The organism is Saccharopolyspora oryzae, assembly GCF_027853915.1.
Classification (GTDB): Bacteria; Actinomycetota; Actinomycetes; order Mycobacteriales; family Pseudonocardiaceae; genus Saccharopolyspora; species Saccharopolyspora oryzae.
Genome location: NZ_JAQGLA010000024.1, coordinates 1 through 57671 on the forward strand (window position 1 = coordinate 1; position 57671 = coordinate 57671).

A 57671-nucleotide genomic window follows, 5' to 3' on the forward strand; every position below is an offset into this window, starting at 1 on the left:
ACACACAGGTCATGGTCGGGGGCATAAAAGAACACTAACCAAAACAGTCCGCTGTTGAGTTCTCAAAGAACACACCCACACCATCACCCACAACCAATTCCAGGCCGTGAAGCTCCGGGGAGCATTTTCTTTCGCTTTCTTGTGTCGGTAACTCTAGCAGGCTCTGTTTTCGGGGTTTCAGGGGGGGTGCCCCTCGCTGATCTCTCCGAAGACCGAGCCTTGCTTCAGTTATCAACGCGCCTGGTTTCCTATCGGATCCCTGGCGACCGCTTTACGTTACCCGGTTCGCTTCGCGGTGTCAAACCCGCGCGTCCCGGCCGGTGTGCGCTCCGCGGAGGTCGTTTCCGTCCTCCTGGGCGCTCCCGCTGCCGTCCTCGCCGGGCTCTTGCGTCCCGGTCCGTTCGGCTTTCCGTGCGGCGAAGAGAAAGTTACGCACACTCTGCGTCAAAGTCAAATCGCCTGGTCAGCCCCTTGACTTCGCTCGGGCAGCGGATCACCGCTACTTGTGCTTCGGGCGCAGCCAGAGCTTCACGGTGCTCGCCGATCCGGCCGCGTTGATGGCTTCTAGCAGGTCAGACGCACCGACCGGGCGGGTTCGGCCGACCGGGACGAGCTCGTAACCCCAGGTTCCGAACTCGCGGAGCGCCGCCGCTGGGTCATCCCCCAGTTGGCTGATCGCCGCCGGGGTGAAGGAGCACACGATCGATGGGCGATCCCTGCGGAGGAGTCGGACCAGGCCGCCGAGCACCCGGTGCACCCGGGCACCGACGTCGACGTGCACGACCGACAGCTTCAGGTCGCGCAGGGCTGCGTGGCCTTCCAGCTCCCGGTCCAGGCGGATGCCTCGCACGGAGGCTTCCTCGCCGTCTTCCGCCGGCGACACCGACAGGCCGCCGGCCAGCGAAGCTTCGGAGGTCATGTCGCACGGGGCGTCCCAGGCCGCGCCTTCCAGAAGCACCATGCGGTGGCCCCACGCAGCTGGGACGTTGACCTCGACGTTGCGCTTGAGCAGTTCCGCGCTGCGCGGGCACGGTTCCACCGCGACCACTGCCCCGCTGTTCCCGAGGCGGCTGAGCACTCGCACGGTTTGGTAGCCGACGTAGGCACCGATGTCGAGGAAGATTCCGTCCGGCTCCAGCAACGAGTCGATCAGCGCGGAGGCGTCGGTGTCCCAGGTCGGGTGCGAGGACAGCCACGGGAGCATGAAGCTGTCGTCGGCGGGCAAGCGCAGCAGGCCTGCGTCGCAGAGCACTGGTGTTGTCGTGCCATCCCCGCCGCCGACGTTGCGCTCGTGCTCGCGGAGCAAGATGCGTTGGAGGACATCGGTGCGCTGCAGGGCGTTCGCGGCGTCGGTCGATGCGGCGCGCACGGAGGCTTCGACGCCCTGGCCGGAGGACTGGCGCTTCTCCAGCGCGTCCATGCGGTCGAGGATCCGCTCGACCGCGCCGGTCAGGCTGTCCAGGCGTTCGGCGAGGGCGTTCACCCGGGAATCGTCGACCGTGCCGGTTTCGAGCTCGCGCAGCCGGCGGTGCTGCTCGGCCAGGTCTGCGCGGGCTCTGACCACTCCGTCCTCGGTGCCCATGAGCTGCGCGCCGAGCTGGTCCTGGCGCTGGGCGAACTGGGCGAGCTCGGCGCGCATCGCTTCCACGTCGCCGTCGCCATCCGCCTCGTACTGGCGGCGCAGGAGCTCCGATGCGGTCTGCTCGACGCCGTCGACCATCGAGCGCATGACGTCGCGGATGTGCTCGTCGTAGTGGCTCAGCGCCTTGAGCACCGCTTTGCGCAGGGCCGGGGCCATCGAGTTGCGGCTGCCGACGCCCGTGTCGGGGGCGCGGTGCAGCGCGTGGCGGGCCACCAGGAGGGGGCGCAGCGGGTCGTCGAACTGGCCGTGGCTGTCGGTCGACCACTTCGTGCGCCAGTTCCGGTAGGCGTGCTCGACCCGCTCGCGGAGGCGGGCGCCTGCTCGGGCCACGGTGTGCGTGGCCAGCAGGTTCTCCCTCGCCGCGACGCCGAAAGCCGCGGTTGCGTCGGCGTCGTCGGCGGCTTGGCGGAGCAGTTCTGCGGCCGCGTCGATGTCGGGTTCGCCAGCGCCCTGGCAGGGCACGAGGCGAGCCGCTTCTGCTCCGAAGATCTCGGCGACCGCGCCGTGGTCCCCGGCGATCACCGGGATGCCGTGCGCGGCGACTTCGAGGAGCCTCAGCACGTGGTCGTCGGTTGCTCCGGCGCGGTGCAACGACGCGAAGCAGTCCGAGGCGGACAGCAGGGCTCGGAGGTCGAACTCCTCCTCGACGAGCTGGATGCGCGGGTCGGCCGCGGTGGCCAGGCGCAGGCGTTCGGCCGCTTCGGGGAACCTGTCCGCGCCGACCACGCCGATCAGCAGGCGCACGTCGTCTCGTTCCGGGAACGCGGCGAGGAATGCGCTGACCACGCCCAGTGCGTTGTCCGCGCGCTCGGCGGCGTGGTCCGCGCAGGAGGCGACGACGAACTCGTCGGACAGCTCGAACCGGGCGCGCATGCCCTTGCGGGTCGGCAGGTCGACGAGGTCGCGTTCGGGTGCGGGCAGCGTGACCACCCGGGTCTTCGCACCGCTGCGACGGGCCGCGGTCCGGCTGTTCTCGGAGAGCACCCAGGTCTCCGCGACGTCGTCGGAGCCGGCCGTGCCGGTGTGCACGTCGATCACGTACCGGCCGACCGGCACCGGCAGGTCGGGGTCGCAGCGCAGGACGACCGGGTAGTAGGCGGTGTCCGCGGACGGCAGGCCGGATGCGCCGACCGCGTCCCGCAGCAGTTCCGCGAGGGGACCTCGGCCCAGGACCGCTACGCCGAGCTGATCCACGAGGGCTGCGCGGTTGCCGGTCCTGCGGTGCACCGCGTCGGCCGGGACGCGGCCGCTGGCCACCCCGACCCCGACGCACCACTCGTGGAAGGCCTCCGCGTCGGCGCCGAACGGGTCCGGGTAGTCGCGGCGCAGGACCGGGTCGTCCGTCCACACCGCTGCCGTCCAGCGCGAACCGCCCGCGGCGCGCTGCTGGTCGTCGGCCGGGGCGCAGGCCCACTCCTGGAACTCCGGCAGCGCGTCCTGCTCGAACGGGCTCGGCGGGGCTTCGCCGTCGAGCCAGGCACCGAGGTAGTCGCGGCGGAGGGTGTTCGGGAGCACCGCACCGTCCGGCAGGGCGTCGAACGGGTGCGGCTCCTCGCGCGTGTAGCCCGCTTCGACCAGCGCGTTCCGGTAGCCGGCGCACAACCCGGCGAGCGCCTGGTGCTCGGAGAGCAGGATGCGCGGGCGGTCGGCGTAAGTCGTGGAGAGCAGCCAGGGGCGCTGCGGTTGGAAGCCGTCGAAGTGCACGCTGCGCAGCACCGCGCCGTCGACCGTGTGCTTGCCTTCGCTGGAGACCGCGAGTTCGCGCTGCGCGGCGTTCCACACCGACAGGCCGACGCCGGGATCGCGGATCACCTTGTGGTCGACGAGCGCCGGGGCGTCGTCGAGGACCGGCGTGACCATCGTCGGATCGCTGCGCAGCTGTTCCACCCAGGTCTCGAGCAGCTGCTCGGCGCCGGGGCGGACCGCGAAGACGCTCGGGTCGAAGGTTCCCGATTCGGCGAGGTCGGCCGGGCTGGGGCGCAGGCCGTCCACCGCGAGCGGGCGCAGCACGCGCGGCACCAGCGCGACCGGGCGGTCCGGGGTCAGGCCGGTCAGCAGGTCGTCGAAGCGGCCGAAGACCTGCACGGACGGTTCGAAGTACAGGGTCGTGTGACCGGTCTTGAGCAGGTGCTGCAGGAACCGCGGGCGCAGGACGTTGCGCAGCTGCTCGGCGGTGCACCCGACGGCCAACCGGGCGAACTCCTGCGGGTCGAGGCCGATGTCGGTGACCGACAACGCGTCCGCCTCCGCCTGGCCCGGCTGGTCCACCAGCAGGAGCGCGAACCTCGCGTCCGGGTGGTGGCGGCGGAAGGTGTCCCGCAGGACCCTGGCGGCCGGGAGCTGGTCCGGGCAGGCCAGGGTGCACCCGAGCAGCGTGCCCGCGGCCGGCTCACCTGGCGTCTCCGCGGGCCACTCCGGTTCGAACAGCTCCGCCGACTGCTCCAGCACACCGGACTGCAGGGAGGACTCCTCGGAGCTCCCGGAGCTGATCGGGTCGTGCTTCGCCTGCGAATCAGTCACGGCCGCAACCTATCGCTACCCGAGCACCGATCAGAAGCCCAACCCCACGAGCCCCGGCGCCGGCGGCGAACTCCGCCCGCACGACGGCGCCGGGGCCTCGATGACCTCGGAAGATCCCGACCGCTCCCCGATCGTTCCGACACGCCTCGGCGTGTCGGGCCGGTTTTAGCTCTGTCTTTGAAACGCCGAAGGCGTTTAGCCCACCTAAGCAACCGGCACCGCCGCGGGTTCTCAGACGCCGCCTGGCGAGGACAGCCCGTTCGCCGTGTATTGGACATACATAAGAACGGGATCCCACAGCCAGGCGGTGTCTGAGGTTCCGCCACCCGCACCGCCACGCAAACCGAGTACGTCAGACAGATTCTCAGAGCATCGGCATCAGGGTGCGTAGCTCGTAGGGCGTTACGTGGCTGCGGTAGGCGTTCCACTCCTCGCGCTTGTTGCGGAGGAAGAAGTCGAAGACGTGCTCGCCCAGTGTTTCGGCGACCAGCTCGGAGGACTCCAGCTCGCTCAGCGCCTCGTTGAGGTTCTGCGGGAGGTTGGCGTAGCCGGCCGCCTTGCGCTCGCGCTCGGTCAGGCCCCACACGTCGTCCTCGGTGGCGGGCGGCAGCTCGTAGCCCTTGTCCACGCCGCGCAGGCCAGCCGCGAGGATCACCGCGTAGGCCAGGTACGGGTTGCAGGCCGAGTCCAGGTTGCGGACCTCGACGCGGCGCGAGGACGCCTTGCCCGGCGAGTACATCGGCACCCGGACCAGGGCCGAGCGGTTCGCGTGGCCCCAGCACACCGCCGTCGGGGCCTCGCCGCCGACGATCAGGCGCTTGTAGGAGTTGACCCACTGGTTGGTCACCGCGCTGATCTCGCGGGCGTGGTGCAGGATGCCGGCCACGAACGCGCGGCCGACGTCGGAGAGCTCGAACGGGTTCTCCGGGTGGTAGAAGGCGTTCTGGTCGCCCTCGAAGAGGCTGAAGTGGGTGTGCATGCCCGATCCGGGCTGGGCGCTGAAGGGCTTCGGCATGAACGAGGCGCGCACGCCTTGGGTCATGGCGACTTCCTTGACCACGTACCGGAAGGTCATCACGTTGTCGGCCATGGTCAGCGCGTCGGCGTAGCGCAGGTCGATCTCCTGCTGGCCGGGCGCGCCCTCGTGGTGGCTGAACTCCACCGAGATGCCCATCGCCTCGAGCGTTTCGATGGCGTTGCGCCGGAAGTGCGGGGCGGCGTCGTGGCTGGCCTGGTCGAAGTAGCCGCCGGAGTCGGCGGGCACCGGCTCGGAACCGTCGTCGGGCAGGTTCTTGAGCAGGAAGAACTCGATCTCGGGGTGCACGTAGCAGGTGAAGCCCGACTCGGTGGCCCTGGCCAGGGTGCGGCGCAGGACGTGCCGCGGGTCCGACCAGCACGGGGAGCCGTCGGGCATGTGGATGTCGCAGAACATCCGGGCCGAGTAGTGCTCGCCGTCCGGGGTCTCCCAGGGCAGCACCTGGAAGGTGGCCGGGTCCGGCTTGGCGACCATGTCCGATTCGTAGATCCGGGCGAAGCCCTCGATGGCCGAGCCGTCGAACCCGATGCCCTCGGCGAAGGCGCCTTCCAACTCGGCGGGCGAGATCGCTACCGACTTGAGCATGCCGAGGACGTCGGTGAACCACAGCCGCACGAAGCGGATGTCACGTTCCTCCAAGGTGCGGAGCACGAACTCCTGCTGGCGGTTCATGCTCGCAGCCTAAGAGTTCCAGCGCCGAATCGCGTAACTGGTCCATGAACCCCGGGTCACCCGAAACCGATGAGGGCGATCATGGGCGGCAGGACGAGGGCGATCAGCACCGCGCCGGCGATGTCGAAGACGGCTCCGGTGCGGATCATCTTGGTGATCGGCACCGCTCCCGAGCCGTAGACCACCGCGTTCTGCGGGGTCGACACCGGCAGCATGAACCCGAAGGACGCGGCGAAGGTCGCGGCCAGGGCGGGCACGAACGGGTTGGTCCCGGCGGCGACCGCGATCGGGATCACGATCGGCACCACGACCGCTGCGGCGGCGGTGTTCGAGGTCGTCTCGGAGATCAGCACCGCCAGCGCGATGGCGAAGATGGTGATCGCGACGGTGCTGGAGAAGCCCAGCGCGTCGGCCGCTCCCCGGCCGATGGTCTGGGCGAGCTCGGTTTCGGCGAGCAGGGAGCCGAAGATGATGCCGGTGCCGAACAGCACCACCGTGCCCCAGTCGATGCGGCTGGCCTCGGTCCAGGTGAGCGTGAAGCGGCGCTGGGACCAGTCGGTGGGCAGCAGGAACAGCAGCGCCGCGCCGAGCACGGCGACGATGCCCTCGTCGAGCCGGTCGCTGATCAGGTCGTAGGCCGGCGAGTCGTTGCCCGCGACCAGCGCGACCACGCCGGGCGTCACCCACAGCGCGACCGTGACGGCGAAGGCGATCAGCGTGTTCTTCTCCGCTCGCGAGAGCTTGCCGAGCTTGGCGCGTTCAGCGGCGACGTAGTCCTCGACGCCGGACAGCTTGTTGATCTCGGGCCGGTTGAGCAGCAGCAAGACGCCGGCCAGCACCGCGAACATCAGCAGGCAGACCGGCGCGGCCATGGCCATCCACTGCAGGAAGGAGATGCGCTGGCCGGTGGCTTCTTCGATCAGTCCGCGGCCGATCAGGTTCGGCGGCGAGCCGATCGGGGTGAGCAGGCCGCCGACGCTGGCGCCGTAGGCGAGCATCAGCATCAGGGCGACTCCGACCCGCAGCCGCAGCGGGTCGAACGGCGCACCTTCCGGCAGCTGCTTGCGGACCAGCTCGGCGATGACCGCGAGGATGCCGACGGCGGTGGGCAGCAGCATCGCGACGGTCGCGGTGTTGGACACCACCGCGGACAGCAGGCAGGTGATCACCCCGAAGGCGATGATCACCCGCGAGGCGCTGCGGCCGACACCGGGCAGCGACAGGATCGTGAACGCGAAACGCCTGGCCACGCCGTGGCGGAGCATCGCTTGGGCGAGGATGAACGCCCCGATGAAGGTGAAGACGGTGGAGGAGCCGAACGGCGCGAGGACGTCGTCGGGCGGCAGGACGCCGAGGACCACCACCGCGCCGACGCCGATGAGCCCGCCGACGGGGATCGGCACCGGTTCGCAGACCCACAGCACGATGACGCCGAGGAGCACTGCGGCGAGCTTGTGCTGGGCCGGTTCGAGTTCGGTCGGCAGCAGGAGGAACAGGACGGTCAGCGCCGGGGCCAGGAACAGCCCCGCGGTGCGGCGGGCCCGCTCGAACCGCTCCTCCGCCGGGGAGAGGACCTGTTCGCCCAATCCCCGGTATGTGCCGCCGGACAGCAGCGCCGATGTCACGCTCTGCTCGCTGGCTCCACGCCCACCTTCGTCCGCTTTGTCCATTGCCAGACGATAGATGCGATGTGATCTGCTTCACCATCGTCCGTTCGGCCGCCTCGGCGGACGCACGGGTTGGTTCGCACGGCGGCAGCCCGGACGTGGCGAAGGGCGCCTCCCCGGCCGGGAGACGCCCTTCTGCACGTTGGTCACTTCGACGAGCAGCGAGCTCCGTCAGCGGGGACCTTCAGGTCGACCAGGTACCGCGTGCCGGCGTCGTCGACGCAGGAAACGCCCTGCATGAACACCGTGTGCTGGGTGCCCTCGAAGGTGAGCAGGCGACCGTGCAGCGCGTCGGCGAGCTTGACGCCCGCGTCGTAGGGCGTCGCCGGGTCACCGGTGGTGGAGATCACCAGCGTCGGGGGCAGCGCGCCGACTTCGGGCTCGGTCGGTTCGCCGGTGACCGGGACCGGCCAGAACGCGCACATGTCGAGCGCCGCGCTCGGCGGGTTGCCGTCGTCGAGGAACGGCGCCGCCTCGCGGTAGCGGCGGTCGGCCTCGCGGCGCACGTTCGGATCCATCACGCGCTGGTCGTCGACGCAGTGCACGGCGTCGAAGGCGTCGTTGGTGTTGGAGTAGCGGCCGCTCTGGTCGCGGCTGAAGTAGCTGTCGGAGAGCGCGAGCAGGGTCCGGCCGCTGCCCTGGCGCAGCTCGGCGAGCCCGCCGTCCAGCTGGTCCCAGAGACTAGGTGTGTAGAGCGCCTGGATCGCGCCCATCGTGGCGTCCTTGTAGGACAGCTCGCGGCCGTCACCGGCGCGCACCGGGCGCTCCACCAGCGGACGGGTGATCTGCTGGAACTGCGCCACCGCGGTCTTCGGGTCGCGCCCCAGCGAGCACTGCTGGCGCGCCGCGCACCAGACCGCGAAGTCGTTGAAGGCGCGCTGGAACCCGGCACCCTGCGCCACCAGCTGGTCGATGGCCGACTGGCCCGGGTCGATCGCGCCGTCGAGCACCATCGCCCGCACGTTGCCGGGGAACTTCTCGGCGAACTCCGCGCCGATCCGGGTGCCGTAGGAGTAGCCGACGTAGTTGAGCTTCTCGTCGCCGAGCGCCGAGCGGAGCACGTCCATGTCCCGGGCGACGTCGCGCGTGCCGACGTTGGCCAGCAGCTTCGGGTTGGTGCGCTGGGCGCACTTGCTCGCGTAGTCGCGCTCCTCGCTCTCGGTCTGCGCCACCCCAGCCGGCGAGGTGTCCGCGTCGGAGTCCAACCGGTCGGCATCGCGCTCCTGGTCGGTCAGGCACCGCACCTCCGGATCGGAGGCGCCGATGCCGCGCGGGTCGAAGCCGATCAGGTCGAACCGCTCCCCCAGCTCGGTGCTGCGAATCGATCCGGCCAGGCTGGCCGCCGTGCTCATCCCGGACGCCCCCGGACCACCGGGGTTGATCTGCAGCGAACCGATCTTCTGCTGCTGGTCGGTGGCCGGGCTGCGCAGGACGCCGATGGTGATCGCCTCGCCCTGCGGGGCGGCGTAGTCCATCGGGACCTGCAGGCGCGCGCACTCGATACCGGGGCTGGCGTAAGCGGTCCGGTCGCTCTCGGTCCGGGCGTAAGGCGCGCAGGGCCCCCACGACAGCTCCTGGCCGTAGAAGCGCTCCAAGCCCGGCGGAACCGGTCCGACCGGACCCTTCCGCTCCGTGTGCGGCTGCAGCGGCTGGGGGCTCTGCGTCGGCAGGCTGCACGCGGCGGCGCCCAGCACGACGACGGCGGAGAGCACTGTCAGTAGGCGGTTCACCACAGGATCGTGACATGCGGGGAGCGGTGTGAGCCGCGCCGGGCGGGACGACACCGCCCGGTCGGGTGCGCGAAGATGGGGCCATGCCCCAGTTGCGCATCGCACTCGCACAGGTCAACGCATGCGTCGGCGACATCGCCGGGAACAGCTCGATGGTCCTGGAGTGGACCCGTCGCGCCGTGCAGGAGGGCGCCCACCTGGTGGCGTTCCCCGAGATGGTGCTGTCGGGTTACCCGGTCGAGGACCTCGCGCTGCGCAAGTCGTTCGCCGCGGCCAACCTCGCCGAGGTCGAGCAGCTCGCCCGCCGGTTGCAGGAGGCCGGTTGCGGCGACGCGCTGGTGATCGTCGGGCACCTCGGCCGCGACGACCAAGGTCCGCGCAACTCCGCGTCGCTGCTCTACGGCGGCGAGATCGTGGCGACCTACCACAAGCACCACCTGCCGAACTACGGCGTGTTCGACGAGGCCCGCTACTTCGCGCCCGGTTTCGACCTGCCGATCGTGCGGTTCCACGGGCTGGACGTCGGCGTGGTGATCTGCGAGGACATCTGGCAGAACGGCGGCCCGGTGGCCGCGCTGGGCCAGGTCGGCGTGGACCTCGTGGTGTGCCTCAACGGCTCGCCCTACGAGCGCGCCAAGGACGACGTCCGCACCCCGCTGGTCGTGCGGCGGGCGGCCGAAGCCGGGGCGCCGCTGGCCTACGTCAACCTGGTCGGCGCGCAGGACGAGCTGGTCTTCGACGGCGATTCGATGATCGCCGCGGGGGACGGCGAGATCACCGCGCGGGCGCCGCAGTTCGCCGAGCACCTGCTGCTGCAGGACCTGGAGCTGACCGCGGGCGGCCACACCTCGACCACGGTGTCCGCCGAGCCGGGTCCGATGCGGATGCCGGCCTTCGACGTGCAGCGGATCGTGGTGCAGCCCGAACCGCTGCCGAGCTACGAGCCGCTGGCGTCCGCTCCCCCTGCCGAGCCGCTGGACGACGAGGCCGAGGTGTGGGGCGCGCTGGTCACCGGGCTGCGCGACTACGTGCACAAGAACGGTTTCCGGTCGGTGACCTTCGGGTTCTCCGGCGGCATCGACTCGGCGGTCGTCGCGGCGCTGGCCGCGGACGCGCTCGGTGCGGACGCGGTGCACGGCGTTTCGATGCCGTCGAACTACTCCTCCGAGCACTCCCGCTCCGACGCCGCCGAACTGGCCGAGCGCATCGGCTGCCACTTCGAGGTGCAGCCGATCGCCGACATGGTCGACGTGTACGTGCGGCAGCTGGAGCTGGCCGGGCTGGCCGAGGAGAACGTGCAGGCGCGCGCCCGCGGCGTGCTGCTGATGGCGCTGTCCAACCAGCGCGGGCACCTGGTGCTGGCGACCGGGAACAAGACCGAGCTGGCGGTGGGCTACTCCACCATGTACGGCGACGCGGTGGGTGCCTTCGCGCCGATCAAGGACGTGCCGAAGACGCTGGTGTGGAAGCTGGCGCAGTGGCGCAACGCGGATGCGGAGAAGCGCGGCGAGGTGCCGCCGATCCCGGAGAACTCGATCACCAAGCCGCCGTCGGCGGAGCTGCGGCCGGACCAGGTGGACCAGGACTCGCTGCCCGAGTACGACGTGCTCGACGTGGTGCTGGACGGCTACGTGGAGAGCGACCGCAGCTACGCGGACCTGATCGCCGAGGGCTTCGACGCCGAGCTGGTCGAGCGGGTGCTGCAGATGGTGGACCGCGCCGAGTACAAGCGGCGGCAGTACCCGCCGGGGACCAAGATCACGTTCAAGGCGTTCGGCCGGGACCGGCGGCTCCCGCTGACCAACCGGTGGCGAGAGATCGCGCCGTGAGCCCGGCTCGTGAGCGGCGATGGTGGTTCTTGCGACCATCGCCGCTCACGAGTCGACGAGCACGCGGGTTCAGGTGTGCGCCCCGCCTCGTGCGGGTTCGCAGTTTCAATTGAAACTGCGGACTGCCGGCGTGTCGGTGCCGGACACGCCGACGGGTGTCGGTGGTCCGCAAATTCAATGGAAATTGGACGTGCGGATTTCCATTGAATTTGCGGATCGCCTGGGACTCGGCGACCGAAGGAGGAACATCCGGTGTGGGCCGTGCACTCGTTGTGCACTGTGGACGGACGTCTGGTGCTGTGGGCGGAGGACTCCGCGCTGCCGGCGCGGATTCCGGGACGCGCACCGCGCGGTCCGCTGGCGCATCCGTTCGCGGTTGCCGGTGAGGCGCTGCGGGATGCGCTGACCGGGGAGCAGTTCAAGGTCAACTCGATCCCGGTCCAGCTGCCGTCCTACGCCTCCGCACCGGTCGCTTCTCCGGAACTGGTCCGGGATCCGCTGACCGCCGGTCCCGCACCGCGCGGGAAGCTGCGGCTGCGCGAGTGGCTGGTGCCCGCTGTGGCCTGCAGCCCGGCGGCGGTCATCGAGCTGCTGGACGAGGGCGTGCCCGGCTGCCGGTTGGGCGCTTCGGCGCATTTCCTGCGCAGCGTCGCCGAGTTCGCCGAACAGCTGGTGTCGCAGGGACGCGTGCTGCCCGCACTGCTGGACGAGAACGAGTGGCCGACCGCGCGGTGGCGACCGGCGTTGTCCAGCACGGATTCAGCGCACTTCGTGGCGCTGCGCGACGCCATGCCACCGGCGTTCCGCTGCGAGCGCGGCGACGCACCGGCCGATGTCCTGCGCAACGCCCTGAACGTGCTGGTCGACGGCATCGTGCGCAGCCGGGTCGCGGAACTCGAGCCGGCCGGAGGCCGGACTGCAGCGGCGGCCTGGCTGAAGGCGTTGACCGGCGAGCCGCGCTTCGACAGCGCCGAGAACCAGGTCCGCAGGCTCGCGCGGCAGTTGGAGACCTGGCGGGCCAGCGGCGGCAGGCAGAACCCGGTGCGGACCTGCTTCCGGCTGCACGCGCCCGAGGACGACGAGGACTGGCGCCTGGAGTTCCTGCTGCAGGCGGTGGACGACCCGAGCGTGCTGGTGTCGGCCGACGAGGTGTGGCGCGCGGACAGCATGGTCCTGCAGCGCTGGACCGACGAGCCGGAGGAGCTGCTGCTCACCGATCTCGGCGAGGCCAGCCGGATCTTCCCCGCGCTGGACGCGGCGCTGCGCGTGCCGCACCCGAGCGAGCTGCTGCTGGACGCCACCGGCGCGTACGAGTTCCTCACCAGCGCTGCGCTGCTGGACCAGGCGGGTTTCGGCGTCCTGCTGCCGTCCTGGTGGGGGCACACCGAGCAGCTCGGGTTGAAGCTGACCGCGTCGAGCACCGGAACAGCCGGTGCCGTGGCCAAGGAGTCCGGCGTCGGACTGGCCGACCTGGTCGACTACCGCTGGGACCTGGCGCTCGGCAACGAGCAGCTGACCGAGTCGGAGCTCGAAGAGCTGGCCGCCGCGAAGGTTCCGCTGGTCCGGTTGCGCGGCCGCTGGGTCCGGATCGACCGCAAGCGGCTCGCGGCCGGGCTGGCGTTCCTGGAGCAGTCCGGATCCGGCCAGATGACCGCCGGTGAGGTGCTGCTGCAGGCCGGGCTCCCCGCGGAGGACGGCGAACGGCCGATGCCGGTCGTGGAGGTCAGCGGACGCGGGTGGGTCGGCGACCTGCTGTCCGGTCAGCTCGAGCAGCACCTGGAACCGGTGGAGCCGCCCCAGGGGTTCAACGCGACCTTGCGCCCGTACCAGCGACGTGGTCTGGCCTGGTTGGCGTTCCTCGACCGGCTCGGGCTGGGCGCCTGCCTCGCCGACGACATGGGCCTGGGCAAGACCGTGCAGCTGCTGGCGCTGGAAGCGCTGGCGCGGGCCGGAGGTTCGCGCGGGCCGACGCTGCTGGTCTGCCCGATGTCGCTGGTCGGCAACTGGCAGCGGGAGGCCGCGAAGTTCGCGCCGTCGCTGGACGTCCACGTCCATCACGGTTCCGACCGGCTCACCGGCGAGGACCTGATGGAGGAGGTCGGCGGGCACGACCTGGTCATCACCACCTATCCCCTGGCCGCGCGGGATTCCGCCGTGCTGCGGGAGATCCGCTGGGAGCGGGTGGTGCTCGACGAGGCGCAGAACATCAAGAACAGCAACGCCCGGCAGTCGCGGGCGGTGCGCGGGCTGTCCGCGCGGCAGCGGATCGCGCTCACCGGCACACCGGTGGAGAACCGGCTCGCCGAGCTCTGGTCCATCATGGACTTCGCCAACCCGGGCGTCCTCGGCTCGCTGAGCACGTTCCGGGCGCGGTTCGCGGTGCCGATCGAGCGCGACGGCGACACCGAAGCCGCGGCGCGGCTGCGGCGGGTCACCGGGCCTTTCGTGCTGCGGCGGGTGAAGACCGATCCGGCGATCATCGACGACCTGCCGGACAAGATCGAGATGAAGCAGCTGTGCAACCTCACCGCCGAGCAGGCCTCGCTCTACCAGGCGGTGGTGGACGACATGCTGGCGCGCATCGCCGACAGCGAGGGCATGGAGCGGCGCGGCCTGGTGCTGGCGACGATGTCGAAGCTCAAGCAGGTCTGCAACCACCCGGCGCAGCTGCTCGGCGACGGCTCCCCGCTGCCCGACCGGTCCGGGAAGGTGGCGCGGTTGGAGGAGATCCTCGAATCGGTGCTGGCCGACGGCGACAAGGCGCTGTGCTTCACGCAGTTCGCGGGCTTCGCCGGGATGCTGGTGCCGCACCTGGCCGCCCGGTTCGACACCGAAGTGCTGTTCCTGCACGGCGGCACGTCGAAGAAGGCCCGCGACGAGATGGTCCGGCGGTTCCAGGAGACCGACGGGCCGGCGATCTTCCTGCTGTCGCTCAAGGCCGGTGGCACCGGGCTGACGCTGACCGCCGCCAACCACGTCATCCACCTCGACCGCTGGTGGAACCCGGCGGTCGAGGACCAGGCCACCGACCGGGCGTTCCGCATCGGGCAGCGCCGGGACGTGCAGGTCCGCAAGCTGACCTGCATCGGCACCCTGGAGGAGAAGATCGACCGGATGATGGCGGACAAGAAGGCGCTGGCGCAGCTGGTGGTCGGCTCCGGCGAGAACTGGCTGACCGAGCTGTCCACCAGCCAGCTGCGCGAACTGGTGGCGCTGGAATCGGAGGCCATCGGTGAGTGACTGGTACGGCGGATTCCCCAAGCCCAGCAAGCCGATTCGGGTCGAGGGCGGCATCAAGGCGCGCAGCAAGCGCGGCGAGATCGCGCAGACCTGGTGGTCGCGCCGGTTCATCGAGGTGCTGGAGTCGTTCGGCATGGGCGGCCGGTTGCAACGCGGGAAGAACTACGCGCGCGCCGGCCAGGTGCTGAACCTGTCGCTGTCGACGAGCGTGGTGGTCGGCCTGGTCCAGGGATCCCGCCCCCAGCCGTACCGGGCGCGGATCGGCATCAAGGCGCTGTCGTCGGCGGAGTGGGACCAGGTCGAGCGGGCGCTGGCCGGTCAGGCGCTGTACGCGGCGAAGCTGCTCGCCGGGGAGATGCCGCAGGACATCGAGGACGTCTTCGCTGAGCTCGGCCTGGAGCTGTTCCCGACGACCATGCGCGAGCTGACCATGGACTGCTCCTGCCCGGACTGGGAAATCCCGTGCAAGCACCTGGCGGCGACCTGCTACCTGCTGGCGGAGTCCTTCGACGCGGACCCGTTCCAGATCCTCGCCTGGCGCGGCCGCTCGCGGGAAGAACTCCTCGACCGCCTCCGCACCCTCCGAGGCACGACCGCCGGACCTGCGGCGGAACAACCGACCGGGCCGGAACCGCTGTCGGCATCCCTGGAAACCTTCTGGACAGCCCCGGAACCCCCGGCTCCGCCGCCGACCACGGGCACCACGGCACCGGACGCGATCCTCGACGAACTCGACCCGCTCCCGGTCAAGATCGGCGACGACTCGGCGGTGGACCTGCTCCGCCCCGCCTACCGGGCGATGACGGCGCCGGAGTAGTCAGGGCTGGTTCGGCGGCGCGGGTGAAAGACATGGAGCGGCTCCTTCCCACTGACCGCGCCCAGCCTCCCACCGCAACGCGATTCGCGCCGAGAACCTCGGACGTCATGCCTGGTCAGGACCCGTGAGTACTTTGGGGTGCTATAGCCCCCCAAAGTACTCACGGGTCTTCACCAGGCCAAACGTTCATCCACATCGGACCGAAGAGTGCCTTCACCATCGTCAGGGGGCTTCGTCGATGGTCGGCATCGGGGGGCCGGTGGGGTGCCAGGTTTCGAGGAAGGCCGGTTGGCGGGACGTTTCCACCAGTTCGATCCGGGCTCCGATCGAGTCCATTCGGTGGTAGGCGAAGGCCCTGCCGTGCGGGCAGCCGGAGAAGTCCTCGGGGATGCCGTGGGATTCCAGGCGCCGGGAGCCGGCTTGCAGGTCCGTCGTCCAGTAGCCGAGGTGGTCGAAGCGGGCTCCCGCCGAGGCGTCCCACGGGCTTCCCGGTGGGCCCTCGATCAGCTCGATGAACGGGGCTCCGCCCCGGGTGAAGACGATGCGGTACTGCCAGTCGCCCAGGGTGCTGGTCTGCGGTTCGCCCCACTCGACGCCGCTGGCGTTCTCGAAGTCGCGCATCGCGCGCTCCAGGTCGGGCACGACGAAGCACACGTGGTAGAAGGACGTCACCGGGGCATCATCCGATCAGCCGGGGCCTGAAGCGATGCGGGGCGCGGGGTGCGGGAGGGAGGTACCCCCAGGTCCCCCCCTCCCGCGTCCCACGCACTCCCCGTCCCATTAGACGTTGAGCCGGCCTTTTGGTTGCATCATGTTTTTCACCGTTTTTCCCAGCGCGGAAATCGCAGGTCAGAGGCGCTCCAGCAGGCGGACGACGACCTCGTCCCCGGCCTGCTTGCCGATCTTCGCCCGGATCGCGGCCTTCACCGGGAGCTTGTGGGTGCCGTCGCCCAGGGCCATGAAGGAGCTCCGGAACGGCTCGCCGTCGACCGTGCCGCGGACCTTCACCAGACCGCGGGTGCCGAAGTACTCCGCCGACCTCGGCCAGACCACGTAGGTCCAACCGCCCGGCTCCGGGCTCTGCAGCAATTCCGCGGTGAACGTCTCGTCCATGACCGACCTCCTCAGTCCTGCCCGGGTAGACCACCGAGCCGCCCAGAACTCATCGCTGCGGGCCTCGGAAACTGCCGTCGCCCAGTTCGTAGCAGGTCGTCGGGTAGTCCGACGGGATCTGGGCGTTGGTGCCGGACACGATCAGCACCGATGCGAGCACCGCGAGCACCAGCACCGCACCCGCGCCGACCGGGATCATCAGGCCCTGCGCCGAGCCCCGCGTCCACTGCTTTTCGGTCACCAAGCGGTTCGCGACGCGTCGGCAGATCGCGAACACCAGAGCACCGATCGGCACCAGGAGGAGGTTGATGACGATCGCGATCGGGAAGACGATGAAGGTCAGCATGAAACCGCCGCCGGCTTCGACGAGATCGCACTTGCGCCAGAGCGTGCCGATCGTCCACATGTCGTAGAAGATCATCAGCAGCGCGAGCGGGAAGACCGACAACGCCGCGATCCCCGCCCAGAAACCAGCAGATCTGATCCTCGTCCGATCTTCCACACCCCTTTGACGCACCGGACGGGCTGCGGTTGCCCGGTGACCGATCCAGGTCTGGATTTTGCCGGTCTGGCGGGTTATGCATGATCGTCCGAGATCGAGAGGTGGGCGGTATGCGGTGGAAGCGGTTCGGGGTCGGGGTCGTCGTGGCCGGGGTCGTCGCGGTGAGCGCGTCGTGCACATCGGCACCGGAGCCCGCGGCTGCCGCCAACCGGTTGGACGAGGTCGTGCAGCGCGGGGAACTCCGGGTGTGCAGCACCGGGGACTACCGGCCGTTCACCTACCGGGATCAGGCCGGTGAGTGGAGCGGCATCGACATCGACATGGCGCACGACCTGGCCGAGCAGCTCGGGGTCCGGGCCACCATCGTGCCCACCACCTGGAAGACGCTGGTCGAGGACTTCACCGGCAAGTGCGACATCGCCGTCGGCGGGGTGTCGATCACGATGGAACGCGCACGCGCCGCGTTCTTCACCAAGGCCTACGTCGTGGACGGAAAGACGCCGATCACCCGCTGCGAGAACGCCGCGCGGTTCCAGACGCTGGAGCAGATCGACCAGCCCGGGGTCCGGGCCGTCGTCAATCCCGGCGGCACGAACGAGAAGTTCGCCCGGGAGCGCCTCAAGCGGGCCACCATCGTCGACCACCCGGACAACAACACGATCTTCCAGCAGATCATCGACGGCAAGGCCGACCTGATGATGACCGACGCCGCCGAGACCCGCTGGCAGGCCAAGCAGCACCCCGAGCTGTGCTCGCTGCACCCGGACCAGCCGTTCACCTTCAGCGAGAAGGCCTACCTGCTGCCGCAGGGCGACGTGGTGTTCCAGCAGTACGTCGACCAGTGGCTCAACCTGGCGATGCACGACGGCACCTACCAGCGCATCTCCGAGCCGTGGATCGGTTGACCGCTCACGCGTGGCGGGCCTTGACCTCCTCGAGCAGGCCCAGCTGGGCCAGCAAGGTCAGCTGGTCGTAGTAGACCTCGCCGCCGATGGCCCGGCCGTGCTGGTCGTAGCGCAACGTCTCGCAGAAGGCGGCGTCCATCTGGCGGCCGGTCGCGGCGTGCCTGCGGAGCTTGCCGTCGTTCAGACCGCGGGCGTGGAAGTAGGCCACCGAGAAACCGGGGCCGTCGACGTAGGACGCGCCGATCACCCGCGCATCCGAGAACGCGCTGATCCACTCCCCCAGCCACTCCTTGAACTGGGCCAGCGTGTGCATGGTGCCGCGCCGCGGGTGGTCGATGTAGGCGAAGTCGGCGCCGATGTAGTGGTCGATCTCGTCGAGTTCGCGCTCGTTGAACAGCTCGTGCAGCTTGCGGTGGGTGTCCTGGTTGCGCATCTCCGATCCCTCCCGCTCCGAATGCTCCGCTCGCGCCGCGCAGTGGCAAGAGGCGAAAGCCTCCCGGTGTGACGTTGCTCCGCCGGGTATCGGGGAAGGCGCCGGACCGTGCGACGCTGTCGGTGCAACCATCCGCAACGACCCGGGGACCTGCTCAGCAGGCCTCGAGGGAACAGGACGGTCAACGATGACTGCTGCCCATAACCAGGGCGAAACGGCTGCTCCGTACGGCTCGACCCCCACCAAGCGGCGAGTCCGGATCCACCACCTGCAGCAGATGAAGGAGCGCGGCGAAGCCTGGCCGATGCTCACCTCCTACGACATGTACACGGCGCGGATCTTCGACGAGGCCGGGATCCCCGTGCTGCTGGTCGGCGACTCGGCGGCGAACAACGTCTACGGCTACGAGTCCTCGCTACCGGTGACCGTGGACGAACTGCTGCCGCTGGTCCGCGCGGTGACCCGCTCCGCCGAGCACTCGCTGGTGGTGGCCGACCTGCCGTTCGGCTCCTACCAGGCCTCGCCGGAGCAGGCGCTGGCCACCGCGACGCGGTTCATGAAGGAAGGGCGCGCGCACGCGGTCAAGCTGGAGGGCGGGCGGCGCTACGCCCCGCAGGTCGAAGCGCTGGTATCCGCCGGTATTCCGGTCATGGCGCACATCGGTTTCACCCCGCAGAGCGAGCACGGGCTCGGCGGGTACCGGGTGCAGGGACGCGGCGACAAGGCCGAGGAACTGCTGGCCGACGCGCTGGCGGTGCAGGAGGCCGGCGCGTTCGCGGTCGTGCTCGAGATGGTGGCGGCCGATGCGGCCAAGCAGGTCACCGCCGAGCTGCGCATCCCGACGGTCGGCATCGGCGCCGGTCCGGACTGCGACGCGCAGGTGCTGGTGTGGACCGACATGTCGGGGATGAACACCGGTCGGACGGCGCGGTTCGTCAAGCGCTACGCCGACGTGGGCGGCATCCTCGCCGACGCCGCGACCCGCTTCGCCGAAGACGTGCGCGGGCGCTCCTTCCCCGCCGCGGAGCACTCCTTCAACTGAGGTGGCGCTGCGGTCGATTGCGGTCAGGATCCGACCGCGATCGACCGTAGCGTGCCGGGCATGGAACACCAGCACACGCGCAGGAAGATCGTCGTCACCACACCCACCGGACACGTGGGCTCCCGAGTCGTGCAGCTGCTCCTGCAAGCGGGAGTCCGCCCGACGCTGCTGCTGCGCGCGCCGGACAAGCTCGACGCTGCGACGCACGACCGGGTCGATGTCGTGCAGGGCGACCAAGGGGATGCGGACGCCGTGATCCGCGCGACAGAGGGCGCGGACTGCCTCTTCTGGGTGGACCCGCCCACACCGGACGACGACCCGGCCGCCGGTTATGCCCGCATGGGCGCCACCGCCGCGCGGGCGGTGCGGGAGAACGACATCCCCCGCACCGTGTTCCTCAGCAGCGTCGGCGCGGAGAAGCGCCACGGAGTCGGTGAGATCGACGGGCTGGCCAGGACCGAGGAACTGCTGAACGCCACCGGGGCCAGCGTGCTGCACCTGCGCTGCGGCTACTTCTTCACCAACCTGTTCATGGAGCTCGAGGGGCTGCGCGAGGGCGTGCTCCGCACCCCGTGGCCCCTCGACTTCGCGATGCCCTGGGTCGATCCTCGCGACATCGGCGAAGTCGCGGTCGCGAGGCTGCTCTCGGACAGCTGGTCGGGGGCCGGCGTGCAGGCCGTGCACGGCCCCGAGGACCTGACCTTCTCGCAGGTGGCCGAGGTCTTGAGCCGAGCAGTGGGGCGCGAAGTGCGCGCTGAGCGGATTTCCGCTGACGAGTTCCGCGCCTCGCTGCGGGCAGCCGGTTTGAGCAGCGGGCAGGTCGAGGGCATCGTCGGCATGTCTACCGGGCAGCTCGACGGCTTCACGCCCGAGGACGAGCGCAGCATCCTCACCACCACGCCGACCACGCTCGCGGCCTGGGCGCACGCACAGCTCCGCCTCGCGCTCTAGGCCGGCGGCGTTCCCTCGCCAAAGGGCTTGCCACCCAACGATTCCCGGCCATGCGGGGTGCGCCAGCCGGATGGGTCCGGGCCGAGCGGGACGATGCCCGTCGGGTTGATCTGGTGGTGCGTCGCGTAGTAGTGGCGCTTGATGTGGTCGAAGTCGACCGTGTCGCCGAAACCCGGGGTCTGGAACAGGTCCCGGGCGTAGGCCCACAGCACCGGGAGCTCGGACAGCTTCTGCCGGTTGCACTTGAAGTGGCCGTGGTAGACCGCGTCGAAGCGGACCAGCGTGGTGAACAGCCGGACGTCGGCCTCGGTGATCGCGTCGCCGACCAGGTAGCGGCGATCGGCCAGCCGCTCGGAGAGCCAGTCCAGGCGGGCGAACAGCCGCTCGAAGGCCTGCTCGTAGGCCTCCTGCGAGGTGGCAAAGCCGCAGCGGTACACGCCGTTGTTGACGTCGGCGTAGACCGCGGCGCTGACCTCGTCGATCTCCGCGCGCAGGTGTTCGGGGTACAGCTGCGGGGCGCCTTCGCGGTGGTGGGCGCGCCACTGCGTGGACAGGTCCAGGGTGATCTGCGGGTAGTCGTTGGTGACGACCTTGCGCTCGGCCACGTCGAGGATCGCCGGAACCGTGTACCGCCCGGCGAACTCCGGGTCGGCGGCCAGGTAGGCCTCGGAGAGGAAGGAGATCCCGGTGACCGGATCGCGGCCGTCCGCGTCGAGGCTGAACCGCCAGCCGCGCGCGTCGCGGATCGGGTCCACGACGCCCAGCGAGAGGACGTCCTCCAGGCCCAGCAGGCGGCGGACGATCACCGACCGGTGCGCCCACGGGCAGGCCAGGCTCACCACCAGCCGGTACCGGTCCGGTTCCACCGGCCACCCGGAGGAACCGTCGGCGGTGATCCGGTCGGTGAACCGGTTCGCCTGCCGCACCCACTCGCCGCGCTTCGACGTCTCCGCCCCGAACTGAGCCTCAGCCATGACCCCACGGTATGCCCCGCCACAAGCACCGCAGTTTCAATTGAAACTGCGGTCTGGTGCGCGCAGTTTCAATTGAAACTGTGGTCTGGTGCCGTGCTGGGTTCCGGTGGTGGGCCGAGCTGCTTAGGGTTCCGGGCATGGATTTGGATCTTTCCGGGCGCTGCTTCATCGTCACCGGCGCCAGCAAGGGGCTCGGGTTCGCCACCGCTCGGGCCTTGGTGGACGAGGGCGCCGACGTCGTCGTCTCGTCCTCGTCCGAGGAGAACACCTCGAAGGCGGTCGGTGAGCTCGGTGACCGGGCGCGCGGGCTCGCCGCGGACCTGACCGACCCCGGCACGCCTCGTCGGCTGATCGACTACGCGCGGGAGCAGTTCGGGCGGCTGGACGGGCTCTTCGTCAGCCACGGCGGTCCGCCGGCCGGGATGCCGAGCGGGCTGGACGACGACGCGCTGCGGCGGGGGCTGGAGATCGCCACCATCGCGCCGATCCGCATGGCGCGCGAAGTCGCCGCTGAGCTCGGCGACGGCGGTTCGGTGGTCGTGCTGACCTCCACCTCAGGTGCTGAGCCGCTGACCGGGCTGGCCAGCTCGAACGTGGCGCGCCCGGCTACCCAGGGCTTCGTCAAGGACCTGGCCAACGAGGTCGGTCCGCGCGGCGTCCGGGTCAACGCGCTGCTGCCGGGTCGCTTCGACACCGAACGCGCTCGCGAGCTCGCCGCCGGGAACCCCCAGTCGCAGGAGGCCGCCGAGCAGGCGGCGGCGCTGCGCCGCTCCGGCGATCCGGCCGAGCTCGCCGCAGTGGCGGCGTTCCTGCTCTCGCCCAAGGCCTCCTACGTCACCGGAGCCGCCTGGACGGTGGACGGCGGGCGTCGCGCCGAGATGTGACCGCTCCGTCGGCGCGCGGTGGTCAATTTCGTGCGAAATTGACCACCGCTCAGCCCGCTCGTCTGGCCAGGACGTCGGCGTGGCAGGGCTTCGGAGCGCACCAGCAGCCCAGCGCTCGACCGGAGAGCTCGCCCTCGCGGAGCTTGGCCAGCAGGTTCGGCTGGTCGTCGAGCCACTGCTCGTAGTGCCGGACCATCGCCTCCCGGTCGACCTTGGCCTCCTTGAGGAACGGGCTGGCGAACTCCGACTCCGGCCACGAGTGCCGCGGGCCGGAGTGCCCCACGTAGGTCAGCAGCCCGGTCTCCTCCAGCCACGGCACCAGGTGCTTGTGCGGGCCGCCCTTGCGGACGTTGACCACGACGGCGTGGCCGTCGAGCAGGGCGTCGGCCCGCTCCCGCTCGTCGTCGCTCCAGGAACTCGCTTCCTCCGGCAGCACCGCCACCACCTCCGAAGCCCAGGGTGCCGCTCCCCCGCCAACAACGCCGGGGCAAACCCCCAGAGCCAGCGGTCGTTGATCTTTTGCCTCGATTCGCCGCCGAGCCCGGGAGCAGGAAGATCAGACGTCCGTGATGCGGAGGCCTGCGTGGGCCTTGTAGCGGCGGTTGATCGCGATGAGGTTCGCCGTGAACGCCTCCACCTGGTGGGCGTTGCGGAGCCGGCCGCCGTAGATGCCGCGGACGCCGGGGATCGCGTCCGCCAGGGCGCGGACCACGTCGGTGGCTTCGCGGTCGTCGCCGAGGACGAGGACGTCGAGGTCCACGTCGTCGACGGTCAGGTCGGCCAGGGTCACCGCCGAGACGTGGTGGAACGCCGCGGTCACCCGCGACTCCGGCAGCAGCTGCTCCGCCTGCTGCGCCGCGCTGCCCTCCTCCACCGGCAGGGCGAACGGGCCCTTCTTGTCGAAGCCCAGCGGGTTGACGCAGTCGATCACGATCTTGCCCGCCAGCTGCGATTCCAGGGACTTCAGCGTCTCCGCGTGCCCCTCCCACGGCAGCGCCGCCAGCACGATGTCCGAGGCCGCCGCGCAGCCCGCGTTGTCCTGGCCGGTGACGTCACCGGCCGCGATCTCGACGATCTCCTCCGCCGCCTGCTCGGCGCGTTCGGCGTTGCGCGAGCCGATGACGACCTTCAGCCCCGCCTTCGCCCACCGGATCGCCAGCCCGCGGCCCTGCGCCCCGGTCCCACCGAGGACTCCGATGGTCATCTCCCGCACCTCAGCCACCTCTGGCCCCTTTCGTCACCGTCGACCGTACTGCTGCGTCAACGATCGACCGGTGCTGGGGAATCCGCCACGGGGGTGTGCGTCAGGCCACTTCGAACGCGACCTCGCGGCGCGACGGATCGGCCACCACGAGCCGCACCCGGACCTGCTGCCCTTCGCCGAGCCCACCACCGGTGCAACGGGCGATGACCGGCGGGTCCGCCACGAACACCTCGCCCGCCACGCCGTTGGCAGCGCGCAGCACGGTGGCCGGGAACTCCTCCCCCACCCGCGAGACCAGCGACCACGCCTGCGCCTGCGCGATGCAAGCCCGCTCCACCTGGCCCGCGATCCGGTCCGAGCTGCCCATCGCCGAGGGCAGCGCGGCCAGCGCCTCCAGCACCCATCCGGGCACCTGGCGGTCACCGGCCACCGCCAGGCACACCTCCGCGCTGTAGCGGTCGACCAGTCGTCGCAGCGGGGCTGTGACGTGCGCGTACGACGCGCCGATGCCCGCGTGGTTGGCCTTCGCCGGCGCGCCATCGCCGAAGGCCGTGTACCCGGCCCCGCGCAGCAGCCGCGTCGCCGCCACGTGCACGGCCAGCGCTTCCGGCCGGATCGGGTCCAGTTCGGCCAGCGCCACCGCGGGCGGCAGGTCCACCGGCCAGTCCACGCCGAGCCGGGCCGCCGAACGACGCAGTCCCGCAACGGTTTCCGGCTCCGGATCCGGCACCGTGCGCAGCACCCCGATCCCGGCGGACAGCATCATCTCCGCCGCGCACATGCCGGTGAGCAGCGAGATCTCCGCGTTCCACGCCTCGATCACCAGTCGCGGCCGCAGCACCAGCTGCCAGCCGCCCGCGCCGTCGGACTCCACCTGCTGCTCGGGCAGTCCGAGCTCGATCGCCCCGCGCCGCATCGCCTGCTCCCGGCGCAACCGCCCGACCTCGGGCAGCAGCGCGATCGACGGGTGCGCGACGCCCCGCTCCAGCGACCGGTGCACCCCGTCGTAGTCCAGCTGCGCCACCGACCGGACCAGCGCGCGGCGGACGTCGACTCGAACGGGCAGCCCGTCCGAGTCGAGGTCGATGGTCCACAGCACGGCCGCCCGCACCTGGCCCGGTAACAGGCTCGCGGCGTCCTCGGACAGCCTCGTCGGGTGCAGCGGGACGTTGCCGTCGGGCAGGTAGAGGGTCTGGCCGCGGCGCCGCGCCTCCACGTCGAGAGCTCCGCCGGGGAGCACGAACGCCGCCACGTCGGCGATCGCGTAGTGGATCCGGTAGCCGCGGTGGCGGCGGTTGATCAGCACCGCCTGGTCGAGGTCCTTGGCGCCCTGCGGATCGACGGTGACCAGCGGCAGATCGGTCGCATCGGTCCGGGCGCCGGTGAGCACCGGCTGCGCCACGGTCTGCTCGACCTCCGCCAGCGCGGCGGGCGGGTAGTCCACGGGCAGGCCCAGCTCGGTCCGGACGGCCGAGAAGTCCATCGCGGCAGCGGCGACGCCGATGCCACCAGGTGGACCGCCCGGCGCCGCCACGAGGATCAGTCCTCGTCGTCTTTCCAGCGCGCCTCGGCCTCGTCGGCCGCCTTCGTGCGCTCGTGGGCTATCTCCAACGCGCGGGCCGCGGTCTCCTGGTCCGGGTACGGCCCCAAGCGCTCAGCAGCCCGGCAGCCGGCCTTGGGCTCGACCTGCCGGTGCTTCAAACAGAAGTACCAACCTCCGCGGGGCATGTTCCGAGCCTCGCACGACTGCGCGCACCTGTCACGCAACCGGCTCCGACTCGACCGGGATGTCCGAACGCGGTCACCACGCGGGCGGCGGCGGGGCGGCCGGGGTCGGCTGCCAGCCGCCGGGGTCCTGCTTCGGGATCGGGTCCAGGCACGACACCAGGACCTGGTGGGTCTCCGGGTTCTCGACCCGGCGCCCGTCGCGCATCCGGTACTCGAGCTCGCCGTTGTCGTCGACCTCCACGGTGCAGCCGACCTCGGCGAGCTGGTCGTCATCGAGGTCCACCAGCCGCTCGTAGCGGGACGGCACGACCCGGTAGACCGGCCACTGCAGGTGCCCGAAGGCCTGGTGGAACTCGGCGAGCAGGTTCTTCATCTGCTGCTGCCACGGCAGCGGCATCGCCTCGGCCAGCGACCTCGGCAGCACCGCGTAACCGGGGTCCACCCCCGGACGCGGCTGGGCGAGGTAGTCGCCGAGCGGCGTGCTCGACGCGGGCGGACCGGACGGCCGCGGGATCGGATCTGGTGTGAACATCGTGCACCCTTTCCGAGAAGTCGCGCGGGCAGGTCCCCAAGCCCCGCCGCACCGACCACGCGCTCTCAACGTCAGCAGGCCGCCGTCATTCTTACCTAACGTTGACCCCCTCCGGCAGGCACCGCGGCCTGCTGCGGTGGCGTGTCGGCGGCCGGGCGGACCACGTCGGGCAGCAGTTCGCCGCCGTCCCACAGCTTCTCGACCTCGACCGATTCGCCCGGTTGCGGCGCGTGCAGGACCTGCTCGTCGCCCAGGTAGATCGCCACGTGGTGGATGCCGTTCGGATCCCGGCCGGTTCCCCAGAAGACCAGGTCACCAGGCTGCGCCTGGTTCAGCGGCACGTGCACGCCGCCCTGGAAGTACTGCGTCTGCGAGTACTTCGGGATCTCCACCCCGGCGGCCTTCCAGGCCTGCTGGGTCAGGCCGGAGCAGTCGAAGGAGTCCGGGCCGGCCGCGCCCCACACGTACGGCTTGCCGAGCTGCGCGTTCGCGTACTGGATCGCCTGACCGGCCAGCACACCCGCGCTCGGCAGGTCCTCGCAGCCGCTGAAGCCGGAGACGTCGCCCTGCACGCTGACCAAGTGCGCGGCCATCGGCTCCCACTTGTGGTAGCGCAGCGGGAACGCCGAGCGCTCCACCTTCTGGGCCGCGGTGCCGGGCCGCATGTCCTCCCAGCCGGGCACCTCCAGCAGCACGTCGTAGAACTTGTTGATCGCGTAGTCCACGTCGGTGACCTGCTGCGCGCTGCCCCAGCCCATGGACGGCCGCATCTGGAAGATGCCCAGCGAGTCGCGGTCGCCGTGGAAGACGTTGACCAGGTTCGACTCGGTCTTGCCCGCCTGGATCGCGATCTGCCAGGCCCGCGGCGGCAGCCCGCGCTGCTGACCGATCTCGATGATGCGCTGGACGATGCCGATCGACTCCTCGGTCAGCTTCGCGGCATCGCTCTCCCCGCGCTCCGCGCCGTCGCCCCACGGACCGAGGTCCGAGCTGCAGCTGGACCAGTTCGCGCGTCCGCCGCCGCCCGTCATCAGCATGGTCATCGCGCCGACGCCGATCAGACCTGCGAAACCCGCGAGCACGACGAACGCAACCACGAGCTTCCGCATGTCAACCTTCCTCGTCGTACTGGGCCACGCGCCAACCGGCGGCCGTGCGGTTCACGGTCACCCGGAGAACTCCGATGTCGGTGGGCAGGCGCACCACCATCGCGCCTTCGGTCGCGCTGATCGAGGTGGGTGCGCCGGTGATCACGTTCGCCGCGTTGGTCGGGTCCACCGAATCCATCTCGGTGATGAACTCGTCGGTGGTGAAGGGGCGCAGCTTGTCCAGCCACGCCTTCCGGTCGAGGCCGACGGGGTGGTCGACCCACGCCTTGCCCCACTCCTCGACGACGGCGAGCCCGGCCGGGTCCGGGGAGACCTGGGCGGGCGGGGCGGCGGGCACCGAGATCGTCGGCGGGGCCTTTGTGGGGCTCGGCGGCACCACGGCGGAATGCGTCGACGGCCGGTTGGTGGAGGTCTCCGCGACGTACCGGCTCGGTGGTGGTTCGGGGAGCAGGAAGCCGATCACCGTGGCCACCGCGGCGAGCGCGATCACCGCTGCGGCCAGGTGCTTGGGAGAGCGCAGCGGCCAGCCCCACAACCTGCGGTACACCGCGGCTCGTCCGCGGTGCGTCCGGATCGGCATCAGGCCCCCTTCTTCCGGCTGTCCTCGAAGCGGCGGCGCCCCTCACCGGACACCGCTGCCCTGTTGATCATCCCCTCAGCCATCGGCGACTTCCAGACCTCGGGACGGGCGGTAGAGCACGTACACCGGTCGGCCCGCCACGACCTCCTTCTCGGCGCGGCGCGGACCTTGGGGCTCCGACTGCTCGGCGATCGGGGAACCGGTGGTGCGCGACGGGATCAGCACCGGGTCCTCGTCGATGCCGTCCCACTTGGCCTCCGCGACCGGGTTGGTGTCGACGACCCGGCTGGTGGTCCGGGCCTCCGGCAGCGCGGGCATCCCGCCAGGTCGGCGCGCCGACGCGCCGCTGGGCAGCGCGGCGTTCGGCGGGCCCGCCACCGCGGGTGCCTCGCGGTCCAGGCGCTGCGCGGTGGCCGCGACCGACGACGGGTGCTGCGCCTCCGGACGAGCACGCCAGCTCTGCCGCGGCGCGTCGCCGGACTCGGCGTACTCCGCGTCCGGGTCCATGCCCCGCGCCCGCTCCCAGAAGTTGCCGGTCTCGTCGTCCTGGGGACGGCCCCGCCGGAAGCGGGAGAAGATGCCCTGCGGTGGGCGCGGCACCGCGCGGCCGACGGTGCCCACCGACAGCTCGACCATCTGCCCGATCCGCCGGACCGGTTTGGCGACCATCAGGAACACCGCGGTCACCAGCGCGGCCAGCAGGATCTGGGTCAGCGCGGAGAACCCGCGCAGCGGGTCGAAGATCCAGGTCAGGATCAGCGTGTGCAGCCCGGCCATCGCCGCGATCATGACCACGTTCAGCACCGCCGCCCCGGCCACGCGGCCGATGGTGCGCAGCACCTGGTGGTAGAGCAGCGCGACCAGACCGATCAGCGGCCCGGCCAGGATCAGCACCCGCAGCAGCACCTGGGCGAGCAGGATGGTCGCCTTGGCCAGCAGCTGGAACGAGGCGTAGGCGAAGGCCTGCACGGTGGCCAGCACCCCGGCGCCGACGCGGCTGCCGTCGATGCCCTGGAAGTAGCCGTAGGAGCTCGTGCCGCTCAACCGGCCCGCGACGTCCTGGAACTTCTGCTTCTTCGGCTCCGCCGAACCCGCGTCGACCCCGTCGTTGACCTCCTGCCGGGTCCACGACTGGGCGCTCAGCAGCTCGCGGCCGAGCTCGTTGGCCTGCGGCGAGTCGGGCGTGCCGAACTCCCCGCGCAGCCAGTTGCGGTAGATGACCTGGTCGTGCAGCAGCGTCGGCAGCGCGTGCCGCTCGTCGACGCCCACTTCCTGCAGGAACCCGGCCTGCACCGCCGACGTGCCGGTGATCAGGATGTCGTCGAGCGCGTGCGTGTAGACCAGCGGCGTCAGGTAGGTCGCGGAGGCGAACCACAGACCGGCCAGCGCCCACATGCCCCGCTTGCCGATCGAGGCGAGGTCGCCCGTCCAGATGTAGCGGAACAGCACTATCGCCAGCACCAGCGCGACCAGCCCGAACCACGGGGTGAACACGCTGTCGTAGAGCGCGATGGTGCCGGTGGCGACCAGCTCGTCCAGCGGCGCGAGCAGGTTCCCGGTCAGCAGCGCGTAGTGCAGGCCGTTGGTCGCGCCGACGAGGTTCTTCGCGACGTTGAACAGCTCGTTGCCGACCCAGGTGTCGACCACGGCGTTCGGGTTGGTCACGCCCTGCGGACCGCAGCCGAGGTCGTAGGTGTGCCAGACCAGACCCGAGTAGCCGACCTCGTTGTAGGGGCTGCCCGGGTAACCGGTGCCGAGCGAGCCGGGGTCCAGCGCGCCGACCATGCCGGAGCCGGGGCGTTCCGGGTTCGGCGCTTCCTTGCAGTCGAAGGGTTGGCCGAAGGCCGGGGCACCGATCAGCGCCTGGATCGCGATCAGCCCGGCGACCACCGCGAACGCCCGGCGCTTCGCGCTCCTAGGCCGCTTGCGACGCCGCCGGAGCAGCACGACGAGCACCGCGGCCAGAGCGACCGCCAGCAACGCGCCGCTCACCGGGCGTCTTCCCCACCCCGCTCGCCCACGGGGGTCGAGCGGTCGCTGCCGTCATCGCCATATCCGATGCCGACGCTTTCGAGCTCGAACTCGTCGAAGGTCTCCTCGAGGTCTTCCGCGTAGTCCGCGGTCGACCTCGTCACGGGCGCAGCCGAATCGGAGTTCGCGCCGGCGGCCGGTTGCAGCGCCCGCGGTTCCACGTCCTCGTCCGCGGCGGGCGTGGTGTCCAGGACGTTGCGCAGGTGCTCCAGGTGCGGGCCGGAGAAGTCGATGCGGATCTTCTCCACACCGCCGGCGCCGTCGCCGAAGATGAACTGCCGCGGCGAGCGGTCCCGCTCGGTGCTGTTGCGCGCCGGACCGGGCCTGCGGCCGAGAGCGGCCACCACCTGCTCGTACCCGGCGCCGACCGGCACCTTGAGCAGGCGCAGCGCGTCGGCCTGGGCGTTCTCGTCGTCCAGGCGTCCGATGAACACCGAGTCCAGCAGCGACACGAAGCCCTGGATGCGCAGGAAGTCGTCCGGGATCTGGCTGGACAGCAGGACCCGGACGTTCCACTTCCGGGAGTCGCGGGCGAACCGGTTCATCAGCACGCGACCGGTCGGCACCTCGGAGAGGAAGAACGCCTCGTCGATCCAGACGCCCTTGCGCTCGTTCTTGGGCCGCTCGTAGATCGACCGCTGGGTCAGCCAGGCGGCCAGGTTGAGCATCTCCACGCCGAGGGCTTCGGCGTCGGTCCAGTGCTCGCGCCCCACGCCGTCCTTGGGCAGCGCCAGCCCCGCCATGGTCAGCACCGTGAGCCGGTCCTCGCGGCGCTCGGAGTACGGGTCGGCGTTGGCCTCCGGGATCAGCAGCGACATCCGCTCCCGGATCTCGTCCAGGAAGTCGGCGACCACGACGGCGTGCTCGTGGTGCTCGCTGGCGTCGCGGCGCAGCGCCTCGAAGACCATGCCCGGGTGCGCGTCCGGGCGACCACCCACCGCGCGGACCGCGCGCAGCAGCACGATCCGGGTCTGCGGCAGGCGCGCCACCTCGTAGGGCAGCAGACCGGTCAGCACGTCGAGCACCAGGCGGCGCCGGGTGGCGGCGGCCAGCGCGCGTTCGCGCCGCCAGCTGCGCTCCGGGTCGTCCTCGTCGACGAAGTGCTCCAGCTCCGGCTCGGCGACCACCCGGTACGGGTTGAGGATGCCGGGCTGGGCGTTGAGCAGGTTGATCGGTCGCGCGTAGGGCTTCAGCTCGGGCAGCTCGCACAGCGCGGCCAGCGGACCGGACGGGTCCAGCAGCGTCCAGTTCGCCCCGGACCGCAACGTCTTGTAGACCGTGCCGCCGCCCAGGAACGACTTGCCGCCGCCCAGGCCTGCGACGATGGCCGTCAGGCCGGAGGCGTCCCGGACCTCCTGCGCCATCCACGGGTCCCAGGCGACCGGGCGCCGGGTGGCGGTGCAGGTCTCGCCGAGCAGGATGCCGCGCCGGTCGCCGACCTCCGCGGTGGCCTGCGGGACCGCCGAAGCCGCCCACACCACCGAGCCGCGCCGCAGGTAGGCGCTGTTGGCCAGCGGCTCGCCCGGGATGAACTCGCGGGCCATCGCGTACTGCGCCTCGGGGTGCTCGATGGCGATCTTCGGCTTGTACAGGTCGAGGATCTGCTGGGCCAGGCGCAGCGCGTCGCGCTCGGTCGGCCCGGACACCGCGAGCCGCCACCAGGACTTGACGCGGGTGGCCAGCGCGGTGAACCCGGAGGTCATCTCGTCGTCGACCTCGAGCACCCGGTTGGCCTGGCGGGCAAGCGAGGTCGGTGGTTCGAGGCCGTGCTCCTCGGTGTAGTGCCGGACCTGCGAGCGCACCTTGTTCATCTGGCGCTGCAGCTCGCCGCCGACGTCCTCGGGGCGGCGCACGTAGATCCGCGCGGACCACTCCACGGGCGCGGGCATCCGGTCGGAGTGCTGCATCCACGGGTCGTCGATCTCGGGGATCTGCAGGCCGTGGCTCTGCCCGACGGTGAGCACCGCGAGGTGCCGGGTGACGCCCGCGTTGGACCCGGTGCGGCCGCGCACGGTCACCGTCGGCGCGTACGGGTCCTGGTGCATGTCGGAGGCGTCGGTGAACGAGGCGAGGTCCTCGGGCTCCCACGGCGCACCGGGCACCGCGGGCAGGTTGCGCGGCGCGGGCAGACCCAGGGAGCACGAGCGGTGCATCAGCCAGGAGATCTCCTCGGCGGTCACCGGACGCCCGTCCAGCCCGGCCGAGCCGATGACCTGGTCGAGGTGCTCGATCTCGCTGTCCAGCGCGATGAGCTCGGCGTCCACCGCTTCCGGGAACACCTTGCGCAGCAGCGGGGCGGCGCGCTCGACGGCGCGGTCCACCACGTTGCGGGTCTGCACCTGGACCCCGAGGTAGACCTCCTTCTCCGCCATGGAGCGGCCCATCAGCTGCTGCTGCTCGCCGACCATGTAGTCGTCGAAGCTCAGCGCGCCGGGGGTGTCCGGAAGGGGGTTGCGCGAGTTGTGCACGTGCGCTTCGGCCCACATCCGGATCGGGTAGGGCCGGTTGGTCACGCGCAGGTGCATCCAGCGGCCCTGCAGCTCGGCGTACTGGCCGGCGATCGCGGCGATCAGGTCCTGGCGCTGGGAGTCCGAGCGGAACGACCAGCGCTGCGGGGAGAGCCGGTACCAGGCGAACACGTCCTGTCCGGTGCGCAGCAGGTGGCCGTCGATGGACCGCGCCGCGATGGACGGCGTGTAGGCCGGGATCGACTGCTCGTCACCCGGGGTCCGGCCGCGTTTGCCGGGGTTGCCCTTGGCGCTGCGGACCTTGCCGTGCGAACCGCGGGGACCCGGAACTTGTTGCGTGTTGCGCTCACGGCCTCGCCGGCGACCGAACACCGCGAACCTCCTTGCTACGCGCGCGCCTGCTGGGAACCGTGCTGCGGGCCGCCGGTTTCGGCCGGCCGGTCCGCTGCTGCCGCTGGGGTTGGCCGCGTCGGGCCTGCTGCTTCGGGGCCTTGCGGCGTGGGGCCTTCTGCTTCGGGTGCGGGCGCTCGGCGCGCACCCTTATCCGCGCGGCGCTGGCCGCACCGCCCCGCCCGGACGCCTTCTCCCGGGGGGCGGTGAGTTCGCGCATCCACATCACCATCACCGCGCCCAGCGGTCGCTCGTGCCCGATCTTCGAGCAGACGATCTTGGTCACGATGATCGTGATGACCACCGCCCAGGCGGTGGAGAAGAAGCCGAAGCCGATGTTCATCCGGCGTTCGATGCCGAGCACGATGAGGAACACGACGATCCCCACGCCCCAGGCGACGTAGCGGGCCCGCCACGGGAAGGTCGCCTTCGGCGGCCCGAGCCAGACCGCGTCGACCCGGTAGATCTCGTCGTCGGTGCGTATTCGCACTGGTCAGCCCCCAGTGCTGAACAGGCCGGCGATGAACGTGCCGATGTCCACACCTGCGTTGGTGACCGCGAGTCCGATGATGGCCAGCGCGACGACGACGCCACCGACACGACGCATCACGCCGGCGTTGTCGCCCTTGCCGCCACCCAGCCAGAGCAGGAGGATCGCGACGGTCAGCAGCAGCAGCGGGAGCAGGTTGTCGAGGATCCAGCCACGAATGCCATCTGTGCCCAATTGCGTCTGCAGCGCCAGTACGTTCAGTTGCGCCAGTGTGTCCAGCGACGTGGCGATCATCTCTTTACCCCTGAGTGCGCGGAGTGTCGTCGGGCCGGTACCTCAGCGCGCCGGGAATGATCCGGCACGCAGGTACGAGTAGAACATGACATGGTCACCAGAAGTAGTGGTTGCGAGTTCCGGTGTGGCGGAAACGGTGTTGCCGACGAGGCGCCGTCACGCCGCGAATAGGCCGTTCGGGGATGCCGCTTTCGGCTCACCACCGGGAAAAAAGCGCTCACCAGGCCGGTTCCCGACTGGAATCTCGTGGCTGTTCACCCGCTTGCGAACCCCTTCGTAACGCACCGTGCACAACTCGGTCATCCAGTGGATTTCCGCACATCGCGTCATGATGCACCCGACCGGATCACGCGAATGTGAAGTCGCGCCCCGGATTCGGGATGTGGTGATCAAGACGTCCTGGCTCAGAGTAGCGGCTCGTGCACGACGACCGACGACCAGCCCCACCGTCGGGGGCCGATGCGAAAGTCCTCAGTGGATGGTCCACCTGCTGGGACTCGGAACGCGAACGCCCCGACCACCGGTCGGGGCGTTCGCTTGGAATCTGCGCAGATCAGGCACTCACTGCACGGCCCAGTAGGTGTAGGACGAGTAGTCCGGGTACGGGCCGAGGAACTCCTGCAGCGGGCCGAGCTCGACGGTCAGCGTCGGCTCGGTGACCAGTTCCGCCGGGATGGTGAAGGTGGTCTCCACCCAGCCTCGCGGGTCCGCGTCGAACCGCCAGGTGCCCACCAGCTCGTCGTCGGCCCGGACCTGCACGGCGCGGGATCCGGTCGGCTCGCCGCCTTCCGGTTCGGTCGGGTCGATCCGCCCGAGGATCGTCAGCTCCCGGCCGGGCACCAGGTCGTGGAAGGTGAAGGACTCTCCCCCGACGACGTGCCGACCGCTGTCCACCACGTCCCCGCCGTCCGGACCGATGACCGTGCGGAGGTGGGTTCGCGGCTGGAAGCCCTGGTGCGCGGGGACGACCTGGTAGTCGTGCCGCTCCTCGTCCCGCAGGTCGGCGACGTTGAGGCGGTCGCGGATCTGCCCGTTCGGCGGTTCCAGCGGCTGGTCGCCGGAGTCCAGCAGGTCCCAGTCCGCTTGGTAGACGGTCACCTTGTCGCAGTTCCGCGCGGCCTGGCAGGCGGATCCGCCGCCGAGCGTGGTGTGCGAGAACCGCGGCGACTTCAGCTCGAAGGTGATCAGCTCGCGGCCGAACAGCCCGCCTTCGCCGAGGCCGTGCACGCTCCACGAGTCGAAGATGACGAAGTAGTCCGGGCGGCGCTGCTCCGGCAGGCGCTTCAGCTCCTCGTAGAGGCTGCCCGGGCCGTGCAGGTTCGGGGTGGCGAACCCGGTGGTGGCCAGGCCGATCAGGTCCACGATGTAGCGCTCGGAGAAGTACGCCGGCGCGCCGACGTCGTTGACCGCGACCCGGGCGCCGGGCGGCAGGTGCCCCTTGATCCAGTTGCTGATGGTCACCTGCTGGTCCCGGATGCCGGCGGCCTGCTGGGCCTGCCGCAGGCTCCAGGCGGGCAGCTGGGAGGCGCTGAACAGCAGCGCCACCACGACTCCGCCGACCAGCACGGAACGCCGCGCCGCCGGGAACAGCTGCGCCGCTGAGTGGATTCCGATGACGGCGAACAGCAGCAGCACGGGCAGCAGCGGCTGCACGTAGCGCATGTGGTGGACGTCGGCGAACTCGAGCGTGGACACCGATGCCAGCACCAGCAGCACGCCGACGCCGACGGCCATCGCCAAGCCGCGCCACTGCGGAGCGCGGCGGAACAACCCGATCACGCCGAGGATCGCCAGCAGCAGCGCACCGGGGAAGACGTAGTCCTGCGTGGACAGTCCGGTGAACGCGGTCAGGAAGATGCGGAAGTTGCTGAGCACCTTGTCCGCGACTTCCAGCGGGTACACCGCGGGCATGTGCAGCAGCGACTTGGCCAGCACGCCGTTCTGCTCGGCCGAACCGGTCGCGATCCGGTAGAAGGCGTACTGCGCTGCGGCGGCGTAGGCGGGCAGGCCGATCCACAGGATCCGGCCGAGCACCCGCGGCCACGGGGCGCGGGTGCCGCGGGCGTGCGCGACGACGTGCCAGACCATCACCAGGCTGAGGACGGCGGCGAACAGGAGCAGCTCGGTCCGGGTCAGCGCCGCGGCCACCGCGACCACGGGGGTCCACCGGAACCGGTTCTCCGCGCGCTCGCCGGTGAACACCAGCAGCAGGGCGACGAGCAGGAAGGCGACGAACGCGATCTCCATACCGCTGGTGGCGCCCCAGGCCAGCGGGCCGCTCAGCGCGACCAGCAGACCGGCGCTGATGCCGGTACCGCGGCCGGCGAGCCGGGTGCCGAGGCGGTAGGTCAGCGCGGCGGTCAGCGCCAGGCACAGCGCGCCGAAGAGCATCGCGAACGGCAGGAAAGCCGAGCCGGTCACGCCGAGCGCGTAGACGCCGCCGAGGATGAGCACGTAGAGCAGGCTGCTCGCGCCGGTGCTGATCGGGTCGCCGGTGTTGTACTGCAGGAAGTGCCCGGTGCCGATCTGGCGCGCGTACTGCAGGTGGATGTAGGCGTCGTCGACCGGCGGGATGAAGTGCCACTGGTTGTAGGCCAGGTTCACCACCAGGAACAGGGCGGTGACCAGCAGCGAGAGGCCGCCGATCAGCCATGCCCCGGCGTCCTGGAACGGGCGTCCGGCCGGTGGCGGACCGGTGGCTGCTCCGGACTCGGGTGATCCGGTCGGGACCTCGTCGTGCTCCCCGGCGCTGGGCGCCGCGAATCTCGTCATGCTTGCTCCGAAAGGGGTGAGATCAGCGCGCGTTCCGACCGCGCGCGAAAGGAGAGAGGCGCCTGCTGGCGCTGGAGAACCGGTGCGGCTTTGCAGGTTCGGCGAGAGCGATGCGGTCGCCCGGCATCGATCGCCCAGATCAAGAACCCAACGCCGTCATCCTCCGAATCCACGCGACCACAACGCGAAACCGCGCAAACCACCCAAGCCGCGCAGAACGAGATTAACCCGTCCGGGTGACCTCTCCGAAGCGAGGGTCAGCAAGAGGCGCGCAGGGGTTCGGTGCGAACAGCCAGGCGGTGACCGAGATGCCGCTACCGGCGTGGAAGGAGCACCGGAAACGGGAATGAGGGCGGATGAGCCGGCCTCTAAGCCGGATTCTGTTCGTGGGGGCCTCGCGGCCGTCCCAGTCGGTGACCATCCATCTCGGCCCGCCGTTGCCGACGGGCTCGTGCGGCCTACCCGCGAACTCGGGCGGGCCGCCCTCGATCGTTCGCGCAGACGCCTGGTGGGGCGCCCTCTTGGCCTTGCTCCGGGTGGGGTTTACCTAGCCACCCCGGTCACCCGAGGTGCTGGTGGTCTCTTACACCACCGTTTCACCCTTACCCGGCGGAGTCCGCCGGGCGGTCTGCTTTCTGTGGCACTGTCCCGCGGGTCGCCCCGGGTTGCCGTTAGCAACCACCCTGCCCTGTGGAGTCCGGACTTTCCTCGACGGGATCGCTCCCGCCGCGGTCACCCAGCCGACTCATCCGCACCGTCGAGTCTAGAACGCCTCGGGCGCAGGTCGCGGCCCGGCCCCGGCTGGATCTGCTCGGCTCAGGCGGTCCCGCGCGGCCCGGTCGGCGCCGATGCGGTCCAGGCCGAGCAGCCCGGCGCCGATCACCGGGGGCGCTTCGACCAGGCGGACCTGCACCTCGGGGGCCACCTTCGCGCACCGGCGCCGGATGTCCGGGAGCAGCCGCCGCCCGGCCCCGGCCAGCACGCCGCCGCCCAGGACGACCGTGGGCGCGTCGAGGAGGTCCAGCCGGCGCAGGGACACCGCGGCCAGCAGTCCGATCTCCTCGGCCTGCCGGTCGACGAGTTCGGTGGCGACCGCGTCCCCTGCCTCGGCGACCTCGAACAGCAGCGGGCACAGCTCGTGCAGCACGTCGCGGTGCAGTTCGCCGAAGTGCAGGGCTTCGACGACCTCGGCCGCGCTGCGCATCCCGAAGTGGGCGACGACGGCGGGCAGCAGTTCGGTCGGCGCACCGCGGCCGTCTTCGGCCCGCACCGCCCACCACAGGGCCTCCTGGCCGAGGAAGGCCCCGCCGCCCCAGTCGCCGGAGATCCGGCCGATCGCCGGGAAGCGGGAGGTGCGGCCGTCGGCGGCGACTCCGACGCTGTTGATCCCGGCGCCGCACACGACCGCCACCCCGACCCCGTCGTCGGTTCCGGCGCGCAGCAGCGCGAAGGTGTCGTTGTCCACCGACAGCGTCTCCGACCAGCCGCGTTCGGCCATGGCCCGGCGCAGCTCGTCCTCCTCGCGCGGCAGGTCCGCCCCGGCCAGGCAGGCCGCGGTGTGCCGGGCGAACGGCGGGCCGTCGGGCAGCCCGGCCAGGGCGGTGGCCTCGGCGGCGAGTTCGGCGAGGGCGTCCATGCAGCGCTGGACGCCGACGTGCTGCGGCGACGCTCCGGGGCCGCGCACGGCGGCCAGCACCGACCCGTCGTCAGCGACGAGCAGGACGTCGGTCTTGCTGTTGCCGCCGTCGATGGCCAGCACTGCGGGCTTCATCGGGCCCACGGCAGGAACTGGGCGTTGCGCCGCACGAGCTCGTCGGCCAGCCGGTCGGCGACCGCGTGCTGGCCGATCAGCGGGTGCGCGAGCAGCGCGTCGGCGACCCGGTCCCGGCCGCCGCGCAGCGCCGCGTCCAGCGCCAGCTGCTCGTAGCCCGCGACGTGCCCGATCAGCCCGGCCAGCGCGGGTTCCACCGGTCGCACCGGGAGCGGGCGGGCACCACCGGTGTCCACAGTGGAGTTCGTCTCGACCACCATGTCGTCCGGCAGGAACGGGAGCGCGCCGTCGTTGCGCACGTTCACGACGTGCTCGTCCGGTCCGCCGGAGGTCAGCGAGCGCACGAGCTGCACCGCCGCCTCCGAGTAGTAGGCGCCACCTCGTTGGGACAGCTCTTCCGGCTTGGCCTTCAGCTCGGGATCGGCGTAGCGCTTGAGCAGGTTCCGTTCCACGTCGGCCACCACCGTCGCCCGAGGCGGCGATTTCCGCTGCTGGGCAAGCACTTCGTCGTGCGCGTAGAAGTACTTCAGGTAGTACGACGGCACCGCTCCCAGCCGGCGGAACAGCTCCGGCGGCAGCCCGATGTGCTCCGACATCGCCTCGGCGTGCTCACCGAGCAGGTCCGGCAGGACGTCCCGGCCCTCGACCCGCACACCGCGCACCCAGGTCAGGTGGTTGAGGCCGGTGTGCTCCAGCTGCACGGAATCCGGTGTCACGTCGAGGAGTTGCGCGATCCAGCGGCTGAAGGTGATCGCGACGTTGCACAGCCCCACCGCGCGATGCCCTTCGCCGAGCAGCGCGCGGGTCACGATGCCGACCGGGTTGGTGAAGTTGACGATCCACGCCTGCGGCGCGACCTCCCGCACGCGCTCTGCGATGTCGAGCACCACCGGCACCGTGCGCAGCGCCTTGGCCAGGCCTCCCGCACCAGTGGTCTCCTGGCCGATGCACCCGCAGTCCAGCGGGAACGTCTCGTCGCCGTACCGCGCCTGCTGACCGCCGACGCGCAGCTGCAGCAGGACCGCCGAAGCTCCGGTCGCCGCCTCGACCAGGTCGGAGGTCGTGCGCAGCCGCGCCGGATGCCCGGCCTCGCGCAGGAGCCGGCGGCTGAAATCCGCCACCACGGCCAGCCGTTCGGCGTCCGGGTCGACCAGCACGATCTCCTCGATCGCCGGTTCGCGGCGCCGGGCCAGTCCGTCGATCAGCTCGGGCGTGTAGGTGGAACCACCGCCCACCACCGTCAGTTTCATGGTCACCCCTTGACTCCGGTGAAGGTGATGCCGCGGACGAAAGCGCGTTGGGCGAACAGGAACAGCACGATGACCGGCAGCATGACCAGGACCGTGGCGGCCATCGTCAGGTTCCACTCCACCCGGTGCATGCCGCGGAACGAGGCCAGCCCGACCGACAGCGTCCAGGACTGCTGGTTCTCCCCGGCGTAGAGCAGCGGGCCGAAGAAGTCGTTCCAGGTGTAGAGGAAGCAGAACATCGCCGCGGCCGCGATGCCCGGCCGGGCCATCGGCAGCACGATCCGCAGCATCGCGGTGAACTCCGAGCAGCCGTCCACCTTCGCCGCGTCCACGTAGGACCGCGGGATGGTCAGGAAGAACTGCCGCAGCAGGAAGATGCTGAAGGCGTCGCCGAACAGGTGCGGGATGATCAGCGGCCACAGCGTGCCGGTGAGCTCGAAGCGGGTCCACAGGATGTACAGCGGCACCGCGGTCACCTGCGGCGGCAGCATCATCGCCGCGATCACCAGCACGAACGACACGCCGCGACCGCGCCAGCGCAGCTTGGCCAGCGCGTAGGCCACCGGGATGCTGGAGACCAGCATGAACGCGGTGGCCAGCACCGAGTACAGCAGGCTGTTGAGCAGGAAGCGCAGCATCGGCGCCTGCACGAAGACCTGGGCGAAGTTCTCCCAGTGCCACTCCTGCGGCCACAGGTTCGCGGTCAGCGCCTGCTGGTCGGACATCACCGCGGTGAGGAGCACGAACACCAGCGGCAGCAGGAACACCACCCCGAGCGCGAGCCCGAGGCTGTGCACCGCGATCCAGTTCAGCCGGCGATTCCGGCGGTACCGCACGAGATCAGCGCGATCGGGGTTCAGCACGGCGGTCACTCAGCCCACCTCCTCGGCGTTGGTGCCGCCGCGCATCCGGCGGATCAGCAGGGCGGTGAAACCGAGCGAGAACGCGAACAGCACGACGGCCATCGCCGCGGCGTAACCCATGTTGTAGTAGTGGAATCCCTGCTGGTAGAGCCAGGCCGGGAAGGTCAGCGTCGCGTTGTCCGGATAGCCCAGGACCTTGCTGCTGCCCACCACCTCGGCCTGCCCGGAGGCCACCGACCCGGCCACCACCGCCTGCGTGAAGTACTGCAGCGAGAAGATGATCGAGTTGACCACGCCGAACAGCAGCACCGGCGCGATCGACGGGATCGTGACGTGCCGGAAGCGGCCGACCGGACCGGCACCGTCGAGCGCCGCCGCCTCGTGCAGCTCCTGGGGCACGTCCAGCAGCGCGGCCAGCATGATGATCATCAGCTCGCCGCTGCCCCACAACGTCAGCAGCGTCAGCGCCGGTTTGGCCCACGCCGGGTCGTTGAACCACAGCGGCCCGTCGATGCCCAGCAGACCGAGCAGCCCGTTCACCGGCCCTGTTCCGGGGTTGAACAGGAAGGTGAACGCGAGCGTGGCGGCGACCGGCGGGGCCAGCGCGGGCAGGTAGCACAGCGTGCGGACCAGCCCGACCCCGCGCCGCAGCCGGGCGATCACCGCCGCCACCCCGAGGGCGAACACCACGCGCAGCACCGTGAGGACCACGACCAGCCACAGCGTGTTCGCGGCCGCGATGCGCACCACCGGGTCGCCGAACAGCAGGTAGGCGTAGTTGCGCAGACCCACCCACTCCGGCGGGCTGAGCAGGTCGTACCCGGTGAACGAGAAGTAGCCGGTGGCCAGCAGCGGGTACGCGAAGAACACGGTGAACCCGATGATCCACGGCGACATGAACGCCACCACCTGCAAGCGGCGACGCGTTCTGCGGGCGCGGGCCGCGCGTTGGAGCGTCACGGCCATCAGTTGCCGCCGAGCGCCTTGGCCGCGTCGATCTGGCCGTCCAGCTCCCGCAGCGCGGCACCCAGGTCGCCGACCTGGCCGCTCTGCCACTTCACCGAGAAGTCCTCAGTGGACTTCATGTAGGCGCTGCCGTTCGGGCTCGGCGGGCTGGGCACCAGCTGCGGGTTGTCGAACAGGTCGAGGAAGGTCTGGTACTGCTCGCTGGTCTCCACCCGCGGGTCGTGCAGCGCTGCGGTCGTGGTCGGCACGTTCTTCAGGCCGTTGGCCAGTTCCACCAGCGCGTTCGTGTCGGTGGTCAGGTAGCGGACGAGTTCCCAAGCCGCGCCGGCGTTCTCGGCTCCGCGCGGGATGCCGATGATGGTGCCGGTGACGAACCCGGTGCCGTAGAGCTCGGGTTTCGCGTCGGCGACCGGGAACGGCGCGGTGGCGTAGCGCAGGTCCGGCGTGGTGTCCTCGATGAACCCGGTGCGGTACTCGCCGTCGATCATCATCGCGATCTTGCCGCTCTGGAAGGCGTTGTCGGCGGAGTACTGCTGGCCGAGCCCGGAGGTGAACTGCACCAGCCGGTCCCAGCCGTAGAAGTCGACGAGCTCCTTCTGCCAGCGGTACATCTCCTGCCAGGCCGGGTCCTGGCCCAGCACCGACTTGCCCTGCTGGTCCATCCACTCCGCGCCGAAGTGCGGCGCCCAGTTCCACGGGTGGTTGGCCTGCGAGCCCAGCACCGGCAGGAAGCCGGCGACCTTGATCGAGCCGTCCGGGTTGAACTCGGTGAGGCGCTTGGCCATGTCGGTCAGCTCGGACATGGTCTTGGGCGGCTGGGTGATGCCCGCGCGGGCGAAGGCGTCGGTGTTGTAGAAGAGGCCGTAGACGTCGGCCAGCAGCGGCATCGCGCAGCGCTTGCCGTCGAACTCGGTGTACTTCTGGGACACCTCGACGATCTGGTCCAGGTCGACCCGGTCGCGCTGCAGGTAGGGGCCGAGGTCCTGCCAGGCGCCGCTGGAGCAGAACTGGCCGAGGTTGATGGTCTCCGCCGAGATCGCCACGTCCGGCGGGTTGCCGCCGCGGATGGCCTGGGTGATCTTGTCGTCGTCCTGGTTGCCCTGGCTGTTGATGGTGATGTTCGGGTGCTGGGCGTGGAACCCGTCGAGGACCCGGTTGAGCACGTCAAGCTCGCGGTCGGTGAACTGGCTGGACACGGTGATGGTGACCTGCTCGTCGGGACCCGGCGCGGGCTGCGGACCGTCCGATGTGGACCCGGCGGTGCAGGACGCGGCCACCAGCGCGGTCGCCGCGGTCGCGAGGGCCAACAGCCCGCGTCTGCTCGCGCGGGCGGGGAACCTCGATCTCATCGCGCCTCCTACTCGACTTGGTCGTGCGGGACAGACCGGACTCCCACCGCCGTGACGGGCAGTCCGAAGAGCTGCTCCCGGGCCATCCCGAGAGCGACTTGCAGCGCACCCGCGCGCACCGCGTCGTCGGTGCACCGCGCGAGTTCGACGGGGGTTCGCGGCACCACCAGGCGGTGCAGTTCCGCGGTCACCAGGTCGGTGAGCTCCGGGCCGCCGACCTGCGCGATCTCGGCGGTCAGCAGCACGAGTTCGGGGTCCAGGACGCTGACCACGCCGGCGACACCGGTGGCCACCCGGCGCGCCAGGTCCGCGAGGAACTCCTGCCCGGCGCCGGCTCGGGCTTCCCGGACAGCGGCGATGGCGTCGCGGGCGTTGATCCCGTGCGCGCGGGCGAGCTCGTTGATCGAGCGGTGGCTGAGGAGCCGGCCCAGCCTGTCGCCTGTCCGGTCGACGCCGGTGTCCCGGTGGGCCCGGTCGGGCACCCGGATCCAGTCGATCTCACCGGCACCGCCGGTGGCGCCGCGGTGCAGGACGCGGTCGATCACCACCGCCGCGCCGAGCCCGTCGCCGAGCCAGACGAGCACGAAGTCGCGGACGTCGCGGGCGCGACCGTTGGTCATCTCCACCAGCGCGACGAGGTTGACGTCGTTGTCGACGGTGACGTCGGTGCCCAGCGACTCGCGCAGCCTGCCGGGCACGTCGAAGCCCTCCCAACCGGGCAGGTGCGGGGCGAAGCCGAGATGACCGGTCGCCGGGTCCACACCGCCCTGGGCACCGACGACGACCTCGGCCAGCTGATCGGTGCGCAGTCCGATGCGCCCGGCGGCCTCTGCCATCGCCGCGGCGAACGCCTCGGGCGCACCAGCGCCGGACGGCAGGGCACCTCGGTGCTCCACGTGGACTTCGCCGGTGATGTCGGCGATCACCACGTCGACCTCGTCGGGGGTCAGGCTGGCACCCGCGACGTGCCCGAGATCGCCGTTGACCGACCACATCTGCGCGGCCGGACCGCGGTTCCCGCCGCGCATCTCGCCGCGCCGCACCATCCCGGCCTTCTCCAGCCGGGCCAGCAGCGACACGGTCGCGGGCTTCGAAAGTCCGATGGCGGCTTCGAGTTCTGCCCGGGTGAGCGCGCCGCGGCGCAGCATCGCCTCGATCGCGGCCCGATCGTTGATCTCCCGCAGCAACCGAGGACTGCCGTCCCGCCCCGCACCTGACTCCCGCGCCACCAGCACCCCTAACCGTTAACTTCCCATACGGTTTCAGGGACGCTAGTAACCCGCGTCACAGGTGTCAATGGTCCATACCTGTTTTAGGGGACCGCAGCCCGGACTCCGCTCGGGCCGCTCCTGCTTCAGCAGCGGGGGAAGTTCAGCAGCTCATGGCTCGTGAGCACTTCGGGGCGCTATGGCACCCCGAAGTGCTCACGAGGCAACTACTGCCAGTGGGAGATGTCGTTGACCAGGCGGACCGAGGAGTGGCCGTCCGGGTAGAACTCCACGATGGACAGCGAGGCCAGGTCCAGGTGGAGGCTGTAGAACATCTCCGGTCCCACGCCCAGGCCGAGGCGGAGCAGGGACTTGATCGGGGTCACGTGGCTGACCACGATGATCGTGCGGCCCGCGTAGCGCGCCACCAGGTCGTCGCGGGCGGCCCGGACCCGCTGGTAGACCGAGTCGAGGCTCTCCCCGCCCGGCGGCACGACGCTCGGGTCGCCGAGCCACTTGCCGTGCAGCTCCGGGAACTGCTCGGAGGCCTCCTTGAACGACAGGCCCTCCCACTCGCCGAAATCGGTCTCCAGCAGACCGTCGTGGAAGTGCAGCTCGCTGCCGGTCGCGTCGACGACCGCCTGCGCGGACTGCCGGGTGCGGGTCAGCGGCGAAGCGATCACCGGGGCCACGCCGTCCGGCGTGATCACCCCGTCCATCGCGGCCAGCCGCTTGCCCGCCGCGCGCACCTGCCGCTCCCCCAGCTCGGTCAGCGAGACGTCACCGCGCCCGGAGTAGCGCCGTTCCACCGACATCGGCGTCTGACCGTGCCGGAGCAGCAACATCCGCGTGGGCGTGCCGTTGGCACCGGTCCAGCCGGCCGGCCGGGTCCGAGCGCTCGACGTGGGTTCCTCGGACTTGGGCGAGCCGCCCTCCTGCCGGTCCATCGCCTCGTTGGCGAGCCGGTCCGCGTGCGAGTTCTCCGCTCGCGGGATCCACTCGAAGCTCACCCGCCCGAACCCGGCGACCAGGCCGCGGGCCTCCTCGGCCAGCGGCTGCAGGTTCGCGTGCTTGACCTTCCAGCGACCGGCCATCTGCTCGACGACCAGCTTGGAGTCCATCCGCACGTCGACCTCGGCTGCGCCCAGCTCCGCCGCCGCGCGCAGCCCGGCGATCAGCCCCTGGTACTCGGCGACATTGTTGGTCGTGACGCCCAGGCTGATCGAGCGCTCCGCCAGCACCGCGCCGGAGGCCGCATCGCGCACCACGGCCCCGCAGCCCGCGGGACCGGGGTTGCCGCGCGAACCGCCGTCCGCTTCGACCAGCACAGCCGAGGTCACGCAGACTCCCCGGTGCGCACCATGATCGCGCCGCACTCCTCGCAGCGGACCACGTCGTCGGCCGCCGCCTCGCGCACCTCGTTCAGCGCGGTGCGGTCCAGCTCGATCCGGCACGCGCCGCAGCGGGCGCCTTGCAGCAGCCCGGCCGCGACGCCGCCCTTCGCGCGGATGCGGTCGTAGAGCGCCAGGAGGTCCTCCGGGAGTCCCTTGGCGATCAGGTCGCGCTCGCCCTGGAGCCGGGCCTGCGAGGACTCGAACCCGGCGAGGGCTTCGTCGCGGCGCTCCTGCACCTCGCGCAGCTTCTCCTCGGACTCGGCCAGCGCCTCGCGGGACTTGGTCACGTTGGTCTCGAGGGCTTCGCGCTGCTCCATGACCTCGAGCTGCTCGTCCTCCAGGACGCCCTGGCGGCGGGCCAGGGTCTGCAGCTCGTGCTCGAGGTCCTCCAGCTGCTTGGCCGAGGCGCCCGCGGCCATCAGGTCGCGGTCGCGCTGCTCGCGCTTGCGGACCTGCTCGACCTCGTTCTCCAGGCGCTTGACCTCGCGGTCCAGATCGCTGAACGCCGTCTCGGCGACCACCAGCTCATCGCGCTTGGTCCGCACCTCGCGCTCGGCGGCGCCGATCAGCTCCAGCTCGGGCAGCGACCGGCGGCGGTGCTGAACGCGGTTGAGCTCGGCGTCGGCGTCCGCGAGATCGAGCAGCCGTCGTTGCACGGCGGGGTCGGCTTTCACGCCAGCGCCCTCCCTGGGTCTGATGCCGCACCGGCGTGGAGCGTCCACGGGTCGGTTCGGCGGGTGGAAACGAGGACTTCGACTGTATCCGGCAGCGCGGCGGCCACGATGTCCGCGGCCTGCTGGCACCACGGCCACTCACTCGCCCAGTGCGCCACGTCGACCAGCGCCGGCACCTGGGTGCCCGGCACGTCCGCGCGCGAGATGTGCTCACCGGCCGGGTGGTGCCGCAGGTCAGCGGTCACGTAGGCGTCGACCCCGGCCGCCGCGGCGGTGGCCAGGTAGGAGTCGCCGGCACCGCCGCACACCGCCACGGTGCGGATCGGGCGTTCCGGATCACCGGCACCGCGCACGCCCCACGCCGTGGTCGGCAGGCTGTGGCCGACGCGGGCGACGAAGTCGCGGAACGGCTCGGCCGCGGGCAGCTCGCCGATGCGGCCCAGCCCGGTGTCCGCGCCTTCGGCGTGCGGGGCCAGCGGGCGGGTCACGGTCAGGCCGATCGCTGCGGCCAGCGCGTCGGACACGCCCTGCACCGCGCTGTCGGCGTTGGTGTGCGCGCAGTACAGGCCGATGCCGCCGCGGATCAGCCGGTGCACGATGCGCCCCTTGGGGTCGTTCGCGGGCACGCCGTGCACACCGCGCAGCAGCAGCGGGTGGTGCGAAACCAGCAGCTGCGCACCGAAATCCACCGCTTCGTCCACAGTGGCCTCGACCGGGTCGACGCAGAACAGCACCCGCTGCACCACGGCGTCCGGGTCACCGCACGCCAGGCCGACCGCGTCCCAGCTCTCCGCCAGACCGACCGGGTAGGCCGCTTCCAGGGCCTCGACCACATCCCGAATCCGAACCGCCACCGGTTCACCCCCATCCCAGAACATCGCGAAAAGCCTTGACCAACAAGGCGTTCTGCTCCGGATCGCGCACCGCGACCCGGAGGTGGTCAGCAGTCAGGCCGGGGAAGGTGTCACCGCGCCGCACGGCCACCCCCCGCGCCCTGAGTTCCTCCCGGACCTGCTCGCCGTCGTCCACCCGCAGCAGCAGGAACGGCGCCCGCGCGGGCTCGGCGACCTGCAACCCCGGGATCGCGGCCAGCTCGGCGACCAACCCGGCCCGGTGCTCCTCGAACTCCGCCGCGGCCCGCTCCGACTCTGCCAGCGCGGACGGCTCGCAGCAGGCGATCACCGCTTCCAGCACCAGCGAGTTGATCGGCCAGTGCGGGCGGGTCCGGCCCAGCTCGGCCAGCAGCTCCGGCGCACCCAGCGCGTACCCGGCGCGCAGCCCGGGCAGGCCCCACATCTTGGTCAAGCTGCGCAACACCAGCAGACCCGGCTCGCGGCAGCCCGCCAGCGACTCCGGCTCGCCCGGCGTGGTGTCGGTGAACGCCTCGTCGACGACCACGATCCGGCCCGGCCGCAGCAGCCGCCGGATCTCCGCCGCCGGGTGCAGCACGGACGTCGGGTTGGTCGGATTGCCCAGCACCACCATGTCCGCCTGCTCCGGCACCGCGTCGGCGTCCAGCCGGTAGCCGTCGGCCGGATCCAGCTGGACCCGGGTGACCTCGACACCGGCCGTGCGCAGCGCCAGCTCCGGCTCGGTGAACGACGGGTGCACCAAGGCGGCCAAGCGGGGGCGCAGCGACGGGAGGAGGGCGAAGCCCTCCGCGGCGCCCGCGAGCAGCAGGACCTCGTCCGCGTCGCGGCCGTGGCGGGCGGCGGCAGCGGCGCGAGCGGCGAGGTCGTCGGCGGCCGACGGGTAGCGGCCGAGGCCGTCCAGCGCCGCCGCGAGGCGTTGGCGAAGCCACGCCGGCGGGCGGTCCAGGCGGACGTTGACCGCGAAGTCGAGCAGCCCGTGCTCGGCGTCCACATCGCCGTGGTGGCGCAACAAATCCCGATCGTGCCCGCTGCTCATCGACGGCAGTCTAACCAGGACTCGACATCGACCGTGCGCCCTTCGACTTCCACCGGCCGAGCCGCCCGTACCCTCGGTGGACGTGCACATCTCCTTCATCTGCTCCGGCAACATCTGCCGCTCCCCGATGGCCGAACTCGTGTTCTCCGAACAGCTGCGCCGGGCCGGGCTGGACGGGCAGGTCGAGGTCTCCAGCGCCGGGACCGGGCCGTGGCACGCCGGGGAACCCGCCGATCCGCGGACCGCGAAGGTGCTCGCGGACCACGGCTACCCCACCGAGCACGTCGCCGCGCAGATCGACGACCACCACCTGGGCGCGGACCTGCTGCTGGCGATGGACGCCGGGCACCTGCGCGCGGTGCGCCGCCTGGCCGACGACCCGTCGAAGGTCCGCTTGATGCGCTCCTTCGACCCGTCGTCGGAGGACGGCGCCGAGGTGCCGGATCCGTACTACGGCGGGCCGAACGGCTTCGACGACGTGCTGGCGATGGTCGAGGCCGCGATGCCCGGCCTGCTCGACTGGGTGCGCGAGCGGCTGTGATGCGCGACGAGGCCCGGGCGGCGGTCGCGGACATCACCGGCCGGGCGCCGGTGGAGGTGCGGCAGCTCGGCGGCGGGGACACCTCGGCGGCGTTCGCGGTGCGCCTCGAGGACGGCACGGCTGTGTTCGCCAAGACCGCGCCCGCGACGATGCCCGGCGCCATCGAGGCCGAGGCGGCGTCCCTGGCCTGGCTCGCCGAACCCGACGTGGTCGCGGTGCCCGAGGTGTTCGGGAGCACCGAGCGCTGGCTGGTCACCGAGCACATCGCGGAGTCAGCGCCGACGGCGGCAGCAGCCGAGCAGCTTGGGCGCGGCCTCGCGGCGCTGCACGCAACCGGGGCACCGGCCTTCGGCGCCGCGCCTCCGGGCGGCCCGGCGGATGCCTGGATCGGTCTGGCGCCGATGCGCAACGAGCCCGAGCCGGACTGGCCGACCTTCTACGCCCAGCACCGGATCGAGCCCTACCTCCGGAAGGCGGTGGACGCCGGCACGCTGAGCTCGGCCGACGGCGCGGTGATCTCGCAGGTCTGCGCGAACATCGACCAGCTGGCGGGGCCGGCCGAGCCTCCCGCGCGCCTGCACGGCGACCTGTGGAGCGGCAACGTCCACTGGAGTGCTCAGGGGGCGTGGCTCATCGATCCGGCAGCGCACGGCGGTCACCGCGAGACCGACCTGGCGATGCTGCACCTGTTCGGCTGCCCCCACCTGGACCGCATCGTGGCCGCTTACCAGGAGTCCCACCCGCTCGCGGCGGGCTGGCGCGAGCGGATCGCGCTCCACCAGCTGTTCCCGCTCCTGGTCCACGCGGTCCTGTTCGGCACCGGCTACGCAGCCCAAGCCACGCGTGCGGCCCGCTCGGCCCTCCGAGCCGCCTGAGCCCCTTCCCGACCCACGAGCACCTTCGGACATTTCGTCCATAACGGAACCGGGGGTCGGCTGACCTGCTAAGACGCGAGTGCGCGCCATCCTTCGCCACCGGGCAACGGCATCCGAAAACCGCAGGTCAGAGCAGCTCGGTTACGGTAGGGGTGTGCGCCTGAAGTTCTTGTTGCGACCTGGTTGGCTCGGCCTGATCGCGCTGGTCGCGGTCTTCACCACGCTGTGCCTGACCGTGCTGGCCCCCTGGCAGTTCAGCCGCAGCGACGAGGCGCAGACCCGGAACAACGCGATCTCCGAGTCCTTCCACTCCCCACCGCGCCAACTGGCCGAGGTGCTGCCCGCCGGGCAAGCACCGGACCAGCGCACCGAGTGGTCCCAAGTGCTGCTGCGCGGCCAGTACCTGCCCGAAGGCGAGACGTTGGGCTGGCAGCGGACCGTGCTCGGCGAGCCCGCGTTCGAGGTGCTGACCCCGTTCCGCCTGGACGACGGCACGACGGTCCTGGTCGACCGCGGCTACATCCGCCCGGTCGACGGCACCCGGGCCCCGGCCTACGACGCGCCGCCGCCCGGCGAGCAGACCCTCACCGCGCGGGTCCGCAGCGACGAGGTGGACAGCAAGAACCGCCCGCTGTTCGACCACGACGGGCACCGCTGGGCGTACGCGGTGAACTCCGGGACCGTCGCCGCGGGCACCGGAATCGCCATGCGGCCCGGCTACTTCTCGCTCAACGAGAACCAGCCCGGCGTCCTCGAACCGCTGCCCCTGCCCCGCTTGGAAGCCGGCCCGTACTTCTCCTACGCGCTGCAGTGGATCGCCTTCGGCGTCATGGCGGTCATCGCCGTCGCGTACCTGATCTACTCGGAACTCCGCCCCGGCGCCCGCCCGGCCTGGCGCGACGCGGACGACGCGGCCACCGACGACGCCAAGCCGTCCGAGGCGCCGGTGCGCCGCAAGAAGATGTCGGTCGCCGCAGCCATCGCCGAAGACGAACGCCGCGAACGCGAAGCAGCCGAACGCGAAGCCCCGTCCCCGACCGAGGACGCCGAGGGCCACGCCACCAACAAGACCTGACCCCTATCGCTTCACCCGTCCGGGCCAGGTCAACACCGCAGTTTCAATTGAAACTGCAAACCCCACCCACGGCGAATCACAGTTTCAATTGAAACTGCGGACTCCACCCACCGAAGGGGTGACGCTCCGGGTGGGACGCAAATTCCATTGAAATCGGACCTTCGATTTCAATGGAATTTGCGGCGGAGACGGACGGCGGAGCTGGGCGAGGGGGTCAGCGGCGGGTTCGGCGGATCGCTCGGGCCAGGGCGAAACCGGCCGCCAGGGCGCCCGTCACGGTGCCGATGACTCGGGACAGCTCGACGCTGCGGGTCACGTCGCCCGCATCGGCCGTGCGGCCTTCGCCGAGGACCGGGCGCTGCTCCACGACGTGGCCGTAGACCGTCCGGCCGCCGAGGCGGATCTGGAGCGCTCCGGCGAAGGCAGCCTCGATCTGCCCGGCGTTCGGGCTCGGGTGCGCCGAGGCGTCGCGGCGCCAGGTGTGCCACGCGCCTTTGGCCGAGCCGCCGACCACTGGTGCGCACGCCGAGGTCAGCACCGCCGCCAGGCGGGAGGGCGCCAAGTTGAGCACGTCGTCCAGCCGCGCGGACGCCCAGCCGAAGTTGCGGTAGCGAGCGGAGCGGTGGCCGACCATCGCGTCCAGCGTGTTCGCCGCGCGGTAGGCGAGCAGCCCGGGGACTCCCGCGACCGCGCCCCACACCAGCGGGGCGACCACGGCGTCGGACGTGTTCTCCGCCACGGATTCGACGGTCGCGCGCGCCAGGCCCTGGCCGTCGAGCACCGCCGAGTCGCGGCCGCACAGGTTGCCCAGCCGCTCGCGGGCAGCTTCGACCTCGCCAGCGTCGAGCAGGCGGGCCATCGCGGTGCCCTCGTCGGCCAGCGACGCGCCGCCGAGCACCACCCAGGTCGCCAGGCCGGTCACCGCCGCCTCCAGCGCCGGGCTGCGCTGCGACAGCCGCTGCGCGACCACGCCGAGCCCGACAGTGCCGCCGACCAGCACACCTGTGTAGATCACCCCGGCGAAGCGCTGGTCGCGGTGCAGGAGCCGCTCGGCGGCCTGCGCGGCCTTGCCGAAGGCCGCTACCGGATGTCCGCGCTCCGGGTCGCCGAGTGCCGCGTCCGCAGCCACGCCCAGCAGTAGTCCGACCGCCCGTCCCGCGCTCACCGGTGCTGTCCCCTCCAGATCGATCACGCCGCAAAACTGCCCGAAACGCTACCCGGCGGCCGGTGCGCGCGATCACCGCATGGCCAGGTGACCGGCCGTGTCCGCCCCACCGGATATCGTGGCGGACCGTGACGGCCCCGGACCACGAAGCCGATGTGCTGCGCGCGGGCGTCGCGGGTACCGCGGCGGACGTGCCTGCGCACGCTCTCGAGCAGACCCGCGACGACGGGCAGCGCCTGCAGCTGTTCGCCTACCTGCAGGCGCCCGAGCATCGCACCTACCTGGCGATCATGCGGCTGTTCACCTCGACGCTGCTGGCGGACCTGTCCGCGGGCGAGGTGGGCGCGGCGCTGGCCGCTGCCGAGCGGGAGGGCCGGGTGGCGCCCGGCGAGTCCGATGTGGACACCGTCATCGACCGCCTCAAGCGGCTGGTGAAGTGGGGCAACCTGGTGGTGGGCCGCCGCGAGACGATCGCGTCGAGCATCGCCGAGTTCCAGCACGGCAGCGTCCGCTACCAGGTCAGCAAGCTCGCGGTCCGCGTGCAGCGGGACGTCGACGCGCTGCTGCGGGTGCCGGAGGGCGCGCGCGAGGTGTCCCGCGAGCTGCTGCCCGCCATCGACCGCGGTCTGGCCGGGATCGGCACGGCGCTGTCGGACGCGTTGACCGCCGAGAGCCGCGATCCGCGGGCGAAGACCGCGCGGGTGGCGCGGGAGCGGCTCGCCGAGCAGGTCACCACGGTGTTCCTGCAGCACGCGGAGTTGGCCGCCACCGTCCGCGACTTCTACGCCTACCTGGGCCAGGTGGTGACCCGGCACCAGTTGGCGCCGGACGAGATCTCCGGGTTCCGCAACCTGCTGGTCGAGTACATCCAGATGGTGGTCGAGGACGTGCTGCGGCACACCGAGACCATCGCCGGGTCGCTGGCCGGGCTGGCCGGGGTCCGCGGCGAGCTGCTGCGCCTGCTCGGACCGGCCGACCAGCTGGGCACCGACGTGGAGCGGGCGCGCGGGCGCACCGCGGCGGACTGGCAGGAGCTCACCGACTGGTTCGTGGACTCCCCCGGCCGTCCGAGCCAGGTCGCCGCGCTGCGCGAGGCCACCGCCCGCGCGATCGGCTCGCTGCTGGCCAGCGTGAAGCGGGCCACCTCCGGCGGCGGGCTGGTCCCGGGTCGCCGGGGCGAGCTGCTGAAGCTCGCGAAGTGGTTCGACGGTGCCGACGAGGCGACCGCGCACCGGCTGTACTCGTCGGCGTTCGGGCTGCACTCGGCCCGCCACCTGCAGCCGGCGCCGGACTACGACACCGACAACGACAAGGTCTCCTGGCGCGACGGCCCGGTGCTCGACGTCACGGTCAGCGTGCGCAGCCGCGGCGACCGCGGTGCCCGGGGCCGGACGTCGCGGGTGCTCGACGACCCGATGACCGAGGAAACCCTGCTGGCCCAAGCCCGCGAGGCCGACCAGAAGCGCAGCGCGGCGGTGGCCGAGCTCGCCTCGGCCGGGACGCGGCTGGCCGAGCAGCAGCTCTCCTCCGACGCCCTGGGCGTGCTGTGCGAGCTGTTGACGCTGGCGATGGCGCAGCGCGAAGGTTCCGACGAGCAGGGCACCGCGCTCGACCCGGTGCACCGGCTGCGCGTCACCGTGCGCCCGGTGGAGGGCCAGCACACCGAGATCGCCAGCGCGTCCGGTGTGCTGGTGCTGCGCGACACGGTGCTGGAACTCGCCGGGGACGGCGCGATCCCGGAAGAGCAGGAGACCGCCCGATGAGCACGACGACCTTCGACGAGCTCCCGGACATCGACGCGGCGAACGTGGTCCGCTGCGCGCGGGTGCTGCTGCGCCGTCCGCTGCTGCGCGCCGACGGCACGGACGGCGACCTGCTGCCGATGATCTACCGGCAGCGCGCGGTGCTCCAGGAGGTGTTCTCCTCGCTGCTGGGCTACCGGCTGGTGGTGGAGCGCCGCTTCGCCCGGCTGTACAAGGCGGGCACCGGTGAGGACGCCACCCGCGGCGAGGCGTCGCTGACCCCGCGCGGCTACGCCTACCTGGCGCTGACGCTGGCCGCGCTGACCGGCATCGGCCGCCAAGTGCTGCTCTCGCGCCTGGTCAGCGATGTGCGCGCCGCGGCGGCGGAGGCCGAGATCGCGGTGGTCGACGACCCGGCGGACCGGCGCGCGCTGACCGCCGCGCTGCGGCAGCTGGTGGCGCTGGGCGTGATCACCGAGACCGAGGGGTCGGTCACCGCCGAGTCGTCCGCGGAAGCGCTGATCACCATCGACACCGACCTGCTCGGACAGCTCGTGGCCGGCCCGCTGGCCGAGGCCGGCAGCCCCGAGCAGCTGATCGAGCTGGCCTGCGCGGCCGGGCCCCGCAACCTGGAGCACGCGGTCCGGCGGCGGCTGGTCGAGGACCCGGTGGTGCTCTACGACGACCTCCCGCCCGAGCAGTCCAGCTGGCTGCGCGAGCGCGTGACCCGCGAATCCCGGCTGCTGGAGCGGTTCTTCGGGCTGGTCAGCGAGTGCCGCGCGGAAGGCGTGGTGGTCTGCGACCCGGAGGACTACCTGAGCGACCTGGCCTTCCCCGGTCCCGGCACGGTGGCCCGGATCGCGCTGCTGGCGCTGCCCGAGCTGCTGTCCACATCGGACCCGGACGCCGCGGGCAAGCACCCGGTGACCTGGCAGGACCTCACCGACGTGTGCCGGGACCTGGTCGAGGCCTACCCCGCCGCGTGGTCCCGGCAGGCCACCGAGGACCACCAGGACCTGGTGCACTCGGTGGTCGGGCTGCTGCGGCGGCTCGGCCTGCTGCAGGAGGCCGACGGGAGCTGGCTGCTCAGCCCGGCCGCGCACCGGTGGCTGCCGCAGCCGGACGCCACTCCGGCGACCAACCGGGAACCGGAGCCGCCACCCGCCCCCGAGCCGGAGGGCTGGTCCCTGTTTGACGAGATGTTCGACGAGATGCGAGGGGAACAGCGGTGAGCCACGAAAGCACGGAGCCCGCGGCGAACCGCTGGCGGCTGCACCGCGGCGGGATCGTCAACATCTGGCAGTACGCCGAGACGACCTTCGACCTCGACGGCGGGCGGGCGATCTTCCAGGGCACCAACGGTTCCGGCAAGTCCCGGACCCTGGAGCTGCTGCTGCCGCTGTGCCTGGACGGCGACCTGCGGCAGCTGGGTTCCAAGGGCTTCGACACGGTCAGCATCCGGCGCCTGATGCTCGACGAGTACCCGGGCGGGCCGAACCGGATCGGCTACGCCTGGATCGAGCTGCGCCGCGAAACCCCCGACGGCGGCGAGGAATTCCTGACCTGCGGCGTCGGCGTGAAGGCGTCCAAGACCTCGCAGTCGATCAGCGATTCGTGGCGGTTCATCACCAGCCGCCGGGTCGGCATCAACCTGTACCTGGTCGGCGCGGACCGCGTGCCGCTGGGTTCGGCGCAGCTGCGCGACCTGCTGGGCGCCGACTGCGTGCTGGACGACCAGGCGTTCCGCGCCAAGGTCGCGGCCACCGTCTACGGCGTGCCCGCCGCCCGCTACGGCGACCTGCTGCACCTGCAGCGCACGCTGCGCAACCCCGACGTCGGGCTGAAGGTGCTGGAGGGGCAGCTGGAGCAGATCCTCTCCGACGCGCTGCCCCCGCTGGATCCGGGCCTGATCGAGCGGCTGGCCACCTCCTTCGACGACCTGGAGTCGATCCGGGAGAACATCGTCCGGCTCACCGGCGCGGACAAGGCGCTCACCGCGTTCCTGTCGACCTACTCCGGCTACGCGTTCGGCGCGCTGCGCGACCGGGCCGAGGCGATGCGCACCGCCCAGCAGAAGCTCCGGGCGCTGCGCAAGGAGCTGGCCGCTCTGGAGAAGCAGGTCGCCGGCAAGCAGCAGGACCGCGAGGCGGCGCAGCAGACGATCGCCGAGCTGGAGCAGCGCGAGGCCGAGCTGGAGTCCAGCATCGACGCCCTGCGCTCGCACCCCGCCTACTCCGAGCTGCAGAACCTGCGCGATCGCGAGCAGCTGGTCGAAAGCGCCCGCAGCTCGGCGGTTTCCGCGCTGGACACCGCGGCCAAGCACCGCGCGCAGGAGAACCGGTCGGCGGAGTCGGTCGTGGGCATGCTTCGGCGGTTGTCCGGTGACACCGAGGCCGCCGGCCAGGCGGCGGCGCGGGCGGCTCAGCAGCTGTCCACCGCTGGTCTGGACGGTTCGCTGGTGCCGAAGCCGCCGACGATCCCGGTCGCGGAGGTGCGTGCCGAGCAGGCCGAGGTGCGCACTTCGCCGGAGCCCGACGCGGCGCCGCAGGCCGTGCAGCGCGCCGTCGCACCGCAGCTCGACGCCGATGCGCTGGCCGCGGAATTCCGTGCTGTGGTGGACAATTCGCAGCACATCGCCGCCGAGTCCCGGCAGCGTTCGGCTCTGACGCTGGCGCTGCACCAGCAGGCCGTGGAGCTGGACGCCGAGCAGGACAAGGTCGCCGAGCTGCAGCGGCAGGCCCGGCAGGCGCAGCTGACCTCGACCGAAGCGGCCGGGCGGCGCAACCAGGCCCAGCAGGAACTCGCCGACGCGGCCGCGGTCTGGGTCGAGCGCGCGCAGAAGTGGGCCGCCGAGTGGCCGTCCACTGTGGAGGAACCGGCGCCGGAACCGCCCGCCGCCGACGAGCTCGCCGAGAACCGCACCGCGACCCGGCAGGCCCGCGAGGAGGCCCGGCGCTGGGCGCGTCCGCAGCTGCACGAAGCGCGCCGCCAGGTCTCCGCCGTCGAGCAGGAGATCTCCGAGCTGCGCGCGGACTCCCGCATCCGCGAGAAGGAACTGGCCGAGCTGCGCGCCGGTCACGAGCAGACCCCGAGCCGCCCCGGCTGGGCCGACGCCGAACGGGATCCGGCGCAGGGCCGCGCCTTCTACGAGCTGGTCGACTTCCAGCCGTCCGTGAGCGCGGCCGACCGGGCCGGGCTGGAAGCGGCGCTGCAGTCCAGCGGCCTGCTCAACGCATGGGTCACCGCCGACGGCGCGGTGCCCGGCCTGGCCGACCTGCTCGCCGAGCCCGCGGACCCGAGCACCGGCGGCACCCTCGCCGACCTGCTCGCCCCCGCCACCGTGACCGGCTGCCCGATCCCGCCGGAGCGGGTCGCGGCGCTGCTGTCCGCGGTGTCGACCGATGGCAGCGCCGGACTTTCGGTGTCGGTCACCGGAACCTGGCGCGCCGGCGTGCTGTCCGGCTCGTGGCGCAAGGACGCCGCGGAGTACGTCGGAGCGGGCGCCCGCGAAGCGGCCCGCGCGCGGCGCATCGCGGAGCTGGAGGAAGACCTGTCGCGGCTGCGCGCCGAGGTCGGCGACGGCGAGCGGCGGCACCGCGAAGCCAGCGAGCACGCCGCGGAGCTGGAGCAGCACCTGGAGTCCTACCCGGACGACGGCGACCTGCTCACCGCGCACGCCAAGCTGACCACCGCGATCGAGGCGGCGGCCGACAGCGAGCAGAAGGTCGTGCAGCTGCGCGAGCAGCACGAAAGCGCCGACCAGCGCTGGCAGGCCGCGCACGCCGAGCTGGTCCGCTCGGCCGGTGAGGCGGACCTGCCCGCCGATACACGGGCCCTCGACGCCGCGCACCGCGCGGCCATCGACGCCCGCAGCGGGATCGATGCGCTGCGGGACGCGATCGAGTCGCGCTGCCTGCCGACGTTGGCGGACCTGCAGGACATCTCGCTGCACCACGACGTCGCCATCGCCGACCGGATGGAGGCCGAGGCGCAGGCCGAGCAGCGCTGCGCCGCGTACGCCGAGCAGGCCACCGGCCTGGCCGAGCTGACCGAGGCCGTCGGCGGCGAGGCGCAGGAGATCTCCGACAAGGTGAGCGCGTTCGAGCGCGAACGCGCCGAGCTGCGCAAGCAGCTGCCGCAGGCGCGGGAGCAGATCAGCTCGCTGCGCGAGGCCGCGGCGCGGCTGGAAACCCAGCTGGAGAACAAGCAATCGCAGCTGCCGGGCCGCGAGCAGGACGCGTCGTCGGCCACCGAGATCTTCCAGCAGGCGCTGCGGATCCCCGGTCTGTGGTCGGCGGCCGAGGTCGCCGAGGAGATGCCGGCCGACCTCGACGAGGCCGCCGGGCTGCTCACCGGCGCCGAGCGGCGCGGATCGTCGGAGGCCACCGTGCTCAACCGGCTGCAGACCCTGCAGCACTCGCTGAGCGGCAACTACGACATCACCGCCGCCGACCAGCACGGCCTGCTCACGGTGACCGTCACCGGCGAGGAAGGCCCGCAGCCGGTCGCGGAAGCGGCTCGCCGGGTCGGCGAGCGGCTGGGCGAGCAGCGCGGCTACCTCAACGAGCGCTACCAGTCGATCTTCGCCGACTACCTGATCCGCGACCTGGCCGAACGCCTGCGCGGGCAGATGTCCATCGCCGAGGACCTGTGCAAGCGGATGAACGAGGTGCTCGACGGCGCCCGCTCCAGCCAGGGCGTGCACGTCCAGCTGGACTGGCAGCCGTCGGCGGCGCTCGGCGAGGACATCAAGCAGGCCATCGACCTGGTGCGCACCCCGTTCGCCGACCGCAGCGACGACCAGGACGCCCTGCTGCGGCGGGTGTTCACCGACCTCATCGAGGCCGAGCGGGACAGCACTTCGGGCGGTTACGCGGAGATCCTGGCCCGCGCGCTGGACTACCGCTCGTGGTTCGCGTTCACCGTGCGGGTCCGCGACACCGGGCCGGACAGCAAGCCGCGGGTGCGGCGCCTGCGCCAGCTGTCCTCCGGCGAAACGCGCCTGATCTCCTACGTGACGCTGTTCGCCGCGGCAGCGGCGTTCTACGACGCGGTCAGCGTGTCCTCCGACGGCCGGGGCCCGCTGCGCCTGGTCCTGCTGGACGAGGCGTTCGAGCGCCTGGACGACCCGACGATCGCGCGCATGCTGGGCCTGCTGGTGGACCTGGACATGGACTGGCTGATCACCTGGCCCAGCGGCTGGGGGGTCTCGCCGAAGATCCCGAAGATGCACATCTACGACGTCCTCCGCCCCCGGAGCGGCCACGGCATCGCCTGCACCCACACGACGTGGACCGGAACAACGCTGGACCGCAGCGACGTCTAGAAGAGCTCT

At 71.4% G+C, this 57671-nt stretch carries 45 protein-coding genes and 1 other RNA gene; 13 read left to right on the forward strand and 33 right to left on the reverse strand.

Annotated elements, in window-relative coordinates; genetic code table 11:
• Positions 1–499: 499 nt before the first annotated feature.
• The 4 genes from OU415_RS16835 to OU415_RS16850 form a co-directional block, all read right to left on the reverse strand.
• Complete coding sequence (locus OU415_RS16835; RefSeq protein WP_270949765.1) at positions 500–4162, reverse strand: FkbM family methyltransferase; 3663 nt, start codon at positions 4160–4162, stop codon at positions 500–502.
• Positions 4163–4526: 364 nt separating this feature from the next.
• Complete coding sequence (gene glnA / locus OU415_RS16840) at positions 4527–5870, reverse strand: type I glutamate--ammonia ligase (protein ID WP_270949766.1); 1344 nt, start codon at positions 5868–5870, stop codon at positions 4527–4529.
• A gap of 56 nt (positions 5871–5926) precedes the next feature.
• Positions 5927–7540: an SLC13 family permease gene (locus OU415_RS16845; protein WP_270949767.1), complete on the reverse strand. Its 1614-nt coding sequence runs from the start codon at positions 7538–7540 to the stop codon at positions 5927–5929.
• Between the two features lie 143 nt (positions 7541–7683).
• Positions 7684–9267, reverse strand: a complete 1584-nt coding sequence (locus tag OU415_RS16850; protein ID WP_270949768.1) for an alpha/beta hydrolase — start codon at positions 9265–9267, stop codon at positions 7684–7686.
• Between the two features lie 83 nt (positions 9268–9350).
• On the opposite strand from OU415_RS16850, the gene OU415_RS16855 reads away from it, so the two are divergent.
• The 3 genes from OU415_RS16855 to OU415_RS16865 all read left to right on the forward strand — a co-directional run bounded on the left by OU415_RS16855 (position 9351) and on the right by OU415_RS16865 (position 15153).
• A complete protein-coding gene (locus tag OU415_RS16855; RefSeq protein ID WP_270949769.1) occupies positions 9351–11096 on the forward strand; it encodes an NAD+ synthase in 1746 nt (581 codons plus the stop codon).
• 252 nt (positions 11097–11348) lie between these two features.
• Positions 11349–14336, forward strand: coding sequence for a DEAD/DEAH box helicase (locus OU415_RS16860; RefSeq protein WP_270949770.1), 2988 nt, complete (start codon positions 11349–11351; stop codon positions 14334–14336).
• On the forward strand, positions 14329–15153 hold the full coding sequence (locus tag OU415_RS16865; protein WP_270949771.1) for an SWIM zinc finger family protein: 825 nt from the start codon (positions 14329–14331) through the stop codon (positions 15151–15153). The genes OU415_RS16860 and OU415_RS16865 overlap by 8 nt, the downstream gene beginning before the upstream one ends.
• 222 nt (positions 15154–15375) lie before the next feature.
• On the opposite strand, the gene OU415_RS16870 is transcribed toward OU415_RS16865, so the two are convergent.
• The 3 genes from OU415_RS16870 to OU415_RS16880 all read right to left on the reverse strand — a co-directional run bounded on the left by OU415_RS16870 (position 15376) and on the right by OU415_RS16880 (position 16714).
• Positions 15376–15825 (reverse strand): VOC family protein, encoded by a 450-nt coding sequence (locus OU415_RS16870; RefSeq protein ID WP_270949772.1) that lies wholly within the window; start codon positions 15823–15825, stop codon positions 15376–15378.
• Between the two features lie 177 nt (positions 15826–16002).
• Positions 16003–16266 (reverse strand): DUF1905 domain-containing protein, encoded by a 264-nt coding sequence (locus OU415_RS16875; RefSeq protein WP_270949773.1) that lies wholly within the window; start codon positions 16264–16266, stop codon positions 16003–16005.
• Between the two features lie 49 nt (positions 16267–16315).
• On the reverse strand, positions 16316–16714 hold the full coding sequence (locus OU415_RS16880; RefSeq protein ID WP_270949774.1) for a hypothetical protein: 399 nt from the start codon (positions 16712–16714) through the stop codon (positions 16316–16318).
• A gap of 164 nt (positions 16715–16878) precedes the next feature.
• Between OU415_RS16880 and OU415_RS16885 the strand changes: the two genes are divergently transcribed.
• Positions 16879–17673: a transporter substrate-binding domain-containing protein gene (locus tag OU415_RS16885; RefSeq protein WP_270949775.1), complete on the forward strand. Its 795-nt coding sequence runs from the start codon at positions 16879–16881 to the stop codon at positions 17671–17673.
• 4 nt (positions 17674–17677) lie between these two features.
• On the opposite strand, the gene OU415_RS16890 is transcribed toward OU415_RS16885, so the two are convergent.
• A complete protein-coding gene (locus OU415_RS16890) occupies positions 17678–18106 on the reverse strand; it encodes a nuclear transport factor 2 family protein (protein ID WP_270949776.1) in 429 nt (142 codons plus the stop codon).
• A gap of 187 nt (positions 18107–18293) precedes the next feature.
• On the opposite strand from OU415_RS16890, the gene panB reads away from it, so the two are divergent.
• Positions 18294–19148 (forward strand): 3-methyl-2-oxobutanoate hydroxymethyltransferase, encoded by an 855-nt coding sequence (panB, locus tag OU415_RS16895; RefSeq protein ID WP_270949777.1) that lies wholly within the window; start codon positions 18294–18296, stop codon positions 19146–19148.
• A gap of 60 nt (positions 19149–19208) precedes the next feature.
• The gene (locus tag OU415_RS16900; protein ID WP_270949778.1) at positions 19209–20099 is read left to right on the forward strand and encodes an NmrA family NAD(P)-binding protein; all 891 of its coding nucleotides are present in this window, start codon (positions 19209–19211) and stop codon (positions 20097–20099) included.
• Here the strand turns inward: OU415_RS16900 and OU415_RS16905 are convergent.
• On the reverse strand, positions 20096–21073 hold the full coding sequence (locus OU415_RS16905; RefSeq protein ID WP_270949779.1) for a glutathione S-transferase family protein: 978 nt from the start codon (positions 21071–21073) through the stop codon (positions 20096–20098). The genes OU415_RS16900 and OU415_RS16905 overlap by 4 nt on opposite strands.
• Before the next feature lie 137 nt (positions 21074–21210).
• Between OU415_RS16905 and OU415_RS16910 the strand changes: the two genes are divergently transcribed.
• Positions 21211–21957: an SDR family NAD(P)-dependent oxidoreductase gene (locus OU415_RS16910; RefSeq protein WP_270949780.1), complete on the forward strand. Its 747-nt coding sequence runs from the start codon at positions 21211–21213 to the stop codon at positions 21955–21957.
• A 49-nt stretch (positions 21958–22006) separates the two neighbouring features.
• On the opposite strand, the gene OU415_RS16915 is transcribed toward OU415_RS16910, so the two are convergent.
• From OU415_RS16915 to cobC, 23 genes are all read right to left on the reverse strand, one after another.
• The gene (locus OU415_RS16915) at positions 22007–22393 is read right to left on the reverse strand and encodes a DUF4326 domain-containing protein (protein ID WP_270949781.1); all 387 of its coding nucleotides are present in this window, start codon (positions 22391–22393) and stop codon (positions 22007–22009) included.
• A gap of 120 nt (positions 22394–22513) precedes the next feature.
• On the reverse strand, positions 22514–23179 hold the full coding sequence (gene npdG, locus OU415_RS16920; protein WP_270949782.1) for an NADPH-dependent F420 reductase: 666 nt from the start codon (positions 23177–23179) through the stop codon (positions 22514–22516).
• A gap of 82 nt (positions 23180–23261) precedes the next feature.
• Positions 23262–24695, reverse strand: a complete 1434-nt coding sequence (locus tag OU415_RS16925) for an RNB domain-containing ribonuclease (protein WP_270949783.1) — start codon at positions 24693–24695, stop codon at positions 23262–23264.
• Between the two features lie 5 nt (positions 24696–24700).
• Complete coding sequence (locus OU415_RS16930; protein WP_270949784.1) at positions 24701–24889, reverse strand: hypothetical protein; 189 nt, start codon at positions 24887–24889, stop codon at positions 24701–24703.
• 73 nt (positions 24890–24962) lie between these two features.
• Positions 24963–25421, reverse strand: coding sequence for a hypothetical protein (locus OU415_RS16935; protein WP_270949785.1), 459 nt, complete (start codon positions 25419–25421; stop codon positions 24963–24965).
• Between the two features lie 95 nt (positions 25422–25516).
• Positions 25517–26530 carry a C40 family peptidase gene (locus tag OU415_RS16940; protein WP_270949786.1) on the reverse strand — a complete coding sequence of 338 codons (1014 nt, stop codon included), beginning with the start codon at positions 26528–26530 and terminating at the stop codon, positions 25517–25519.
• Position 26531: 1 nt separating this feature from the next.
• Entirely contained in the window at positions 26532–27110 is a 579-nt protein-coding gene (locus OU415_RS16945; RefSeq protein ID WP_270949787.1) for a hypothetical protein, read from the reverse strand.
• Positions 27111–27185: 75 nt separating this feature from the next.
• Positions 27186–29102, reverse strand: a complete 1917-nt coding sequence (locus tag OU415_RS16950) for a hypothetical protein (RefSeq protein WP_270949788.1) — start codon at positions 29100–29102, stop codon at positions 27186–27188.
• Complete coding sequence (locus OU415_RS16955) at positions 29099–31981, reverse strand: ATP-binding protein (protein WP_408641859.1); 2883 nt, start codon at positions 31979–31981, stop codon at positions 29099–29101. Before OU415_RS16955 ends, OU415_RS16950 begins: the two co-directional genes overlap by 4 nt.
• Positions 31956–32489, reverse strand: coding sequence for a hypothetical protein (locus OU415_RS16960; protein WP_270949789.1), 534 nt, complete (start codon positions 32487–32489; stop codon positions 31956–31958). Before OU415_RS16960 ends, OU415_RS16955 begins: the two co-directional genes overlap by 26 nt.
• A gap of 3 nt (positions 32490–32492) precedes the next feature.
• Positions 32493–32783 (reverse strand): hypothetical protein, encoded by a 291-nt coding sequence (locus OU415_RS16965; protein ID WP_270949790.1) that lies wholly within the window; start codon positions 32781–32783, stop codon positions 32493–32495.
• Positions 32784–33344: 561 nt separating this feature from the next.
• Complete coding sequence (locus OU415_RS16970) at positions 33345–35555, reverse strand: hypothetical protein (RefSeq protein WP_270949791.1); 2211 nt, start codon at positions 35553–35555, stop codon at positions 33345–33347.
• A 353-nt stretch (positions 35556–35908) separates the two neighbouring features.
• An RNA gene (gene rnpB / locus OU415_RS16975) (RNase P RNA component class A) lies at positions 35909–36303 on the reverse strand.
• 15 nt (positions 36304–36318) lie between these two features.
• Complete coding sequence (locus tag OU415_RS16980; protein ID WP_270949792.1) at positions 36319–37326, reverse strand: N-acetylglucosamine kinase; 1008 nt, start codon at positions 37324–37326, stop codon at positions 36319–36321.
• Complete coding sequence (locus OU415_RS16985) at positions 37323–38576, reverse strand: 6-phospho-beta-glucosidase (RefSeq protein WP_270949793.1); 1254 nt, start codon at positions 38574–38576, stop codon at positions 37323–37325. Before OU415_RS16985 ends, OU415_RS16980 begins: the two co-directional genes overlap by 4 nt.
• Before the next feature lie 2 nt (positions 38577–38578).
• Complete coding sequence (locus OU415_RS16990; RefSeq protein ID WP_270949794.1) at positions 38579–39448, reverse strand: carbohydrate ABC transporter permease; 870 nt, start codon at positions 39446–39448, stop codon at positions 38579–38581.
• Complete coding sequence (locus OU415_RS16995) at positions 39449–40405, reverse strand: carbohydrate ABC transporter permease (RefSeq protein WP_270949795.1); 957 nt, start codon at positions 40403–40405, stop codon at positions 39449–39451.
• Positions 40405–41754: an ABC transporter substrate-binding protein gene (locus OU415_RS17000; protein WP_270949796.1), complete on the reverse strand. Its 1350-nt coding sequence runs from the start codon at positions 41752–41754 to the stop codon at positions 40405–40407. The genes OU415_RS16995 and OU415_RS17000 overlap by 1 nt, the downstream gene beginning before the upstream one ends.
• An 8-nt stretch (positions 41755–41762) precedes the next feature.
• Positions 41763–42983: an ROK family transcriptional regulator gene (locus OU415_RS17005; protein WP_270949797.1), complete on the reverse strand. Its 1221-nt coding sequence runs from the start codon at positions 42981–42983 to the stop codon at positions 41763–41765.
• A gap of 206 nt (positions 42984–43189) precedes the next feature.
• On the reverse strand, positions 43190–44302 hold the full coding sequence (locus OU415_RS17010; protein ID WP_270949798.1) for a bifunctional RNase H/acid phosphatase: 1113 nt from the start codon (positions 44300–44302) through the stop codon (positions 43190–43192).
• Positions 44299–45030, reverse strand: a complete 732-nt coding sequence (locus tag OU415_RS17015; protein ID WP_270949799.1) for a zinc ribbon domain-containing protein — start codon at positions 45028–45030, stop codon at positions 44299–44301. Before OU415_RS17015 ends, OU415_RS17010 begins: the two co-directional genes overlap by 4 nt.
• A complete protein-coding gene (locus OU415_RS17020) occupies positions 45027–45884 on the reverse strand; it encodes a Nif3-like dinuclear metal center hexameric protein (protein WP_270949800.1) in 858 nt (285 codons plus the stop codon). The genes OU415_RS17015 and OU415_RS17020 overlap by 4 nt, the downstream gene beginning before the upstream one ends.
• A 4-nt stretch (positions 45885–45888) precedes the next feature.
• Positions 45889–46938, reverse strand: a complete 1050-nt coding sequence (gene cobC / locus OU415_RS17025; RefSeq protein ID WP_270949801.1) for an Rv2231c family pyridoxal phosphate-dependent protein CobC — start codon at positions 46936–46938, stop codon at positions 45889–45891.
• Between the two features lie 82 nt (positions 46939–47020).
• On the opposite strand from cobC, the gene OU415_RS17030 reads away from it, so the two are divergent.
• From OU415_RS17030 to OU415_RS17040, 3 genes are all read left to right on the forward strand, one after another.
• Positions 47021–47479 (forward strand): low molecular weight protein-tyrosine-phosphatase, encoded by a 459-nt coding sequence (locus tag OU415_RS17030; protein ID WP_270949802.1) that lies wholly within the window; start codon positions 47021–47023, stop codon positions 47477–47479.
• Positions 47479–48354, forward strand: a complete 876-nt coding sequence (locus OU415_RS17035) for a fructosamine kinase family protein (protein ID WP_270949803.1) — start codon at positions 47479–47481, stop codon at positions 48352–48354. The genes OU415_RS17030 and OU415_RS17035 overlap by 1 nt, the downstream gene beginning before the upstream one ends.
• A 154-nt stretch (positions 48355–48508) precedes the next feature.
• On the forward strand, positions 48509–49429 hold the full coding sequence (locus OU415_RS17040; RefSeq protein ID WP_270949804.1) for an SURF1 family cytochrome oxidase biogenesis protein: 921 nt from the start codon (positions 48509–48511) through the stop codon (positions 49427–49429).
• Positions 49430–49643: 214 nt separating this feature from the next.
• Here the strand turns inward: OU415_RS17040 and OU415_RS17045 are convergent, their stop codons facing one another.
• Positions 49644–50594, reverse strand: coding sequence for a cobalamin biosynthesis protein (locus OU415_RS17045; RefSeq protein WP_270949834.1), 951 nt, complete (start codon positions 50592–50594; stop codon positions 49644–49646).
• Between the two features lie 191 nt (positions 50595–50785).
• On the opposite strand from OU415_RS17045, the gene OU415_RS17050 reads away from it, so the two are divergent.
• Genes OU415_RS17050 through OU415_RS17060 form a run of 3 tightly spaced genes read left to right on the forward strand, consistent with a single transcriptional unit; the run spans position 50786 to position 57662 of the window.
• Positions 50786–52357: a TIGR02677 family protein gene (locus OU415_RS17050; RefSeq protein WP_408641861.1), complete on the forward strand. Its 1572-nt coding sequence runs from the start codon at positions 50786–50788 to the stop codon at positions 52355–52357.
• Positions 52354–53568, forward strand: coding sequence for a TIGR02678 family protein (locus tag OU415_RS17055; RefSeq protein ID WP_270949806.1), 1215 nt, complete (start codon positions 52354–52356; stop codon positions 53566–53568). Before OU415_RS17050 ends, OU415_RS17055 begins: the two co-directional genes overlap by 4 nt.
• Positions 53565–57662: a TIGR02680 family protein gene (locus OU415_RS17060; RefSeq protein WP_270949807.1), complete on the forward strand. Its 4098-nt coding sequence runs from the start codon at positions 53565–53567 to the stop codon at positions 57660–57662. Before OU415_RS17055 ends, OU415_RS17060 begins: the two co-directional genes overlap by 4 nt.
• Positions 57663–57671 lie beyond the last annotated feature (9 nt).

Excerpts from the sequence above, each read along its gene's own strand:
- glnA (WP_270949766.1), bottom strand. The coding sequence starts at position 5,870 with ATGAACCGCCAGCAGGAGTTCGTGCTCCGCACCTTGGAGGAACGTGAC.
- OU415_RS16845 (WP_270949767.1), bottom strand. The coding sequence starts at position 7,540 with ATGGACAAAGCGGACGAAGGTGGGCGTGGAGCCAGCGAGCAGAGCGTG.
- OU415_RS16855 (WP_270949769.1), top strand. The coding sequence starts at position 9,351 with ATGCCCCAGTTGCGCATCGCACTCGCACAGGTCAACGCATGCGTCGGC.
- OU415_RS16875 (WP_270949773.1), bottom strand. The coding sequence starts at position 16,266 with ATGGACGAGACGTTCACCGCGGAATTGCTGCAGAGCCCGGAGCCGGGC.
- OU415_RS16885 (WP_270949775.1), top strand. The coding sequence starts at position 16,879 with ATGCGGTGGAAGCGGTTCGGGGTCGGGGTCGTCGTGGCCGGGGTCGTC.
- OU415_RS16890 (WP_270949776.1), bottom strand. The coding sequence starts at position 18,106 with ATGCGCAACCAGGACACCCACCGCAAGCTGCACGAGCTGTTCAACGAG.
- panB (WP_270949777.1), top strand. The coding sequence starts at position 18,294 with ATGACTGCTGCCCATAACCAGGGCGAAACGGCTGCTCCGTACGGCTCG.
- OU415_RS16900 (WP_270949778.1), top strand. The coding sequence starts at position 19,209 with ATGGAACACCAGCACACGCGCAGGAAGATCGTCGTCACCACACCCACC.
- OU415_RS16905 (WP_270949779.1), bottom strand. The coding sequence starts at position 21,073 with ATGGCTGAGGCTCAGTTCGGGGCGGAGACGTCGAAGCGCGGCGAGTGG.
- OU415_RS16910 (WP_270949780.1), top strand. The coding sequence starts at position 21,211 with ATGGATTTGGATCTTTCCGGGCGCTGCTTCATCGTCACCGGCGCCAGC.
- OU415_RS16930 (WP_270949784.1), bottom strand. The coding sequence starts at position 24,889 with ATGCCCCGCGGAGGTTGGTACTTCTGTTTGAAGCACCGGCAGGTCGAG.
- OU415_RS16935 (WP_270949785.1), bottom strand. The coding sequence starts at position 25,421 with ATGTTCACACCAGATCCGATCCCGCGGCCGTCCGGTCCGCCCGCGTCG.
- OU415_RS16940 (WP_270949786.1), bottom strand. The coding sequence starts at position 26,530 with ATGCGGAAGCTCGTGGTTGCGTTCGTCGTGCTCGCGGGTTTCGCAGGT.
- OU415_RS16945 (WP_270949787.1), bottom strand. The coding sequence starts at position 27,110 with ATGCCGATCCGGACGCACCGCGGACGAGCCGCGGTGTACCGCAGGTTG.
- OU415_RS16965 (WP_270949790.1), bottom strand. The coding sequence starts at position 32,783 with ATGATCGCCACGTCGCTGGACACACTGGCGCAACTGAACGTACTGGCG.
- OU415_RS16970 (WP_270949791.1), bottom strand. The coding sequence starts at position 35,555 with ATGACGAGATTCGCGGCGCCCAGCGCCGGGGAGCACGACGAGGTCCCG.
- OU415_RS16980 (WP_270949792.1), bottom strand. The coding sequence starts at position 37,326 with ATGAAGCCCGCAGTGCTGGCCATCGACGGCGGCAACAGCAAGACCGAC.
- OU415_RS16985 (WP_270949793.1), bottom strand. The coding sequence starts at position 38,576 with ATGAAACTGACGGTGGTGGGCGGTGGTTCCACCTACACGCCCGAGCTG.
- OU415_RS16995 (WP_270949795.1), bottom strand. The coding sequence starts at position 40,405 with ATGGCCGTGACGCTCCAACGCGCGGCCCGCGCCCGCAGAACGCGTCGC.
- OU415_RS17000 (WP_270949796.1), bottom strand. The coding sequence starts at position 41,754 with ATGAGATCGAGGTTCCCCGCCCGCGCGAGCAGACGCGGGCTGTTGGCC.
- cobC (WP_270949801.1), bottom strand. The coding sequence starts at position 46,938 with ATGAGCAGCGGGCACGATCGGGATTTGTTGCGCCACCACGGCGATGTG.
- OU415_RS17035 (WP_270949803.1), top strand. The coding sequence starts at position 47,479 with ATGCGCGACGAGGCCCGGGCGGCGGTCGCGGACATCACCGGCCGGGCG.
- OU415_RS17055 (WP_270949806.1), top strand. The coding sequence starts at position 52,354 with ATGAGCACGACGACCTTCGACGAGCTCCCGGACATCGACGCGGCGAAC.